This window comes from Nitratireductor lacus (genome assembly GCF_056431025.1).
The window spans coordinates 1-56,915 of the sequence record NZ_JBWKMB010000008.1 but is presented as its reverse complement, the minus strand read 5'-3'; the positions used below and the strand labels follow the sequence as shown (position 1 = coordinate 56,915).

The 56,915-nt window shown below is 61.4% G+C and carries 54 protein-coding genes (1 of these 54 running past the window's edge); 40 read left to right on the top strand and 14 right to left on the bottom strand.

Translation table 11 applies throughout. The features are described 5' to 3' along the window. From AC07E3_RS08500 to AC07E3_RS08480, 5 genes are all read left to right on the top strand, one after another. Positions 1-107 carry the 3' end of a YdcF family protein gene (locus AC07E3_RS08500; protein ID WP_459439990.1) on the top strand. It extends 703 nt beyond the left edge of the window, so only the last 107 of its 810 coding nucleotides appear in the window; its start codon lies beyond the left edge, outside the window; its stop codon occupies positions 105-107. Positions 108-699: 592 nt separating this feature from the next. Beyond that, on the top strand, positions 700-2,100 hold the full coding sequence (locus AC07E3_RS08495) for an L-serine ammonia-lyase (protein ID WP_478361175.1): 1,401 nt from the start codon (positions 700-702) through the stop codon (positions 2,098-2,100). Between the two features lie 72 nt (positions 2,101-2,172). Continuing rightward, positions 2,173-2,607: a DUF1489 family protein gene (locus AC07E3_RS08490; protein WP_336064921.1), complete on the top strand. Its 435-nt coding sequence runs from the start codon at positions 2,173-2,175 to the stop codon at positions 2,605-2,607. A gap of 66 nt (positions 2,608-2,673) precedes the next feature. Continuing rightward, entirely contained in the window at positions 2,674-3,411 is a 738-nt protein-coding gene (locus AC07E3_RS08485; protein ID WP_336064920.1) for a vWA domain-containing protein, read from the top strand. Continuing rightward, positions 3,408-4,103 (top strand): DnaJ domain-containing protein, encoded by a 696-nt coding sequence (locus tag AC07E3_RS08480; protein ID WP_478361173.1) that lies wholly within the window; start codon positions 3,408-3,410, stop codon positions 4,101-4,103. The genes AC07E3_RS08485 and AC07E3_RS08480 overlap by 4 nt, the downstream gene beginning before the upstream one ends. Positions 4,104-4,150: 47 nt before the next feature. On the opposite strand, the gene AC07E3_RS08475 is transcribed toward AC07E3_RS08480, so the two are convergent. After that, complete coding sequence (locus AC07E3_RS08475) at positions 4,151-5,413, bottom strand: serine hydrolase (protein ID WP_478361171.1); 1,263 nt, start codon at positions 5,411-5,413, stop codon at positions 4,151-4,153. A gap of 437 nt (positions 5,414-5,850) precedes the next feature. Between AC07E3_RS08475 and clpS the strand changes: the two genes are divergently transcribed. From clpS to AC07E3_RS08455, 4 genes are all read left to right on the top strand, one after another. Continuing rightward, positions 5,851-6,180 carry an ATP-dependent Clp protease adapter ClpS gene (gene clpS, locus AC07E3_RS08470; protein ID WP_336067519.1) on the top strand — a complete coding sequence of 110 codons (330 nt, stop codon included), beginning with the start codon at positions 5,851-5,853 and terminating at the stop codon, positions 6,178-6,180. Between the two features lie 8 nt (positions 6,181-6,188). Beyond that, complete coding sequence (clpA, locus tag AC07E3_RS08465; protein WP_478361169.1) at positions 6,189-8,648, top strand: ATP-dependent Clp protease ATP-binding subunit ClpA; 2,460 nt, start codon at positions 6,189-6,191, stop codon at positions 8,646-8,648. 110 nt (positions 8,649-8,758) lie between these two features. Further along, positions 8,759-9,508, top strand: coding sequence for an AzlC family ABC transporter permease (locus tag AC07E3_RS08460; RefSeq protein WP_336064913.1), 750 nt, complete (start codon positions 8,759-8,761; stop codon positions 9,506-9,508). Then, positions 9,505-9,855 (top strand): AzlD domain-containing protein, encoded by a 351-nt coding sequence (locus AC07E3_RS08455; protein WP_336064911.1) that lies wholly within the window; start codon positions 9,505-9,507, stop codon positions 9,853-9,855. The genes AC07E3_RS08460 and AC07E3_RS08455 overlap by 4 nt, the downstream gene beginning before the upstream one ends. A 1-nt stretch (position 9,856) precedes the next feature. Here the strand turns inward: AC07E3_RS08455 and AC07E3_RS08450 are convergent, their stop codons facing one another. Further along, a complete protein-coding gene (locus AC07E3_RS08450) occupies positions 9,857-10,282 on the bottom strand; it encodes an HIT family protein (RefSeq protein ID WP_336064909.1) in 426 nt (141 codons plus the stop codon). A gap of 108 nt (positions 10,283-10,390) precedes the next feature. Here AC07E3_RS08450 and AC07E3_RS08445 point away from each other — a divergent pair, with 108 nt between their 5' ends. After that, positions 10,391-10,720 (top strand): DMT family transporter, encoded by a 330-nt coding sequence (locus AC07E3_RS08445; RefSeq protein WP_065817504.1) that lies wholly within the window; start codon positions 10,391-10,393, stop codon positions 10,718-10,720. A gap of 6 nt (positions 10,721-10,726) precedes the next feature. Here the strand turns inward: AC07E3_RS08445 and AC07E3_RS08440 are convergent, their stop codons facing one another. From AC07E3_RS08440 to AC07E3_RS08430, 3 genes are all read right to left on the bottom strand, one after another. Then, the gene (locus AC07E3_RS08440) at positions 10,727-11,854 is read right to left on the bottom strand and encodes a GNAT family N-acetyltransferase (RefSeq protein ID WP_478361327.1); all 1,128 of its coding nucleotides are present in this window, start codon (positions 11,852-11,854) and stop codon (positions 10,727-10,729) included. A 131-nt stretch (positions 11,855-11,985) separates the two neighbouring features. Next, on the bottom strand, positions 11,986-12,696 hold the full coding sequence (locus tag AC07E3_RS08435) for a glycerophosphodiester phosphodiesterase (protein WP_478361167.1): 711 nt from the start codon (positions 12,694-12,696) through the stop codon (positions 11,986-11,988). Continuing rightward, the gene (locus AC07E3_RS08430; RefSeq protein WP_336064903.1) at positions 12,696-13,163 is read right to left on the bottom strand and encodes a RidA family protein; all 468 of its coding nucleotides are present in this window, start codon (positions 13,161-13,163) and stop codon (positions 12,696-12,698) included. Before AC07E3_RS08430 ends, AC07E3_RS08435 begins: the two co-directional genes overlap by 1 nt. Before the next feature lie 232 nt (positions 13,164-13,395). On the opposite strand from AC07E3_RS08430, the gene AC07E3_RS08425 reads away from it, so the two are divergent. The 16 genes from AC07E3_RS08425 (at position 13,396) to AC07E3_RS08350 (ending at position 29,788) form a co-directional block, all read left to right on the top strand. Then, a complete protein-coding gene (locus tag AC07E3_RS08425; protein ID WP_336064901.1) occupies positions 13,396-14,229 on the top strand; it encodes a cell envelope integrity EipB family protein in 834 nt (277 codons plus the stop codon). A gap of 162 nt (positions 14,230-14,391) precedes the next feature. Next, positions 14,392-15,186, top strand: coding sequence for a 30S ribosomal protein S2 (gene rpsB, locus AC07E3_RS08420; RefSeq protein ID WP_336064899.1), 795 nt, complete (start codon positions 14,392-14,394; stop codon positions 15,184-15,186). A gap of 103 nt (positions 15,187-15,289) precedes the next feature. Beyond that, the gene (tsf, locus tag AC07E3_RS08415) at positions 15,290-16,213 is read left to right on the top strand and encodes a translation elongation factor Ts (RefSeq protein ID WP_065817498.1); all 924 of its coding nucleotides are present in this window, start codon (positions 15,290-15,292) and stop codon (positions 16,211-16,213) included. A gap of 91 nt (positions 16,214-16,304) precedes the next feature. After that, positions 16,305-17,051, top strand: coding sequence for a UMP kinase (pyrH, locus tag AC07E3_RS08410; RefSeq protein WP_065817497.1), 747 nt, complete (start codon positions 16,305-16,307; stop codon positions 17,049-17,051). A 12-nt stretch (positions 17,052-17,063) separates the two neighbouring features. Continuing rightward, entirely contained in the window at positions 17,064-17,624 is a 561-nt protein-coding gene (gene frr, locus AC07E3_RS08405) for a ribosome recycling factor (protein WP_065817755.1), read from the top strand. Between the two features lie 170 nt (positions 17,625-17,794). Continuing rightward, entirely contained in the window at positions 17,795-18,484 is a 690-nt protein-coding gene (locus AC07E3_RS08400) for an isoprenyl transferase (RefSeq protein ID WP_418792882.1), read from the top strand. Continuing rightward, positions 18,481-19,338: a phosphatidate cytidylyltransferase gene (locus AC07E3_RS08395; RefSeq protein WP_065817496.1), complete on the top strand. Its 858-nt coding sequence runs from the start codon at positions 18,481-18,483 to the stop codon at positions 19,336-19,338. The genes AC07E3_RS08400 and AC07E3_RS08395 overlap by 4 nt, the downstream gene beginning before the upstream one ends. 194 nt (positions 19,339-19,532) lie before the next feature. Continuing rightward, a complete protein-coding gene (gene rseP, locus AC07E3_RS08390) occupies positions 19,533-20,672 on the top strand; it encodes an RIP metalloprotease RseP (protein WP_478361164.1) in 1,140 nt (379 codons plus the stop codon). 215 nt (positions 20,673-20,887) lie between these two features. After that, complete coding sequence (gene bamA / locus AC07E3_RS08385) at positions 20,888-23,251, top strand: outer membrane protein assembly factor BamA (RefSeq protein ID WP_478361162.1); 2,364 nt, start codon at positions 20,888-20,890, stop codon at positions 23,249-23,251. 65 nt (positions 23,252-23,316) lie between these two features. Further along, positions 23,317-24,378 carry a UDP-3-O-(3-hydroxymyristoyl)glucosamine N-acyltransferase gene (lpxD, locus tag AC07E3_RS08380; RefSeq protein ID WP_336064891.1) on the top strand — a complete coding sequence of 354 codons (1,062 nt, stop codon included), beginning with the start codon at positions 23,317-23,319 and terminating at the stop codon, positions 24,376-24,378. Then, positions 24,371-24,841, top strand: coding sequence for a 3-hydroxyacyl-ACP dehydratase FabZ (gene fabZ, locus AC07E3_RS08375; RefSeq protein ID WP_065817492.1), 471 nt, complete (start codon positions 24,371-24,373; stop codon positions 24,839-24,841). The genes lpxD and fabZ overlap by 8 nt, the downstream gene beginning before the upstream one ends. 10 nt (positions 24,842-24,851) lie before the next feature. After that, positions 24,852-25,682, top strand: coding sequence for an acyl-ACP--UDP-N-acetylglucosamine O-acyltransferase (lpxA, locus tag AC07E3_RS08370; RefSeq protein WP_478361160.1), 831 nt, complete (start codon positions 24,852-24,854; stop codon positions 25,680-25,682). Next, positions 25,666-26,565, top strand: coding sequence for an LpxI family protein (locus tag AC07E3_RS08365; protein WP_478361158.1), 900 nt, complete (start codon positions 25,666-25,668; stop codon positions 26,563-26,565). The genes lpxA and AC07E3_RS08365 overlap by 17 nt, the downstream gene beginning before the upstream one ends. Then, complete coding sequence (gene lpxB / locus AC07E3_RS08360; RefSeq protein WP_478361156.1) at positions 26,555-27,730, top strand: lipid-A-disaccharide synthase; 1,176 nt, start codon at positions 26,555-26,557, stop codon at positions 27,728-27,730. The genes AC07E3_RS08365 and lpxB overlap by 11 nt, the downstream gene beginning before the upstream one ends. Positions 27,731-27,959: 229 nt before the next feature. Next, positions 27,960-29,351: an MATE family efflux transporter gene (locus tag AC07E3_RS08355; RefSeq protein WP_478361154.1), complete on the top strand. Its 1,392-nt coding sequence runs from the start codon at positions 27,960-27,962 to the stop codon at positions 29,349-29,351. Then, entirely contained in the window at positions 29,348-29,788 is a 441-nt protein-coding gene (locus AC07E3_RS08350; RefSeq protein WP_478361152.1) for a glyoxalase superfamily protein, read from the top strand. The genes AC07E3_RS08355 and AC07E3_RS08350 overlap by 4 nt, the downstream gene beginning before the upstream one ends. Positions 29,789-29,839: 51 nt before the next feature. Here AC07E3_RS08350 and gltA read toward each other — a convergent pair whose 3' ends face one another. Continuing rightward, positions 29,840-31,135 (bottom strand): citrate synthase, encoded by a 1,296-nt coding sequence (gene gltA / locus AC07E3_RS08345; RefSeq protein WP_336064882.1) that lies wholly within the window; start codon positions 31,133-31,135, stop codon positions 29,840-29,842. 196 nt (positions 31,136-31,331) lie between these two features. Then, positions 31,332-32,753, bottom strand: a complete 1,422-nt coding sequence (gltX, locus tag AC07E3_RS08340; protein WP_478361150.1) for a glutamate--tRNA ligase — start codon at positions 32,751-32,753, stop codon at positions 31,332-31,334. Positions 32,754-32,881: 128 nt separating this feature from the next. On the opposite strand from gltX, the gene AC07E3_RS08335 reads away from it, so the two are divergent. Then, complete coding sequence (locus AC07E3_RS08335; RefSeq protein WP_336064879.1) at positions 32,882-35,317, top strand: ComEC/Rec2 family competence protein; 2,436 nt, start codon at positions 32,882-32,884, stop codon at positions 35,315-35,317. A 153-nt stretch (positions 35,318-35,470) separates the two neighbouring features. On the opposite strand, the gene AC07E3_RS08330 is transcribed toward AC07E3_RS08335, so the two are convergent. After that, positions 35,471-36,271, bottom strand: coding sequence for a DUF72 domain-containing protein (locus AC07E3_RS08330; protein WP_336064877.1), 801 nt, complete (start codon positions 36,269-36,271; stop codon positions 35,471-35,473). 4 nt (positions 36,272-36,275) lie between these two features. Further along, positions 36,276-39,200: an excinuclease ABC subunit UvrA gene (gene uvrA / locus AC07E3_RS08325; RefSeq protein ID WP_478361148.1), complete on the bottom strand. Its 2,925-nt coding sequence runs from the start codon at positions 39,198-39,200 to the stop codon at positions 36,276-36,278. Positions 39,201-39,231: 31 nt separating this feature from the next. On the opposite strand from uvrA, the gene AC07E3_RS08320 reads away from it, so the two are divergent. From AC07E3_RS08320 to AC07E3_RS08310, 3 genes are all read left to right on the top strand, one after another. Further along, positions 39,232-39,573, top strand: coding sequence for a hypothetical protein (locus tag AC07E3_RS08320; protein ID WP_336064873.1), 342 nt, complete (start codon positions 39,232-39,234; stop codon positions 39,571-39,573). Positions 39,574-40,198: 625 nt separating this feature from the next. Next, positions 40,199-40,693 (top strand): single-stranded DNA-binding protein, encoded by a 495-nt coding sequence (locus tag AC07E3_RS08315; protein ID WP_336064871.1) that lies wholly within the window; start codon positions 40,199-40,201, stop codon positions 40,691-40,693. Positions 40,694-40,821: 128 nt separating this feature from the next. Next, positions 40,822-41,145, top strand: coding sequence for a hypothetical protein (locus AC07E3_RS08310; protein ID WP_478361146.1), 324 nt, complete (start codon positions 40,822-40,824; stop codon positions 41,143-41,145). 59 nt (positions 41,146-41,204) lie between these two features. Here the strand turns inward: AC07E3_RS08310 and AC07E3_RS08305 are convergent, their stop codons facing one another. From AC07E3_RS08305 to AC07E3_RS08285, 5 genes are read right to left on the bottom strand one after another with little or no spacing between them, the layout of a single operon-like run. Then, positions 41,205-42,464 carry a molybdopterin molybdotransferase MoeA gene (locus AC07E3_RS08305; RefSeq protein ID WP_336064867.1) on the bottom strand — a complete coding sequence of 420 codons (1,260 nt, stop codon included), beginning with the start codon at positions 42,462-42,464 and terminating at the stop codon, positions 41,205-41,207. Further along, positions 42,461-42,961, bottom strand: coding sequence for a cyclic pyranopterin monophosphate synthase MoaC (moaC, locus tag AC07E3_RS08300; protein WP_478361144.1), 501 nt, complete (start codon positions 42,959-42,961; stop codon positions 42,461-42,463). Before moaC ends, AC07E3_RS08305 begins: the two co-directional genes overlap by 4 nt. Before the next feature lie 3 nt (positions 42,962-42,964). Beyond that, the gene (gene trpC, locus AC07E3_RS08295) at positions 42,965-43,780 is read right to left on the bottom strand and encodes an indole-3-glycerol phosphate synthase TrpC (RefSeq protein ID WP_478361142.1); all 816 of its coding nucleotides are present in this window, start codon (positions 43,778-43,780) and stop codon (positions 42,965-42,967) included. Beyond that, entirely contained in the window at positions 43,770-44,801 is a 1,032-nt protein-coding gene (gene trpD, locus AC07E3_RS08290; RefSeq protein WP_478361140.1) for an anthranilate phosphoribosyltransferase, read from the bottom strand. The genes trpC and trpD overlap by 11 nt, the downstream gene beginning before the upstream one ends. A gap of 8 nt (positions 44,802-44,809) precedes the next feature. Further along, positions 44,810-46,696, bottom strand: a complete 1,887-nt coding sequence (locus AC07E3_RS08285; RefSeq protein ID WP_478361138.1) for a SurA N-terminal domain-containing protein — start codon at positions 46,694-46,696, stop codon at positions 44,810-44,812. 173 nt (positions 46,697-46,869) lie between these two features. Between AC07E3_RS08285 and tpiA the strand changes: the two genes are divergently transcribed. The 10 genes from tpiA to AC07E3_RS08235 all read left to right on the top strand — a co-directional run. Further along, positions 46,870-47,616: a triose-phosphate isomerase gene (gene tpiA, locus AC07E3_RS08280; RefSeq protein ID WP_478361136.1), complete on the top strand. Its 747-nt coding sequence runs from the start codon at positions 46,870-46,872 to the stop codon at positions 47,614-47,616. 257 nt (positions 47,617-47,873) lie between these two features. Then, positions 47,874-48,260, top strand: a complete 387-nt coding sequence (gene secG / locus AC07E3_RS08275) for a preprotein translocase subunit SecG (protein WP_065817475.1) — start codon at positions 47,874-47,876, stop codon at positions 48,258-48,260. 146 nt (positions 48,261-48,406) lie between these two features. After that, positions 48,407-50,035 (top strand): CTP synthase, encoded by a 1,629-nt coding sequence (locus tag AC07E3_RS08270; protein WP_322339139.1) that lies wholly within the window; start codon positions 48,407-48,409, stop codon positions 50,033-50,035. Positions 50,036-50,122: 87 nt separating this feature from the next. Further along, complete coding sequence (locus AC07E3_RS08265) at positions 50,123-51,028, top strand: VOC family protein (RefSeq protein ID WP_478361133.1); 906 nt, start codon at positions 50,123-50,125, stop codon at positions 51,026-51,028. Beyond that, a complete protein-coding gene (gene kdsA / locus AC07E3_RS08260) occupies positions 51,025-51,855 on the top strand; it encodes a 3-deoxy-8-phosphooctulonate synthase (protein ID WP_478361131.1) in 831 nt (276 codons plus the stop codon). The genes AC07E3_RS08265 and kdsA overlap by 4 nt, the downstream gene beginning before the upstream one ends. Positions 51,856-51,993: 138 nt before the next feature. Further along, a complete protein-coding gene (eno, locus tag AC07E3_RS08255; protein WP_336064851.1) occupies positions 51,994-53,268 on the top strand; it encodes a phosphopyruvate hydratase in 1,275 nt (424 codons plus the stop codon). A 77-nt stretch (positions 53,269-53,345) separates the two neighbouring features. Then, positions 53,346-53,666 carry an FtsB family cell division protein gene (locus AC07E3_RS08250; protein WP_478361128.1) on the top strand — a complete coding sequence of 107 codons (321 nt, stop codon included), beginning with the start codon at positions 53,346-53,348 and terminating at the stop codon, positions 53,664-53,666. A 210-nt stretch (positions 53,667-53,876) separates the two neighbouring features. Further along, the gene (pdhA, locus tag AC07E3_RS08245; RefSeq protein WP_065817470.1) at positions 53,877-54,938 is read left to right on the top strand and encodes a pyruvate dehydrogenase (acetyl-transferring) E1 component subunit alpha; all 1,062 of its coding nucleotides are present in this window, start codon (positions 53,877-53,879) and stop codon (positions 54,936-54,938) included. A gap of 13 nt (positions 54,939-54,951) precedes the next feature. Then, complete coding sequence (locus AC07E3_RS08240) at positions 54,952-56,349, top strand: pyruvate dehydrogenase complex E1 component subunit beta (protein WP_478361126.1); 1,398 nt, start codon at positions 54,952-54,954, stop codon at positions 56,347-56,349. Between the two features lie 13 nt (positions 56,350-56,362). Further along, positions 56,363-56,915 (top strand): biotin/lipoyl-containing protein (locus AC07E3_RS08235; protein ID WP_478361124.1); only part of this gene is annotated, 553 nt, incomplete at its 3' end.

Here is a 56,915-nt window from a genome sequence, read left to right as displayed (position 1 = left end):
TGCGCAATGTCACGGTCGGGATACGCGAGTGGATCGGCCTCGCCGCCTATCGCATCGCGGGCAGGACAGACGCGTTTTTGCCCGCTCCGGAGGCATCCTTGGACTGAGTCGTGGTGGCTTTTTCGGGGTATGATGGTGCAATGCAGCAAAATTGTCCGTATTTCGCCACATCTCTTGAAAATTCCTTTACGCCTGCAAGTGATTGATTGCGCTATGAAAGCCCGGTTTTCTAAGGCTTTTTAACTGTTTCGCAGCCGTCATTTTGCCGTTTTTGGACTTGCGGAAGCCTGCGCGGAGGAGTATCTCCCGCCGTCACGGATCGGCGATCGGGATCATCCCGTTCGGAGATCGGATAACAAAACGGGATATGCATGGACGATAGCGTTGAGAGATCCTGCTGGGGCGTGACCGCCAAAGCAGTGATCGGGCTTGCGGGAATAATCTTTCTGGCATGGCTCTTGATTGGCGCCGAAACGGCAGCGGTCGTGGCAACGGCAGGCTGAACCACCAGCAAAACCGCACAGCACCGGTTCTCAAAAGTCAGAGGGCGCAGCGCAACCGCTGCGCCCTTTGCTTGTTCGGGGAAATCGCCTACATCTTCGCATGTCGCGGTCACGCCAGAGCATGCCGCGCCGCAACCCGCTAATGGCCGCAGACCACTGGAAACTTTCTTGTGGTTACATTCTGGAGCCTTCGCCCATGTTCCTTTCCGTTTTCGACCTGTTCAAGATCGGTATCGGACCGTCCAGCTCGCACACGATGGGGCCGATGACGGCGGCGGAGCGTTTCCTGGCTGAGATCGCGGGCGATGACTGGCCGCGCCCGGCGGGAAGCGTCGTGCACCGGCTCTCGGTGAGCCTGCATGGTTCTCTCGCCTTTACCGGTGTCGGGCACGGCACGGACCGGGCGGTCATACTCGGGCTTGCAGGCTACAATCCGCTGACCGTTGATCCCGACCGGATGGACGGGCAGCTCGCCACCATCGCCGCCGACAAGATGGTGCGGCCGGCAGGGCATCCGCCTTACCATTTCGACCCGGAAACCGATCTTGTGCTGGACAAAAAGCAGGCTCTGCCGGGGCATGCCAATGGCATGGCATTCAACGCCCATGATGTGGACGACAGGCTCCTCCTTCGGCGGATCTATTACTCCATCGGCGGCGGTTTCGTGGTTTCCGAGGAAGAGCTTCAGACACTCAAGAGCGAATCCGCAAAGCCCGCTAAGGACGATGTACCGTTTCCCTTCGCCAGCGCCCGCGAAATGCTCGCCATGGCGGCTGAGGGCGGGCTCTCCATTGCCGAGATGAAACGGGCGAACGACGAAAAGCACATGACGCGGGCCGAACTCGATGCCGGGCTGGACCGCATCTGGCAGGCGATGGACGCGTGTATCGAACGCGGCCTCTCGCAGGATGGTGTCATGCCGGGCGGCCTCAATGTGCGTCGTCGCGCACGTCATCTGCACGAAAAGCTGGACGAGGACTGGCGGCAGAACCGTCCCAACCCATTGGCTGCAAACGACTGGCTTTCCGTTTTTGCGATGGCCGTGAACGAGGAAAACGCCAGCGGCGGACGTGTGGTGACCGCACCGACCAATGGCGCGGCAGGTGTGGTGCCGGCCGTCATGCGCTACTGGCAGAAGTTCCACGTGGATGCGGACACCAACGGCATCCGCGATTTCCTGCTGACGGCGGCGGCCATTGGCGGCATCGTCAAGCACAACGCCTCCATCTCCGGGGCGGAGGTGGGCTGTCAGGGAGAGGTCGGGTCGGCCTCTGCCATGGCAGCCGCAGGCCTCGCCGCGGTTCTGGGCGGCACGCCGGAGCAGGTCGAAAACGCCGCCGAGATCGCGCTTGAACATCACCTGGGCATGACGTGCGACCCGGTTGCCGGGCTGGTGCAGGTTCCCTGTATCGAACGCAACGCGCTGGGCTCTGTCAAAGCCGTCACCGCGGCTTCACTGGCCGTCAAGGGCGACGGCAAGCATTTCGTCTCTCTGGACGCTGCGGTGGAGACCATGCGGCAGACCGGAATGGACATGAACGAACGCTACAAGGAGACAAGCCTTGGCGGCCTCGCGGTCAATGTCGTCGAGTGCTGAGCGCGTTCAGACACTGTGGAGAGCGCACGGGCCGCGCTTGACCTTCACTGCCCGCCACCCGACATTCAGGACATGGCACTGAATCTCATAAAATTGTGCGTCGGCTGTGAAAGCGTCGAGCAACTGGAGGACTGGATCGCGCTGCGCGTTCGCGAAAAAAGGGCGCGTGGCGAGCCGGCTGAACACTTCCACACGACCCGCATGGTGCCCAAGCGCGTCGAAGAACTGACGGAAGGTGGCTCCCTCTACTGGGTGATCAAGGGATCGATTCAATGCCGGCAACGGCTTGTCGACATACGCCCGTTTCGTGATGCGGAGGGGGTGTCCCGTTGCCATCTCGTTCTGGAGCCCAGACTGGTGCGTACGCAGTTTCAGCCACGACGGGCTTTTCAGGGATGGCGCTATCTGGATGCGAAGGACGCACCGGGCGATATCGGCAGTGCGGGAGACGATGCCGCGATGCCTCAGGAACTGCGCCGCGAGCTCTCTGAACTCGGCTTGCTGTAACGACCGTTCTGGCGCAGGCTTGTCGTCAGCCTTGCAACCGATCGGAACACGCCCATCTTTCTCACTATGAGCGACAAGAAAACGCCTGCACCACACCGCGCCAAAGCCGATCTCGCCGGGCCCAAGTCCACTTCGGGCGCGATCGACGCTTTCGTTCGGCATGCCCGTGCCGTTGCGCCGGTACACGGAACGGGCACAGGCCGCCTGATTCTGGCGCTCGACGCGACGATGAGCCGTCAGCCCACATGGGATCTCGCCTGCAAGCTTCAGGCGGAAATGTTCGACGCAGTCGGCAAGGCCGGTTCACTCAATGTCCAACTCGTCTATTTCCGCGGTTTTGGGGAAAGCCGCGCCTCGCGTTTCGTGCGCGATACTGATGCGTTGAAAACGCTGATGACGAAGATCGACTGTCGCGGCGGCCATACGCAGATCGGCAAGGTGCTTGCACATGCGCTGAAGGAAACGGCGCGCGAAAAGATCAACGCGCTTGTCTATATCGGCGATGCCATGGAGGAGAGCGTGGACGATCTTTCCGACAGGGCCGGGCAGCTTGGCCTGAGCGGCGTTCCGGTCTTCGTCTTTCAGGAGGGGCACGATCCCGTCGCAGAGCGTGCCTTCCGCGAAATCGCCCGACTGTCGAAGGGGGCGTGGTTTCGGTTCGATTCACGTTCGGCCGCGGAACTCGGCAGGCTCCTGTCCGCTGTCGCCGTCTACGCGACGGGCGGGCTGAAGGCACTCAGCGATCGCAACCGGCCGGAGGATCGCAGGATGCTGGAGCATCTGCGTGGCGGAAAAGACCGATGACCTTTCCCTTCTTTCTCTTTGGGCTTCTGCTGCTTCTGGTTCTCGGCGGCCTTGCATTCGTCAATGCGAGCCCGAAGCGGGTGGCCGACACACTGCGAATAGCCGGCCCCGCAGTGCTGGCGCTCGTCGGTGTGGTGATGCTCTTTGCCGGCAGGGCGGGAATCGGCGGGATGCTGATTTCAGCGGCCGCCGCCTGGTTCGGTTCGGCGCGGCTGAAGATGGCGCGGAACAAAACGCCCGGCCAGCGCTCAACCGTACGCTCCGCTGCCATCGAGATGGAACTCGATCACGATAGCGGGAAACTGTCCGGTGTGGTCCTTGCTGGCCGACACGAAGGACGCAGTCTCGCAGACATGACGCAGGAAGAGCTGCTTTCGCTCTACGCCGAACTCGAGCGCGACGAAGAGAGCCTAAGGCTTCTGGAAACCTATCTTGACAGCGAATTCCCCACCTGGCGCGACAGCACGCAGTCGGATGGCGACCGGGGGGAGGGAGTTGCGCCGGGCACGGGCCCCATGACCGAGGAGGAGGCCTATGAGGTCCTTGGTCTTGAACGAGGTGCGACCGTTGCGCAGATCAGAGAGGCTCACCGCCGCCTGATGCAGCGCCTGCATCCCGACATGGGAGGAACCTCGTCTCTTGCCGCCCGTATCAACGAGGCGCGCGATGTTCTGCTGTCCACTCATCACTGAATTTCCGCTACGCGCGACGCTATCCTGACTCATCTTCAACTCCGGTCTTACTGCTGCACGGCGTAGCAGGAGATGCTTTTCTTCTTGAGCGACGCACAGGCACCCCAGGCGTCGGACTTGCTGTCGAACCCGACGAAACGCGCGCGGTGATAGGTGATGCCGCCCTTTTCGAATGTCTCGGTGATCGGCACAGCCCGTGCGAGGACCTGGCCGGCCTTCTTCTCGGTTTCGGCGAGGAACATGAGAGCTTCATCCTCACTCGGCATAGACGCGACCTGGATCACCCAGCCGCCCGGGGAGGCTGCCCCCTGCGGCTCTGGCGCGGTGGAAGCCGTGGGCATCGGGTCGACCGCCGCAACCGTCGCACGCGGGCGCGGCACGGCAGTGTTCATGGCGGCGGCCTTGACCGGCGCCTCCGGCGCGTATGCCGTCAGCGTCTCAGCTTCCGGGCGCTCGGTTGGCAAAGGTACCTGCTTGCCGGGAATCATGGCGGCAAGCGCGGTACGTGCACCACCGGGCGCCTTGGCAATCAGCATGCGGTCGCGTCCGGTGGAGCCCTCATTCAGGTAGCGCTTGATCAGATCGGCCATATGCGCGTCGCGGCTGCGCGATGTGCGGCCACCCAGAACAACGGCGACGATGCTGCGGCCATTTGCCTGTACGGAGCTGGCAAGGTTGAAACCGGAAGCGCGTGTATAACCGGTCTTGATGCCGTCAACCCCGTTGACGCGCCCGAGAAGTCGATTGTGGTTGCCGTAGCGGCGCTTCTTGTAGGTGAAGGAGGTGGTCTGAAAGTAGCTGTAATACTGCGGATAGTGCTCGCGCAGGGCGATGCTGAGCTTGGCCATGTCGCGCGCGGTTGTCTTCTGCTGGCTGTTGGGAAGGCCATGCGCGTTCTTGAACGTGGTTCGGGACATGCCGAGTTGGCGTGCTTTAGCCGTCATCATGGATGCGAACTTGGCTTCCGAACCGCCGAGAAACTCGGCAACGGCGGTTGCCGCGTCGTTTGCGGAGCGGGTTACCAGTGCCCGGACCGCCTGATCGACAGTCAGGCTGTCGCCGGGGCGCAGCGCGATGTTCGTCGGGGGCTCGGCCGCCGCATTGCGTGACACGGGGATGCGCGTATCCTTGGAGATGCGCCCGCTCGCAAGCGCCTCGAAGATCAGATAGGCCGTCATCATCTTGGTGAGCGAGGCGGGATAGCGCGGCGCGTCGGCATTCGATTCGTAAAGCACCTTGCCGGTCTTTGCGTCCATGACAATGCCAGCATATTTGGCGTTTGCGGAAGCCTGCTCCGCAGCGCCCAGCATGACGATACCTGAAACGAAAAGTGCCGTGAGAATCCTGCCTGAGAGCCGCACAAGATTCGCTCTACCCAACAACGCCTGACGCACGATTACACCCATTTGCATCTGGTTTCAGGCCGCGAGGCATCCCCACTCGCTGGCCCATTTCCCATCACCCTATCGGCGCCGGCGTTACCAATCCGTTTATGGTGAGCCATTCGTTGACGGAATTTCTTAACATTGACTCGAAATCGAACGATCTTTCCGGTCAAAGGGTGGCAGAGATGGATCAACTGTCATGATGGCGTAGTTTTGAACGCAAAAGGCTTTCAGCCGTATTGTCAGGAACGGATAAGGGCTTAAAATTGTCAGAAGGGTACCTACATGTCCCACGTAAGGGCTCGGCACAGGGAATGGAATTTTTGAATATCGGTGAAGCCATGCAGCACGACGCCTGGCGAATGCAGGATGGCGAAGATGATGGTGACAGTTCCGACCGCGGGACTGCGGTTATTACGCGCACGAAAACCAAGACGAAGAAGCCGAGCCTCTATCGTGTGTTGTTGCTGAATGACGATTACACGCCCATGGAGTTCGTCATTCACGTGCTTGAGCGCTTCTTCAGGAAGGACCGCGAGGCCGCGACCAGAATTATGCTGCACGTACACAATCACGGTGTGGGTGAATGTGGCGTGTTCACGTTCGAAGTGGCTGAGACCAAGGTAACGCAGGTGATGGATTTCTCCCGACAGCACCAGCATCCACTTCAATGCGTGATGGAAAAGAAATGAGGTACTGAATGCCGGCTTTTTCCCAAGGCTTGGAGCGGGCACTGCATCAGGCGCTCACATTTGCCAATGAGCGCCACCATGAATATGCGACGCTCGAGCACCTGCTTCTGGCGCTGATCGACGATTCGGACGCTGCAGCCGTTATGCGGGCCTGCAATGTCGATCTCGATGCGCTCAAGGATACGGTGGTCAAATATATCGACGGCGAACTCGATAACCTCGTCACGGGCTATGACGAGGATTCCAAGCCGACCGCAGGCTTCCAGCGTGTCATCCAGCGCGCTGTCATCCATGTACAGTCGTCCGGGCGCGAAGAAGTGTCCGGGGCGAACGTGCTCGTGGCTATTTTCGCCGAACGCGAAAGCCATGCGGCCTATTTTCTGCAGGAACAGCAGATGACCCGCTATGACGCGGTCAACTATATCAGTCATGGTATCGCCAAGCGGCCCGGTGGGTCGGAGGCAAGAACGCCCCGCGGTGCGGAAGATGACGAATCCGGCGCGCCGGGGACGGATTCCGAGGAGAGTGGCAAGAAGAAGCAGGCTCAGGATGCGCTCACCGCCTATTGCGTCAATCTCAATGAGAAGGCGCGGGCAGGACGCATTGATCCCCTGATCGGGCGCGCGCCTGAAATCAACCGCACGATCCAGGTCCTGTGCCGCCGCTCCAAGAACAACCCGCTTTACGTGGGCGATCCCGGCGTCGGCAAGACGGCGATTGCCGAGGGGCTCGCCAAGCGCATCGTCGAGGGCGATGTGCCGGATGTTCTGGCGGACGCGACGATTTTCGCCCTCGATATGGGCACGCTTCTGGCCGGGACACGCTATCGTGGCGATTTCGAGGAACGTCTGAAGCAGGTCGTGAAGGAACTGGAAGATTATCCCGGCGCGGTTCTCTTTATCGACGAAATTCACACGGTCATCGGCGCAGGCGCAACGTCCGGCGGTGCAATGGACGCGTCCAATCTCCTGAAGCCTGCCTTATCGTCCGGATCGATCCGCTGCATCGGCTCCACCACCTACAAGGAATTCCGACAGTTTTTCGAAAAAGACCGTGCGCTGGTGCGCCGCTTCCAGAAGATCGACGTCAGCGAGCCGACGGTTGAGGACGCCATCGAAATCATGAAGGGGCTAAAACCCTATTTCGAGGACTTCCATAAGGTCCGCTATACAAATGAAGCCGTGAAGGCGGCGGTGGAACTTTCGGCGCGCTATATCAACGACCGCAAGCTGCCCGACAAGGCAATCGACGTGCTGGACGAAACCGGCGCCTCGCAAAAACTGCTGCCGGAATCGAAACGACGCAAGACGATCAACGTCAAGGAGATCGAGGCGACGATTGCCACCATGGCCCGCATCCCGCCGAAAACAGTTTCGGCCGATGATGAGAAGGTTCTGGCGACGCTTGAGGACGAGCTAAAGCGTGTCGTTTACGGGCAGGATGCAGCCATCACGGCGCTCTCGTCGGCGATCAAGCTGGCGCGTGCCGGCCTGCGGGAGCCTGAGAAGCCGATTGGCTCCTATCTGTTCTCGGGCCCCACGGGTGTTGGCAAGACCGAGGTCGCCAAACAGCTTGCGGCATCGCTTGGTGTGGAGCTCCTGCGCTTCGACATGTCGGAATACATGGAGCGCCATACGGTCTCGCGGCTGATCGGCGCTCCGCCCGGTTATGTCGGCTTCGACCAGGGTGGCCTGCTGACCGACGGTGTCGACCAGCATCCGCATTGCGTGCTGCTTCTCGACGAAATCGAGAAGGCGCATCCGGATCTGTTCAACATCCTGTTGCAGGTGATGGATCACGGCAAGCTCACGGACCACAACGGCAAGAGCATCGATTTCCGCAATGTGATCCTCATCATGACGACCAATGCGGGTGCGTCCGATATGGCCAAGCCAGCCATCGGTTTCGGATCGTCGAAGCGTGAAGGTGACGATATGGAGGCGATCAACCGCCTCTTTACGCCGGAATTCCGCAACCGCCTGGACGCCGTTATTCCGTTTGGCGCTCTGCCGGTTCCGGTCATTCATCAGGTCGTGCAGAAGTTTGTCATGCAGCTCGAGGCACAGCTTGCCGAGCGCCGCGTCACCTTCGATCTCTCGGAGGATGCCGTCGCCTGGCTGGCCGACAAGGGATATGACGAACGAATGGGCGCGCGTCCTCTTGGACGTGTCATTCAGGAGCATATCAAGAAGCCACTCGCAGACGAGGTACTGTTCGGCCGGCTCAAGAAGGGCGGCACGGTCCGCGTAACCGTCGAAAAGGACGATACGGGCGAGAGCCGCCTGAAGCTTGATGCCGTGCCCGACGATGCGCCGATCAGGCCGCGCGACGAGGTTCCGGCCAGGAAGAAGGCGAAACCGGCCGCCAGGAAAACGCGCAAGCCCAAATCGGCTGCCAAGCCCAAGGCGCAAAAGCCCAAGGAGCCGCCCAAGCGCAGCCTTGTGCCGCAATTGCCGCGCAAGAGCTGATAGCCGGGAACGATTTTCGAGTGGACTAATTTCGAAGGCGTGGGTGTCCCAAGCACCCACGCCTTCGTCGTATCGCCCACCGGGCTGGGCTGTGCTAGGTCGTTGGAGCGATGAGTGAGAATGCGACAGCCGAATCGAGCAGCGAAGAAAGCCACTTTGCCTGGTATCTGCGGGGCGTGCGGCGCTGCTTCTCGATACCGGGCCTGGTGCTGGTAAGCGCGTTTATCGGGTTTGCAGGCCTTGCGCGAGAGGCCGGGCTTACGCTTCCCCAGACCGTTTTCATGACGGGCGTTGTCTGGGCCCTGCCTGCACAGGTCGTGCTGGTTGGCGCGGTCCTGGCGGGCAACAGTCTGATTGCCGCGGCCTTCGCTGTCGCCCTTTCATCAGTTCGTCTGGCGCCAATGGTTGTTGCCTTGACGCCGGAAATGCGTACGCCCGGAACCCGCAAATGGGTTCTCTACGTCCTTTCCCACTTTGTCGCGATCACCTCCTGGGTGCTTGCCATGGAAAGTTTCAGGCATGTACCGCGCCATCTGCGGACGGCGTACTACACCGGTATCGGGTCCACGCTCGTTCTGGTGAATATGGGCGTGGTAGCAACCGTCTTCCTGTTGGCTGAAAGCCTGCCGGTACAGGTGACGGCAGCGCTGTTCTTCCTGACGCCGATCTATTTTCTGACCTCGCTTTGGGGTTCGGCACGCGAACGGGCAGGGCATGTGGCAATGATCCTGGGGCTGGCGAGCGGGCCGGTGTTCCATATTGTCCTGCCGGGCTTCGACCTGCTCGCCGCCGGCGGCGTGGCGGGGGGCGCCGCCTATATCTGGCATCGCATGCGCGTGAAGCGGGAGGTGGTCGGGTGAGTTTCGACGCGTTTGACGCCTGGTGGTGGCCCTATCTGTTCATCCTGCTTGCCGGCTGGCTGGCGACGGATTCGTGGCGCTATCTCGGCGTCTATCTTGGTGGCAAGATGTCTGAGGAGTCAGACATTCTGGTCTTTGTGCGCTGTGTTGCGACGGCGCTTGTGGCTGCCGTCATTGCCAATCTCATCGTTTTCCCCAGCGGCGCGCTTGCCGATTCCCCTCTTCTCCTGAGGGTGGGTGCGGCGATTGCAGGGTTCGCCGCCTATCTTCTTGCCCGCAAACAGATTCTCGCCGGAATCGTCGTTGCCGAAACCGTTCTTTTGACCGGGTTGTACGTGATCGGTTGATCTAAAGCTGGGATCGGATTTTTTCAGCCTGTTCGGCAAGCACAGCCTGATCCGCCATCTCGCCGGTATGGGGGCGCAGTGCAACGCCTTCAAAACGCGGGATGATGTGGACATGCAGATGAAACACGACCTGACCACCGGCCAGTTCATTGAACTGCTGGATGGTGACGCCATCTGCATCGAAGGCTGTTTTTGCGGCGCGGGCGAGCTTCTGGACCGTGCGCATCACCGCCGCAAGGCTGTCTGCGTCGACATCGAGAATGTTGCGTGAGGGCTTCTTCGGTATCACGAGACAGTGGCCATCGCCGCGCGGCATGATGTCCATCAGCGCAAGGGTCTCGTCATCCTCATAGAGCTTGTGAGAGGGCAGTTCGCCGCGCAGGATTTTTGCGAAAACGTTGTCGTTGTCATAGGCGGCACTGGTCATTGGAACCTCTTGTCTCAGGCAATTGCCGCCGCATTTTTCTGCGCTAATGTCCGGGCCGTCAACTCCCGGCGTCGAGCGATTCGTCGCGTTATCCAGAAGGTTCAGACCGTGACCTATCTTTATTTGATCGTTGCCATTCTGTTCGAGGTGGTGGCGACGACGGCACTCAAGCAGACCGAGGGGTTCACGCGCCTCATGCCGTCGCTGGTCACGCTTATCGGCTATGCAGTTGCCTTCTTTTTCCTTTCGCTGACGCTGCGCACCATGTCGGTCGGCATCGTCTACGCGCTTTGGTCGGGTGCCGGCATCGTGTTCATCACCGCCATCGGCTGGCTCTGGTTTCAGCAGGCGCTCGACGCTCCGGCGCTTCTCGGGGTGGGGCTCATCATCGCCGGTGTTCTGGTGATCAATCTCTTTTCGAAATCAGTCATGCACTGAAACCCGTCAGCCTTTGCGGAACGGTGTATGGGCCTCCAGCATGCGGCTGATTTCCGCCACGTCGCGGCGTTCCATTTCCAGATATTGCGCCACCGCACGCCGCAGGCCGGGGTGGGGAATGTAATGGGCTGAGCGGGTGGTAACGGGCTCATAGCCGCGAGCGAGCTTGTGTTCGCCCTGCGCGCCGGCCTCCACGCGCGTCAGTCCGCGCGCAATGGCAAACTCGATTGCCTGATGGTAGCAGACCTCGAAATGCAGGAAGGGGTGATGTTCGACGCAGCCCCAGTTTCGGCCGAACAACGTGTCTGAGCCAATGAAATTGATCGCACCGGCAATGTAGCGGCCATTCCTGCGGGCCATGACGAGCAGGATGTCGTCGGCCATCCGCTCGCCAATCAGGGAGAAGAACCGGCGGTTGAGATAGGGCCGTCCCCATTTGCGGCTGCCGGTGTCGGCGTAGAAACTGAAGAAGTCGTCCCAGACGGATTCTGTCAGGTCCGGTCCCGTCAGCCAGTCGATTTCGATACCGTTTTCGAGCGCGGTACGACGCTCCTTCTTCAGCGCCTTGCGCTTGCGTGAAGCGAGCGTGGCAAGAAAGTCGTCGTAGCGGCCATAGTCACGATTGAAAAAATGAAACTGCTGGTCGGTGCGCATCAGAAACCCCGCGCGGTTCAGCGCGGCGATGTCGTCGTCTGTCGCGAAGGTGACATGCGCCGAGGAAACGCCCAGCCGGTCCGTCAGGGTCTTGATTCCTTCCGCCAGCGCCTCGCGCACGGCGCCGGAAGACGCTCCCTCGCGCACAAGAAGGCGCGGACCGCTCGCCGGTGTGAAGGGTATCGACACCTGCAGTTTTGGGTAATAGCGCCCGCCGGCACGCTCGAAGGCATCCGCCCAGCCATGATCGAAGACATATTCGCCCTGGCTGTGAGATTTGAGATAGCACGGCACCGCTCCCAGAAGCGCGCCATCTGCCGCGCGTAGAAAAAGATGCTGTCCAAGCCACCCGCTTTCGCGCACCGCGCATCCACTGTCTGCCAGGCTCGAAAGAAACGCGTATGAAACGAATGGGTTGTAGGGTGACCCCGTCCCGCCCCGATGCGCCCCGGAAAGAGCGGCCCAGTCAGCCTCTGGCATATCGGCGAGTGACGGCGAGACCGTCAGCGTCACGTCGCCCGACATTGGCGTGTTCCTTTCTGTTCCGGTCATAGAGCATAACTAAGCGTCCGCCGGGTGCCGCTTCAAGAGGTTGCGAACGCTTGGCGCAATCAGGGTGTGAAACCTTCGAACGTCATCTGGTCGGCATAAGCGAAGGTGCGCTTGACGGCCTCGCGGTCCCGCACCGTCCATGTGATGACAGGCATGGAGAGGCGTTCGCGCACGAATGCGACAAACGGGTTCGGCAGCTCTTTTACCGCGTAGGAGACGAAAGAGATGTCATGCGCCAGCATGGAAAAATGCGCTTCCATGGCCTCGGGCGAGGTGCCTTCGGCCGTCAGGCCGCACGGTAGTCCGGGTGCCCGTCGGGCAAACTGGCGCACCAGCCGATGCTCGAACGACATGAGTGCCACGGGCCCCGAATACCCCTCAAGCGTCTCAGCAACACGGGCAACGAGCGCGTCGTCATGGCCCTCGGAGCCCTTGAGCTCAATCACCAGCGGCACGCGACCGGCCACCAGGTCCAGCATTTCACGAAGGGTCGGCACATGGGCGGCGGTATCGCCGACCTTCAGCGCGCTCATTTCCGCCGCCGTCTTTCCGGCAATCGTCCCGTCCTGACCCGTCAGACGGCGCAGTGCATGATCGTGAAAGACCATGGGCACCCCGTCGGATGACAGATGCACATCGCATTCGATGGAATAGCCGGCATCGGCCGCTGCCTCGAAAGCCGGGAGCGTGTTCTCCCAGCGCGTATTGTTCATGTCATGAAGACCGCGATGCGCGATGGGCCGTGCCGTCAGCCAGTCGAGATCGGGCATTACTCGGCAACCTCGATGATGGCATCGATCTCGACGGGTGCGTTCATCGGCAGCGATGCCATGCCGACGGCTGCGCGTGCATGACGTCCGCGATCTCCAAGCGCCGCCACGAGGAAATCCGAAGCGCCGTTGGCGACCAGGTGCTGGTCGGTGAAGTCCGGGGTCGAGGCGACATAGACGGAGATGCGCACCACGCGCTTGATCCGCTCCAGATCGCCGAGGGCGGCACGCGCCTGTGCCAGCACATTGACCGTGCACCATTTGGCCGCGAGCTTGCCGGCTTCGGTTCCCAGTTCACGCCCCAGAAGGCCCATGGCCATCAGCTTGCCGTCCTTGATGGGGAGCTGTCCTGAGGTCATCAGCAGCGGGCCGGTCTGGACATAAGGCACATAGTTTGCAACCGGCGCTGCCGCTTCGGGCAGTTCGACACCCAGTTCCAGCAGTCTTTTCTCGATTTTACGTGCCATCTTGCTCTCCCGGCATTTCAAAGGATTCTTGACGCGGCAACTCCGCCGCGTAGGCGAAACTAAACGTCAGTTGCAACACTTTCGCAATCGAATCTGCGCTCAAGGGGGAATGTGCCGCAGCGGCAGAGGTTGCATATTTGCCTCGCTTCCGCCACGACTCTCGTTCAAACGGGAACCATCCAGACGGTCACGACACGCTGCGACCGTAAAAGCCGAATTCCGGAGGTCGTTCATGCGCTCATCGCGCCTATTTGCCTTGGCCCTGTTCTTCGTTCCGGTTGCCGGGCCGGGCGTTGCCCTGGCCGCACCAAAACTGCTGCCGCATCGGGCCGTTTACGACCTCTCTCTGGAACAGGCGAGCGACCGTTCCGGCATCAACGGCATTACCGGGCGCATGGTCTACGAGTTCGCCGGATCCTCATGTGAGGGCTACACGACCACCTTCCGCTTCGTCATGCGGCTTGAAACGGACGAGGCATCGCGGCTTTCCGATCAGCAGACATCCACCTATGAGGACGGCAACGGAAAGGTCTTCCAGTTCGTCAACAAGATGTATCTCGACAACGCGCTCGACCGGGAAGTGAAGGGTGTGGCCCGCCTCGGCGACGGCGAAACACTTGTGGAACTTTCCAAACCCGAACGTCGCAGCGAGACGCTTGAGAAGACGCAGTTCCCGGTTCAGCACATGAAAGAGGTGCTGGCAAAGGCCGAATCCGGCGGCGGGTTTTACCAGACCACGCTTTATGACAGCTCCGAGGATGCTGACCGCGTGATGATCACCTCTGTGACGATCGGCAGACCGAAACCGATGGGAGAGGGCGAAGCGGAACGTTCGGCCGCCGCGCCGCTCGGGACCCAGTCTTACTGGCCGGTGAGCATTGCCTATTTCGATCCGACACAGGAGCGCGGCGAGGCTTTGCCGGATTACGAGATCAGCTTCCTGTTGCACGAAAGCGGGGTCACGCGCAGCCTCGACATGAATTATGGCGAGTTCTCGATTCGCGGCCAGCTTGTCGATCTGACCATGTTCGATGAGACAAAAGAGGGGCGCGATTGCGCCGATTAGGCCCATTCGCCGGCCAAACGCTTGCAATCTGCGCCATAAGCTTCTATATGCGCGCGCATTCCACACACGGATCTTGGTTCCGGTCGGGAGACATCCGGCCAGCGCCTCCGGTGGCGGTTTCCGCCTGACGGTCCGTGGAGGTTCAACCGGAAAGGATAACGAATGGCACTGCCCGATATCAGCATGCGCCAGCTTCTGGAAGCTGGTGTTCACTTTGGTCACCAGACCCACCGCTGGAACCCGAAGATGTCCAATTACATCTTTGGCGCCCGCAACAATGTTCACATCATCGACTTGAGCCAGACCGTGCCGCTGCTGCACCAGGCGCTGAAGGCCGTCTCCGACACCGTCGCCAAGGGCGGCCGCATCCTGTTCGTCGGCACCAAGCGCCAGGCGTCCGAGATCGTTGCTGATTCTGCCAGGCGCTCGGCACAGTATTATGTGAATGCGCGCTGGCTCGGCGGCATGCTGACCAACTGGAAGACGATCTCCAACTCGATCCAGCGTCTGCGCAAGCTCGACGAACTGCTCGCTTCCGATGCTCAGGGCTTCACCAAGAAAGAGCGCCTGAACCTTGAGCGCGAACGCGAGAAGCTCGACCGTGCCCTCGGTGGCATCCGCGACATGGGCTCCACGCCGGACCTGATGTTCGTGATCGACACCAACAAGGAAGCGATTGCCGTCCAGGAGGCCAAGCGCCTCGGCATTCCGGTTGTCGCCATTGTCGATTCGAACTGCGATCCGGACGTTGTCGACTACCCGATCCCGGGCAACGACGATGCCGCACGTGCGCTCGCTCTTTATTGCGACCTGGTTGCCAAGGCGGCAATCGACGGCATTGAGCGCCAGCAGGGTGCACTCGGCCTCGATATCGGCGAAGCAGTCGAGGCACCGGCAGAACCGGCTCTCGACGATGAAGCCGCAGCGCCGGCAGCGGAAGAAAACAAGGACGCCTGATAAGCGCCGTTCCGAAAATGCGGGGCTCGAGCCCCGCGGCGGCCGCGCGGCACACAGGAAGCTACGCGGCCGTTTTTGTTAGAAGATTGATGAAGAGGCGACGATGAGCATTACAGCAGCAATGGTCAAGGAACTGCGCGAGAAGAGCGGCGCAGGCATGATGGACTGCAAGACGGCCCTGACCGAGAACAATGGCGACATGGAAGCAGCCATGGACTGGCTGCGCAAGAAGGGCATCGCCAAGGCCGACAAGAAGGCCGGCCGCACGGCTGCCGAAGGCCTGATCGGTGTTGCATCCGACGCAAACAGCGCCGTTGTCGTCGAGGTCAATTCCGAGACCGACTTCGTTGCCCGCAATGACGCCTTTCAGGCACTGGTCAGCAACATTGCGGCCGTTGCGCTCGGCACCGACGGTTCCATCGACGCTGTCGCGTCCGCGACCTATCCCGCGACCGGCAAATCCGTTGCCGACACGGTGAAAGACGCCATCGGCACGATCGGTGAAAACATGACGCTGCGCCGCTCGGCGAAGCTTTCCGTGGAGAACGGTGCGGTCGCAAGCTACGTCCACAACGCCGTGACCGACGGTCTTGGCAAGCTTGGCGTCCTGGTGGCGATCGAGACGACCGGCAATGCCGACGCTGCCCGCGCCTTTGGCCGTCAGGTCGCCATGCATGTCGCCGCGACCAACCCGCTGGCTCTGACCGAGGCTGATGTCGACCCGGCAGCGGTTGCCCGTGAGAAGGACATTTTCTCCGACCAGGCCCGCCAGTCGGGCAAGCCGGAAAACATCATCGAGAAGATGGTCGAAGGCCGTCTGCGCAAATTCTTCGAGGAGGTTGTCCTCCTGAAGCAGGCTTTCGTGATGAACCCGGACCTGACGGTCGAGAAGGCGCTGGCCGAAGCCGAGAAGGAAATCGGCGCTCCGGCAAAGATCGTCGGCTTTGTCCGTTTCGCACTCGGCGAGGGTGTCGAGCGCGAAGAGACCGACTTCGCGGCTGAAGTGGCTGCTGCCGCAAAGTCGTAAGACGGGCGAATAACTGTTTGAAGACAAAGGGCGCCGCGTGACAACGCGGCGCCCTTCGTGTAACGCAGGGTCAAATTTGGAGACTTTAAAGATGACCGAGAAACGCTATCGGCGCGTTGTCCTGAAGGCATCCGGCGAAGCCCTTATGGGCGAGCAGGGGTTCGGCATCGATGTTTCGGTCGTCGACCGCATCGCCCGCGACATTCTGGAAGCGCGCAGGATTGGCGTCGAGGTCGGCGTGGTTATCGGCGGCGGCAATATTTTCCGCGGCGTTGCCGTGGCCTCCAAGGGCGGCGACCGGGTGACCGGGGACCACATGGGCATGCTTGCAACCGTCATCAACTCACTGGCGCTGCGCACCTCGCTGGTGAAGATGGGGGTTGATGCGGTGGTGATGTCGGCCATCGCCATGCCGGAGCTTTGCGAAAGCTTTTCCCAGCGCCAGGCTACGAGCTATATGAATGCCGGCAAGGTGGTGATTTTCGCTGGCGGCACCGGCAATCCGTTCTTCACCACGGATTCGGCGGCGGCACTAAGGGCTGCCGAGATCGGCGCCGATGCGCTTTTCAAGGGAACGCAGGTCGACGGCGTCTATTCCGCCGATCCGCGCAAGGATCCGGATGCGACGCGCTACGAGCGCCTGAGCCACGCGCAGGTGATCCGCGATGGGCTGGCCATCATGGATACTGCCGCGATTGCTCTTGCGCGTGAGAACCACATTCCGATAATCGTTTTCTCGATTCACGAAGAGGGCGGATTTAACGCCATCTTGAAAGGCGGCGGGCATTGCACCATCGTGTCCGATGACGCCGAACCAGAACAGCGTGCCGGTGCGTAAGGAGATTTAATGATGGCCGACGGCGTTGATTTCAAAGACCTCAAGCGGCGTATGGACGGGGCGACGAGCGCTTTCCAGCATGATCTTGCTTCGCTGAGAACGGGCCGTGCTTCGGCCAACCTTCTGGATCCGGTTCAGGTGGAAGCCTATGGCGCGGCAATGCCGATCAACCAGGTGGCGACGGTTTCCGTGCCGGAGCCGCGCATGATCTCCGTTGCGGTCTGGGACCAGAGCATGGTCAACGCAGTGGACAAGGCGATCCGCGAATCGAATCTCGGTTTCAATCCGATCGTCGATGGCTCGACCCTGCGTATTCCCTTGCCGGAGCTCAATGAGGAGCGGCGCAAGGAACTGGTGAAGATCGCGCATCAGTATGCCGAGAATGCCAAGGTTGCAGCGCGCCATGTGCGTCGCGACGGCATGGAACACCTCAAAAAGGCCGAAAAGGATGGCGACATAAGCCAGGACGAACTGCACACGCAGTCCGACCAGGTTCAGAAGATGACGGATGAGACGATTTCGGCCATCGACAAGCTTCTGGTCGCCAAGGAAGCCGAAATCATGCAGGTCTAGATCGTCGTGCGTCCATCCGGACGAACAAAGGACGATCTAAACCATTGATGGAGCATCGGAATAGTCCGAAAGCCGGATTCCACTTTAAGGTCCGATGCTCCAGCCACCGGGGCGATGCTCAAGAGGTGAGGGGAGACTGCCAGTTGAAGCCGGCGCATGTAGCCATCATCATGGACGGAAACGGTCGCTGGGCCGAAGCGCGGGGTCTGCCGCGCCGGGCCGGGCACCGTGCCGGCGTGGAGGCGCTGCGCAATGCCGTGCGTTCGGCTGGCGAACTGGGCATCAACTGGCTCACCGTCTACGCCTTTTCGTCTGAAAACTGGTCGCGGCCGCGATCCGAGGTCAACGACCTCATGGGGCTTTTGCGGCTTTTCATTCGGCGCGACCTGGCCGAACTGCATCAGAATGGCGTTCGCGTCCGCATCATCGGCGACCGCGAAAACCTGGAAAACGACATCAGGTCGCTGTTGCTCGAGGCCGAGAACCTGACGGCGGAAAACACCAGCATGAACCTGGTGATCGCCTTCAACTACGGGGCGCGCGACGAGATATTGAGGGCGGCGAAGGCTCTGATGCACGACGTGCAGTCCGGTAGAATCGGAGCCGACGCCGTCGATCTCGATTCGTTCGGCGGGTACCTCGACACAGCCGGCATTCCCGATCCCGATCTGATCATCCGCACGAGCGGCGAGCAGCGCCTGTCGAATTTCCTGCTTTGGCAGGCGGCTTATGCCGAATTTGTTTTTCTGCCGTGCCACTGGCCGGATTTCGGCCGCGCCGATCTGGAAACAGCCATCGCCACCTTCAATGCCCGCGAGCGCCGCTTCGGCGGCGTCGGAGCGCGCGAAGCCGTCCTATGAGCGGGCGTGGGGAGGAGGGGGCGCCGGCGCCCCGCCCAAAGCGCAGCAATCTGCAATTGCGGATCATCTCGGCGATTGTTCTGGGTTTCGCCGTTCTCTTGATCACCTATCTTGGCGGGTTGCCTTTTCGTTTGATGTCTGCGGCCATGGCCGGCGCGATTTTTTATGAATGGTGCGCCATGCGCCCCGGTCCCGGCGTGCATACGGCTATTGCCGGTGCGCTCCTGGCCGGGGTCATGCTTGTGATGATTCTCGGCCAGCCCGCGACGATCCTGTTTCTTGTCCTTGCTGCCGCACTTCTCGTGCTTGCCCTGCATGGCTGGATGTCGGGTTCCGGGCTGGGAACGGCTGCAGGTCTCGCCTATGCGGCCGCCCCCGCGCTGGCGCTCGTGCATTTGCGCGCCGATGACCAGTCGGGACTGTTTGCGATCCTGTTTCTGTTCGCTGTCGTGTGGACCACCGATGTCATGGCCTACTTCACCGGACGCACTCTCGGCGGAGCGAAACTCGCGCCTTCCATTTCCCCCGGAAAGACGTGGAGCGGCGCTGTCGGCGGCACGGTGTTTGCCGTTCTAGCCGGTGCAGCCTTTGCGTTTCATGAGAGTGCGGTCCACGGCGTGTTGCTGATTGCCCTGATCGCGCTCGTGCTCGCCGTGATTTCTCAGATCGGCGATCTTTTCGAATCGGCCCTGAAGCGGCGCAGCGGGGTGAAGGATTCCAGCAATCTCATCCCCGGTCATGGCGGCGTTATGGATCGCGTGGACGGGCTGATGGCGGCTGCACTCGCCCTCTATCTGCTGGCTGCTCTTTTCGGCGGGGCGGAATCTCCGGCTCACGCCCTTTTCAACTTTTGAGGAAACCGTAACCATTTGCCTTGGATCGGCCGCGATGGCATGGAGTGTGGAGAAGTCGGGATTCGGGAGGCTCCTCTGCGGCGCGCGACCGTGTTAACCGGCAACTTATTGGAACAATGCAGCGGACCTTCTGAAAGTCGTAAGGATCTTCCAGATTGAAGCGCTGAAGCACACCGTGATCGAATGAGAAAGACGTGATCGATTTTCTTGCCTCCATCTTCAGCACGAACGGCCTGCTGGTCGGGACGATCATCCCGTTCCTGTTCGTTCTGACCGTGGTCGTCTTCGTTCATGAAATGGGACACTATCTCGTCGGTCGTTGGTGCGGCATTGGCGTGAAGGCGTTTTCGATCGGTTTCGGGCCAGAGCTTTTCGGTTTCAACGACCGGCACGGTACGCGCTGGAAACTGTCGGCCATACCGCTTGGCGGATATGTGAAGTTCACCGGCGACATGTCGGTCACCAGCACGCCCGACCCCGAATCAACCGGGCATTTGTCGCCGGAAGAGCTGCGGGTCGCCTTCCACACCCAGCCGGTCTGGAAGCGCGCGGCGACGGTGTTTGCCGGTCCGTTCTTCAATTTTCTTCTGACCATTGCCGTGTTCGCGGTCATGTTTGCTGGCTTCGGTCGGTATGTCATGGAGCCGATGGTCGCTGAAGTGCGACCGGATACGCCTGCGGCCATCGCCGGATTTCAGCCCGGCGACCGGTTTGTCTCCGTCGATGGCACCCAGGTGCGCACCTTCGGCGATGTCCAGCGTATCGTTTCAGGGCGCGCAGGCGATGAATTGGCCTTCATTGTTCGCCGGGGCGAAGAGGAAGTGGTCCTGAAAGCCACGCCTGAGCTTCTCGAACAGAAGGATGCCCTGGGCAACACAGTGCGGATTGGCGTGATCGGTGTCGTCAACGATCAGGAGATGGGCCAGCCCCGCCTGATCGAGTTCGGTCCCATCGAGGCGCTCGGTGAAGCGGTGCGTGAAACCGGCTATGTGATCTACCGCACCGGCCAGTTTCTCAAGCGCTTCGTGGCCGGCCGGGAAGACCGCTGCCAGCTTGGCGGCCCGGTCAAGATCGCAGACATGGCCGGAAAGGCCGCGCAACTCGGGTTCGAATGGCTGGTGCAACTTGTTGCATTATTGTCAGTCGGGATAGGCGTTCTTAATCTTTTGCCCATTCCCCCCCTTGATGGCGGGCATCTGGTGTTCTACGCCATAGAAGCTGTGATGCGCCGTCCCGTGTCCGAGAGGGTCATGGACGCGGTTTACCGTGTTGGTCTGTTCGCCGTTCTCGCATTCATGGGGTTTGTTTTTTGGAACGACCTGTTTGGGTGCTAGGGAGGCTCGGGAAGGCAAAATGTGTAAAAATTGAGACGATATTTACCATGGCTTCGATTTTGGCGTGACGCGAATGCCACTAAGCGGTGGTTCGTAAACGCAAATTAACCAGAAGGCTTGCGTGTAGGGAAAATCTGGCTATTAGGTTAGCTGCTTTGCAAGATTGTTCCTATTTCTCGCTGCGGGGACAAAGAGAATAGAGGTTTTCAGGCCCAATGAAGGCATCTTCGAGCTTTAAGAACGCCGTTTCGGCAGTGGCCCTTTCGGCGGGGTTGGCGATGACGGGGACAATCGCCGTCGAGCTTGCCACGATAGAGGCGGCCGAGGCCGCTACGGTCAGCCGTATCGAGGTGCGTGGAAACCGCCGCGTCGACGCGGAAACCATTCGCAATTATATCAGCATCCGCCCGGGACGTTCGTTTTCGCAGGACGATGTGAATGATGCCGTCAAACGCCTGTTTGCCACCGGCCTTTTCGCTGATGTTTCGATCAGCCAGTCGGGCGGGGCGCTGATCGTCACGGTCGACGAGTACTCGATCGTCAACCAGGTGATTTTCCAGGGCAACAAGAAGATCAAGGACGCCAACCTGGCGCGCGCCGTCCAGCTGCAGCCACGCAAGTCCTTCTCCAATCAGGCGCTTCAGGCTGACGAGGAGACCATTCGTGAAGCCTATCGGCGCATCGGCCGCGATGACGCGACCGTCAGCAGCCGCACGCAGGAACTCGAGGATGGCCGCGTCAACGTCATCTTCGAGGTACAGGAAGGCGGACGTACGAAGATTGCCGCGATCAATTTCGTCGGTAACAACGCATTCCGTGATGGTCGTCTGAAGGATGTGATTTCGACGAAACAGTCGAATTTCCTTTCCTTCCTGCTGCGCAACGACATCTATGACGACAACCGTCTGCGCGCGGACGAAGAGACCCTGCGTCGCTTCTACTACAATCGTGGCTATGCCGATTTCCGCGTCATTTCAGCGACGGCCGATCTCGACGAAACCGAGAACGCCTACACACTCACCTTCACGGTGGAAGAGGGCGAGCGCTATCGCTTTGGCAATATCGGCATCGAGAGCACGATTTCCGGCATCGATCCGGAGACCCTGCGCTCGCAGGTCGAAACCCGTCAGGGCAGCGTCTACAGCGCGAAGAATGTTGAAGATTCCATCATCGCCCTGACCGAGCACGTCGCCGGCATGGGCTATGCCTTCGCGCAGGTCACGCCGCGCGGCAACCGCAATTTCGAAACCCGCGAGATCGATGTCGTCTATTCGATCGATGAGGGACCGCGCGCCTATATCCAGCGCATCGAAATCCGCGGCAACCAGCGCACCCGCGACTATGTGATCCGCCGCGAATTCGACCTGAGCGAAGGCGATGCCTTCAACCAGGTTCTGGTGCAGCGTGCCAAGCGTCGCCTTGAAGCGCTCAACTTCTTCCAGACGGTCAACATCTCGACCGTGCCGGGATCGCAGCCCGATCAGGTTGTCCTGGTGGTTGATGTGGTCGAGAAGTCGACGGGTGAATTCTCCATCGGCGCCGGTTATTCGACCAGCGGCGGTGTCGACAGCAGCGGTGGCTTCTCCGTGGAAGGCTCCGTCACGGAGCGCAACTTCCTTGGTCGCGGTCAGTATGTCCGCGTTGCTGCCGGCGGCGGCAAGAACTCGCGCGATTACTCGTTCTCGTTCACCGAGCCATACTTCCTCGGTCGCCGCATCTCGGCAGGTTTCGACGTCTATCGCCGCACCCGCAAGTTCGACGACAAGTATGAGCGCGACACGACGGGTGCGACGGTCCGCTTCGGTCTTCCGATCACCGAGGCGCTGTCCACACAGCTCGCCTACAACCTCTCCCAGGAGGAATATACGGGCATCGGCGTTTGCGTAGACCCGACCTCCGCCACGTGTAACCTCGCTCCGGCGCTCGTCGAAGCGATCGGTCAGGAGAAGTGGATCAAGTCGTCGGTCAGCGGTTCGCTGATCTACAACACGATCGACGACATGAAGAACCCGCATTCGGGTCTTTATGCGAACCTGACGCTCGAGGTTGCCGGTCTCGGTGGCGATGCCAAGTTCGTCAAGGCCACCGCGCGCAGCACCTATTACCACACGCTGTCGGAAGAGCTTGATCTGGTCGGCCTGTTCACGGTCGGCGCCGGTCACATTCAGGCGCTTGATGGCGATCTTCGCGTGTTCGATCATTTCTCGAGCAGCGACCGCATCATTCGCGGCTTTGACTACAACGGCATTGGCCCCTATCAGAAGTCTTCCGGTTCGGGCATCGATCACATCGGCGGCAAGACCTATTTCAACGCTTCCGCCGAAGCCCAGTTCCCGTTCCCGATCCTGCCCGAGAGCTTCGGCCTTCGCGGCGCGGTCTTCGCCGATGCCGCCACGCTCTACGGCAGCGATGTTGCCGGCGCGATCGGAACCGATCTGCAGTGGCGCGCCTCCGTGGGCGCCGGTCTGATCTGGGCGTCGCCCTTCGGTCCGCTGCGTGTTGACTATGCCTACCCCGTCCTGAAGGAAGAGTCGGACGACGTGGAGCATTTCAACTTCGGTATTTCGACACGCTTCTAGCCGTTGCGTGTTGCTGGAGCAGTTCCGTTTAGCCCGGGCCCTGTGGGCCCGGGCGAAAGGTTTCCATGAAGGACCCTGATTTTTTTCCTCCCGCACGCCGCATCACGGCAGGCGAGGTTGCCTCGCTGACGGGAGCCGAGCTTGTTCGCCCCGAGCTTGCAGAGGTCGTGATCGAGGGCGTTGCCGCCGCGTCCGAGGGCGGGGCCGGCATGCTCGTTTTTATCGAGGGCAAACGCAACGCCGAGCTCGTGCGAAACACGACAGCCGCCGCTGTCCTGTGCAAGCGCGAGGCGGCAGGCCATTGCCCCGATACTGTTGCGGTTCTGATCGCCGACAAACCGCAGGTCGCATTCGCCGAGATCACACGGCTTCTCTTTCCTCAGGCCATGAGCCCCGGATCAATGACCGGCGAGACCGGCATATCCGCACGGGCGAGCGTGGCGGCCGATGCGGTTCTCGAGGATGGTGTGATTGTGGAGCCCGGCGCCGTCATCGGCGCGGGCGTCATGATCGGACGCGGCACGACCATAGCGCCCAACGCCGTGATCGGTGCATTCACCCGGATTGGCCGGGACAGCTATGTCGGCCCCGGGGCCTCGGTCCAGTGCGCCATGATCGGCGATCGCGTCATCCTCCATGCCGGTGTGCGGATCGGCCAGGACGGTTTCGGCTATCTGCCGGGCGCAAGGGGACTGGAAAAACTGCCGCAGATCGGCCGGGTCGTCATTCAGGACGATGTCGAGATCGGCGCCAACACCACCGTTGATCGTGGCGCACTCGTGGATACGGTCATCGGGCAGGGCACGAAGATCGATAACCTCGTCCAGGTGGCGCACAATGTCCGCATCGGCCGTAGCTGCGTCATTGCCGGCAATTGCGGCCTTTCGGGCTCTGTGACGCTGGGTGATTTCGTCATGCTGGGCGGCCGCGTCGGTATAGCCGACCACATCAATATCGGCACCGGTGCGCAGCTTGCCGCGTCGAGCGGCGTCATGAACGACGTGCCGGCCGGCGAGCGCTGGGCCGGTTCCCCCGCCCAGCCGATACGCGAGGCGTTTCGCGAGCTGGCTGCCTTGCGGGGGCTGGTAGACGGGAAGAGAAAGAGAATGAGGGACGGGGATGAGTGACACCGCTTCGACCACGCTTGAAAGCCTGGACATCATGGATCTGATGCGGCTGCTTCCGCATCGTTACCCGTTTCTTCTGGTCGACAGGATTGTCGAGATCGACGGTGACCGTTCGGCCATCGGCATCAAGAATGTCACGATGAACGAACCTCATTTCACGGGGCATTTTCCGGCGCAGCCGGTCATGCCGGGGGTTCTGATCGTCGAGGCAATGGCGCAGACCGCCGGTGCGATCTGCATCAACAATGCCGGCGACGAAACCCCTTCGCTCGTTTATTTCATGACCATCGACAATGCCAAGTTCCGCAAGCCCGTCGTGCCCGGCGACCGTCTCGAGATCCACGTGACGAAGGTCAAGCAGCGCGGCAGCATCTGGAAGTTCGATTGCGTCGCAAAGGTGGACGAGGCCAAGGTTGCCGAGGCGGTCATCTCGGCGATGATGTCCGTTGAGCAGGCGAGCTGACGGGAATTTTATGGCGCGCGAAACTGTCATTCACCCTTCGGCTGTTATCGAGCCCGGTGCTGAACTGGGCGAAGGGGTTCGCATCGGCCCGTTTTGCCATGTGTCTTCGGGCGCCAGGCTTCATGACGACGTGGAACTGATCGGCCATGTGACGATCATGGGCGACACGACTCTGGGCGAGGCCTGCCAGGTCTACCCGCAGGCCGTTCTCGGCGCTCCGCCGCAGAACTTCAGGCACAAGGGTGGCAGGAGCACGCTCGATGTCGGCGCCAATTGCGTGATACGCGAGGGCGTGACCTTTCACGCTGGAACGGACACAAGCCGCGGCAGGACGACGGTTGGCTCACACGGCCTTTTCATGGCCTATTCGCATGTCGCGCATGACAGTGATGTCGGCAACCACGTGACCATGGCCAACTATGCCGGTCTCGGCGGGCATGCAGAGATCGGCGATCATGTGATCATTTCGGGCTATGCCGCGGTTCATCAGTTCGTACGCATTGGCCATCACGCTTTTCTGGGCGGATTTGCCGCTGTGGTGGGCGATGTCATCCCCTATGGCATGGCGGTCGGGGACCGGGCGCGCCTGCGTGGCCTCAACCTTGTCGGTCTCAAACGCTCGGGCATGCCGCGCGAGGACATTGCGGCCCTGCGCAGGGCCTACAGGATGCTCTTTGCGGAAGGGGCATCGCTGGAAGAAAACGCCGTCGCTGTCCGGAACGCTTATCCCTCTTCGGAGCTGATCGGCGACATTGTTGCCTTCGTTTCCGGCAGGGACAAGCGCCATTTCACACTCCCGGCGCGTGGCAAAGGCGCGTCCGAGGATGATGACACAGCCTGAAAACCACCCGGTTCTGCCGCGCGATGCCCGTGTTGCGGTCGTCGCCGGCAGCGGAGCCCTGCCGCGGGATGTGGTGCGCACGCTCGTCAAGGGCGGGCACAGGCCGCTCGTCGTTGCCATTGAAGGCGAGGCGGACTGGTTGGATGGCGAGAATGTTGCCGAGTTCGATCTATGGCCGGCGCCGGCCGAGCGTCTGGGACTGTTCCTGCCCAGGCTCAAGCGCGCGGGCGTGACCCATCTCGTGCTTGCCGGGGGCGTAAGCCGCCGACCGCCGATCCTGAAGGTCAGGCTTGGATGGGACGTGTTTCGCGCTCTTCCCAAACTCCTGGCAGCCTATGCAAAGGGCGACGATGGTCTCCTGCGCGCGGTCATTGCGCATATCGAATCCAAAGGCATTCGCGTTCTGGGCGCGCACGAGATTGCACCGGAGCTTCTCGCGCCCGAAGGGGTCATGACCCGCAGCGGGCCAAAGGCCTCCGACAGGAAAAACCTGGCCGCCGCCTACGAGGCAGCCCGCATGATCGGTGCGCTCGACATCGGTCAGGCCGCCATCGCCGTGGGCGGCCGTGCCGTGGCGCTGGAAGGCATTGAGGGAACCGCAGGGCTGCTTGAGCGGATGCGCTGCATGCGCAACCATGGGCGCCTTGCGGGAAAGGCGGGCGGCGCACTGGTGAAGTGCGTCAAGCCGGATCAGGAGAAACGCGCCGACATGCCGACCATAGGCCCCGATACGATACGGGCGGCACATGCCGCCGGGCTCGCCGGCGTCGGCGTCGAGGCCGGGCGTTCGCTGATCCTGGACTATGCGACCACGATCGGGCTGGCAGACGAGCACGGCCTGTTCGTGATCGGGCTCGATCCGGAGGCGCACGATGAGCGTTGAGCGCCGCCCTTTGAAGATTGCCATCGTTGCCGGCGAGGAATCCGGGGATCTTCTGGGTGCAGACCTCATAGAGGCGCTGCGTCGGGAAAGCGGGTCGGACGTCGAGCTTCTGGGTGTTGGCGGGCGAGGGCTCATCGCGCAGGGGCTGGAGTCGATCTTTGATGCCGAAGAGATTGCCCTGATGGGGGTGAGCGCCATTGTGCGCGATCTGCCTCGACTGATACGCCGCATCGGCCAGACGGCAAAAGCCGTTGCAGATGCAGGGCCCGACTGCCTGATCACCATCGACAGTCCGGAGTTTAGCCTCCGCGTCGCAAAGAAGGTGCGCGCGCTCGCGCCTTCCATCCCGATCATCCATTATGTCTGCCCGAGCGTTTGGGCATGGCGGCCGGGAAGGGCGCCCGCCATGCGCCCGCATGTCGACGAGGTGCTTTGTCTTCTGCCGTTCGAACCCGCCGAACTGGAACGGCTCGGCGGCTCAGCCGGCACCTTTGTCGGCCATCGTCTGGCAAGCGACCCGAACATCCTGGCAGCGGCGCAGGCGCATCTGTCTGGGGCGGCCAAAGCGCCTGACGAACAGCGGTCGCTGCTTCTCCTGCCCGGATCGCGCCGTGGCGAGGTCTCGCGTCTTCTCCAGCCTTTTGGGGAAACCGTGCGCCACCTTCATGAGGCCGGTCACGATTTCCGTGTGCTGATGCCCACCGTTCCGCACGTCTCATCCATGATCGAGGCTGCGGTGAAGGACTGGCCCAAAAAGCCCGAAATCATCCTCGATCAGAAACGCAAATGGCAGGCGTTTGACGAGGCCGATGCAGCACTGGCATGCTCCGGAACCGTCTCGCTGGAGCTGGCCCTGGCCCGTGTGCCGACCATTCTTTGCTACAAGACGGATTTCGTGGCGCGTGCGCTCATTCCACTGATCACCGTGTGGTCGGCGGCCCTGCCAAACCTGATTGCCGGCTGGCCGGTCGTGCCTGAGCATTTCAATCAATATGTCCGGCCGTCCTATCTGGCCCGCCAGATCACGACATTGTGGGACGACAAGCCGGGTCGGGCCGCGCAGATGGCTGGCTTCCAGGAGATCGCCGACGCACTGGCCACCGCACGACCGTCCGGTGAGATCGCTGCGCAGGTGGTTCTCCGGCATGTTTCAGGCGCCGCCTGAGATTTTGCAGGCTTTTCCGGCAACAGGCTCGCAAAGCACGCAGATCATTGACGTCGAGGCGGCTTCCGGCTAGAGAGCGGATCGGCTGCAGACGCCTGCCGTCCGCTGACATCATGTCACGGTGAAGTTCTGCCTCAGACCTTTTCGATCCTCCTCCACGCATGTCGCGCGGATGGCAATGCGGACCCCGTCCTTTTCAGCGCGGCTCTTGCGACAGGAGAACGGGGATTTGTCTGAAAAACCCATCAACGCATTCACCGAAGGTCCTCTCGGACCCATCTATGCGCGTACCGCGCTTCCGATCATCTTCGTGATGGGCATGAACGGACTGCTTGCTGTCTGCGACGCGCTCTTCCTCGGGCATTTCGTCGGACCGGATGCGCTGGCCGCCGTCACGCTCATGTTTCCGCTTTATATGCTCGTCGTCGCACTGGCGACGCTTGTTTCGAGCGGCATGTCGAGCCTTCTGGCCCGTCGTCTTGGCGCGGCCGAAACACAGGCGGCAGGCAGAGTGTTCGCCGGCGCGCACGGGCTCGCGCTCTTTGTCAGCCTTCTTCTGATGCTGCTTTTCCTTCCGTTCGGACCGGCGATCTCCGTGCTTATTGCCGGCGGCTCGCCGGAACTGGCGGAGATGGGGCTGGTTTATCTGCGGATCACGGTCTTCTTTTCACCCCTACTGTTCCTGCTTTCCGTCAACTCAGACGCATTGCGCAATGAGGGGCGCGTCAACCTGATGGCCGCGATGAGCCTGCTCGTCTCAATCGCCAATATCGGCTTCAACTACATGCTGATCGCCGGTTTAGGCATGGGGGTTGCTGGTTCTGCTTATGGAACCGCACTCGCGCAGGCGCTCGCATTCGCCGGAATTCTTGCCTTTCGTCTGCGGGGCCGGACGCAACTGCCTCTTTCCGTGCTTGTGCGCCACGGGCTGCATGGAGGCTGGGCAAGCATCCTGGCACTCGGCGCGCCGCAGAGCCTGAATTTTATCGGCCTCGCGCTGGGGTCGGCAACAATCCTTACAGCACTTCAGTGGGTGGGGGCGCCGGGCTATGGGACCACCGTTTCGGCATACGGGATCATAACGAGGGTCATGACCTTCGCTTTCCTGCCGCTTCTTGGATTGAGCCATGCCATGCAGACGATCACGGGCAACAATTTCGGCGCGGACAGGCTGTTGCGGGTGAACAGGAGCCTGCAATTCGCTGTTGTTGTCGCCTTCGTCTACTGCCTTGCGCTTCAGGTTCTGATGGCCTGTTTCGCCTCTGCGATCGGGCAAGCCTTCGTCGGGGATCGAGCGGTCGTGGCCGAAGTGGCGCGCATCCTTCCCGTGATGACAGGCCTGTTCTTCGCCACTGGTCCGCTGATGATGATCGCGATGCATTTTCAGGCGATCGGTGATGCGGGCCGGGCGGCGGTGCTCGGTCTTTCGAAGCCATATCTCTTTGCGATCCCGCTCACCTTCGCGCTCGCCGCAATTTTCGGCGAGGCCGGTATCTGGGTTGCCGGGCCGTCTGCCGAAGCGATGCTTTTCGTCCTCACCGTCATCGTGCTTTACCGCACGGCTCGGGGAAACAGGCTGGGATGGGGGCTTTTCCCGGCGGTGAGGGGAGAGCAGGCATGAATCCCGGACTGCCGACCATGGCGGAGGCAAAGGCGCTCGCAAAGCGCCTGCGTCAGCATCTGAAGGATCGCGGCCGCACCGTAACGCATGCGCAGGCGCTCGAAACCATCGCGCACCAGCATGGATATCGTGACTGGAACACGCTTTGCGCGGCAATCGGGCAGAATGGGCCTGATGCATGGACTCCCGGGCAGCGCGTGCAGGGGACCTATCTCTCGCGGCCGTTTGAGGGAACCCTGATCGCTTCGCAAAGGCTGCGCCCCGGCTGGTTTCGCGTCGTGATCGACCTGGACGAACCCGTGGACGTCGTCACGTTCGACAGCTTCTCCAACCACCGCAAACGCATTCGCGGAACTGTCGGTCCGGACGGGCATTCCCGCGAGCGGACATCCAACGGGCTGCCGCATCTCACGCTGGAAGCCAGAGCCGCTCCATAAAGAAAAAGCCCCGCCGAAAAACGGCGGGGCTTCGTCGCATCCTATAAGGAATCAGCGCTTGGCGATCGGCACGTAGTCGCGCTGCGTAGCGCCCGTATAGAGCTGGCGCGGGCGGCCGATCTTCTGCTTCGGATCCTCGATCATCTCTTTCCACTGGGCGATCCAGCCAACGGTGCGCGCGAGCGCGAAGAGCACCGTGAACATGGTGGTGGGGAAGCCCAGCGCCTTCAGCGTGATGCCGGAATAGAAGTCAATGTTCGGGTAGAGCTTCTTTTCGATGAAATACTCATCCGTCAGCGCAATGCGCTCCAGCTCCATGGCAATGTCGAGCTGCGGGTCGTCCTTGATGCCCAGTTCGCTTAACACCTCGTGGCAGGTCTTCTGCATGATCTTCGCGCGCGGATCGTAATTCTTGTAGACCCGGTGGCCGAAGCCCATAAGGCGGAACGGATCGTTCTTGTCCTTGGCGCGGTCGATGAATTCGGGAATGCGGTCGACGGAACCGATCTCGTCCAGCATGTTGAGCGCAGCCTCGTTGGCGCCGCCATGGGCCGGGCCCCAGAGACAGGCGATGCCGGCTGCGATGCAGGCGAACGGATTGGCACCGGAAGAACCGGCCAGACGCACCGTCGAGGTGGAGGCGTTCTGCTCATGATCGGCGTGCAGGATGAAGATGCGCTCCATTGCGCGCGCCAGAACCGGGTTCACCTTGTACTCCTCGCACGGCACGGCAAAGCACATGTGCAGGAAGTTGGCGGCATAGCCGAGCTCGTTCTTGGGATAAACGAACGGCTGACCCACGTGATATTTGTAGGCCATGGCGGCGATGGTCGGCATCTTGGCGATCATGCGCAGGCTCGCCACCATGCGCTGATGCGGGTCGGAAATGTCGGTCGAGTCGTGGTAGAAGGCCGACATCGCACCGACCACGCCGCACATGACGGCCATCGGATGCGCATCGCGGCGGAAACCGGTGAAGAAGCGGTTCATCTGCTCATGCACCATGGTGTGGTGCGTCACGCGATAGTCGAAATCCTCTTTCTGCGCCTTGGTCGGCAGTTCGCCGTAGAGCAGCAGGTAGCAGGTCTCAAGGAAGTCGCCATGTTCGGCAAGCTGTTCGATCGGATAGCCGCGGTGCAGCAGAATTCCCTCGTCGCCGTCGATATAGGTGATCTTCGATTCGCAGCTTGCGGTCGAGGTAAAGCCCGGATCGTAGGTGAACATGCCGGTGTCTTTGTAGAGCGAGGCGATGTTGACGACATCCGGGCCCACGCTGCCCTTCAAAATCTCGAATTCGTGCCCTTCTTCCTGGCCGCCAATTTCCAGCTTCGCAGTTGGTTTGGTCATCGCAATCACCTCTCACTTCAAGGAACTTGGCGCCAGAAAACTGTCGCCCAAATAAAAATGGCCGGCGGTCGAGCGCGCGAAATAGCTAACGCATTTCCCCCGTGGTGCCAAGCGCGTGCAGCATCTGAATATTGCAGTGCAGCACGCTCTCGGTGATCGAACCCGCTCCGCCAGCCAGGTCCTTTGCGGGACGAAGCTAGGCAGCCTGATCGCGGATGCGCGCCAAACTCTCCTCTCGCCCAAGAACGGAGAGAACATCGAAGATGCCTGGCGATGTGGTGCGCCCGACGAGCGCTGCCCGCAAGGGTTGGGCAACTTTGCCAAGCTTGCGTTCGGTCTGTTCCGCAAAGACGCGGACAGCAGCTTCGATGTTCGCAAGGGTCCAATCGCCGACATTTTGCAATACGGGAAGAATTTCCGCAAGCAGCTGGCGTGCATTCTCGTCAAGCAGCTGTGCAGCATTCTCGTCGATCGACAGTGGTCGCTCTGCGAAAAGAAAGCCCGCACTATCAACGAGTTCCACGAGAGTCTTGGCGCGCTCTTTCAAGCCGGGAAGGGCCTGCAAAAGCTGGTTTTTCCGCGTCTCGTCGAGTGCGTCGAGAAGCGCTCTCCCACCGTCGAGATATGGCAATGTGCCGACCAGCACGTCGAGCAGCTTCGCATCGTCCATCTGCCGCATATGCACGCCGTTCAGCGCTTCCAGCTTCTGGAAATCGAAACGCGCGGCGCCCTTGTTCACGTCAACGATGTCGAACCAGCGAATCATGTCCTCGTCGGACATGATCTCGTCATCTCCGTGGCTCCAGCCGAGCCGTGCCAGATAGTTGCGCAGGGCGGAGGGTAGATATCCCATCTCCCGATAGGCCTCGACGCCGAGCGCGCCGTGGCGCTTGGAGAGCTTGGCGCCGTCTGGCCCATGAATAAGCGGGATATGGGCCATCACCGGCACCTCCCAGCCCATGGCCCTGTAGATCACCGTCTGGCGCGCGGCATTGGTCAGGTGATCGTCGCCGCGGATGATGTGCGTGACGCCCATGTCGTGATCGTCGACCACGACGGCATGCATGTAGGTCGGCGAACCGTCGGAGCGAAGGATGATGAAATCGTCGAGATCCTTGTTGGGAAATCGCACCGTGCCCTGTACCTGGTCCTCGACCACGGTTTCGCCGTCCCGGGGCGTCTTGATGCGGATCACGGGCTTGACGCCCTCGGGAGCCTCTGAAGGATCACGGTCGCGCCAGGTGCCGTCATAGCGGGGCGGGCGGCCCTCGGCGCGCGCCTTCTCGCGCATCGCCTCAAGCTCTTCCTGGGAGCTGTAGCAGTAATAGGCCTCGCCCTTGGCGACCAGTTCCTCGGCGACCGCGCGATGCCGGTCCGCCCGCTCGAACTGCGAGACCGGTTCTCCGTCGCAGTTGAGCCCCAGCCAGGCAAGCCCGTCCAGAATGGCCGCCGTGGCCTCATCGGTCGAGCGCTGCCGGTCCGTGTCTTCGATGCGCAGCAGCATTTTTCCACCGGTGTGGCGCGCATAGAGCCAGTTGAAAAGGGCCGTGCGCGCACCGCCGATATGAAGAAATCCGGTGGGTGAGGGTGCAAAGCGCGTGACGACGGGTGTGGTCATGAATCTATCCCGGGAATTGGCGCGGTCTCACGATCCGCTGGGGTGTGTGATACCGCAGGTGGCCTTCGGTTGGCTGTCATGTAGCATAGAACGGTCCGGGCGCAAGCATTGCACGGGAGGCCAGGCCGATGGGGGGCAAACTGGCGATTGCGGAGAGCGACGAGCGGGCGCAGTTCGCCGTCGGCACGCAGACGCCGGAAGCTGAAGACGCAACGCAGGACATTGTGGTGTCGCCGGCGCGCCGTGCGCATGCGCCGGTCGCAGCGCGAATCCATGGCCTCGTCGCCCCGCTCGGCAAGCGTCTGAATGCAGATATGCGTGCCGCGCTTTCGCGGGAAGCGGCAAGAGGCACTTTGTTCCTTTGGCTTCCTGTCCTGCTGGGCAGTGGCGCGCTCGCTTATTTCGCCTTGCCGGTCGAGCCTCCGGCCTATGCCGTTGTCTGCGGTCTGCTCGCGCTTGCCCTTGTGGCATTCCTGGCCGCGGGAAAGCCGCTCCTGCGTGGTGCCTTTCTTGCAGCCCTCATCGTTCTGCTGGGGCTCGCCTGCGCCAAAGTGGAGAGCTGGCGGGCCGGTACGCCCATGCTCGGCGCCGACGTGACCACCCGGCTCACCGCCCGCGTCATCAGCATTGAGCATCGTGCGAATGGGCGTTTCCGCCTGACAGTGGATGTGGTGTCCACCAGACGCCCGCAGTTGCGTTATGCACCGGCGCGGGCGCGCCTGTCGGCGCGCTCCATCCCGGCCGGGCTGAGACCGGGTGACGGGATCGGGGGCCTCGTGCGCCTGATGACACCCTCAGGGCCGGTGCGGCCACACGCTTATGATTTTTCTTTCGAGAGCTATTTTGACGGGCTCGGGGCCGTGGGCTTTTTCATGCGCGATCCCGAACCTGTGGAGATCGAGCCGTTGCCCGGCGCGCGGCAGTGGGTGCAGCGGATCTCGTCCACGCTGCAGGGACTGCGGGAAGGCCTGGCCGCGCGGCTGCGCGAGCGGGTGGGCGGGGCCGAAGGCGAGGTTGCAGCGGCGTTGATCACGGGCATGAGAGGCGGCATTCCCGAAGCATACAATGAAGACCTGCGCCGCGCCGGGCTTGCGCATGTCCTTGCCATTTCGGGTCTGCACATGGCGCTTGCAGCTTTCACGATCATCGGAACCGCAAGGCTGGGCTTTGCCCTGTTCCCGGGTTTTTCTTCTCGCCATCCCGTGCGCAAATACGCTGCCGCAGCGGCGCTGCTTGTCTGTTTCTTCTATCTGCTCGTTTCCGGCAGCGGTGTGGCGGCGCAGCGCAGCTTTCTGATGCTCGCGGTCATGCTGCTGGCGCTGCTGTTCGATCGTGCTGCCCTGACCATGCGCAATCTGGCGGTTGCGGCACTGGCAGTGATCATCACGACGCCGCATGAGGTTGTCGGCCCGGGTTTCCAGATGTCTTTCTCGGCAACGGCCGCACTGATCGCAGGGTATGCGGCCTGGAACGCGCACCGCGAGAAGCGGCTCGCCCGAAAGCCATATGTCGAGCGGAGAGGCGCTTCGAAGCTCATCCATCTCGTTCTCCTGTCCATTGGCGGAATTGCGCTCACATCCCTGATCGCCGGCACCGCAACAACGCTCTATGGCGTCTGGCATTTTCAGCGGGCCTCGCCGCTGGCTCTCGGCGCCAATCTGGCGGCGATGCCTGTCGTTTCCCTGGTGGTGATGCCCTCCGCCGTCGCCGCAATTGCAACGATGCCGCTCAATCTCGATGGATGGCCGCTGGCCGTGATGGGATGGGGCATTTCCACGGTCATGAGCATAGCGCGATGGTTCTCGGAGCGAACCCCCATCGATGCGACCGGGGCGATACCGCTTGGCGCCACACTGAGCCTGACAGCGGCACTCGTCGTTCTCACCATGACCACAACGAGGCTGAGGATTGCCGCATTGCCGTTCCTGGCGATGGGATTTTTTCTCATAGCGACACGCAGTCTGCCTGACGTCCTTATCTCCGAGGACGCACGCCTCGTGGCGGTACGCACGCAGGATGGCGCGCTCGCTGTCAATCGAAAACGTCCCAATGCCTTTTCGCTGGAAAACTGGCTGCGCGCAGAAGGCACTGAAACTGTGCGAAAACCGGACGGGTTGAGCGGCGCGAGCACTGCCGAACTCATTGCCCGGGCGTCAGCGCATCATTTCCTGTGCAACGACGCCATCTGCGTCCTGCGCCACGAAAGCGGAGCGATTATCGGCCATGTGACCAAGGGGGATGTGCCCATGTCGAGACGGTCTCTTCGTGAACTGTGTGGGGCCGTCGATCTTGTCGTCATCAATGATGCGCGCATCGATCGGCCCTGCGGGGTCGATGGCACACACACAGTCACGGCGCGCGACCTGGCCCGTCGTGGCAGTGCCGAGATACGCATTGAACGAAAGGGGTCTGACGCGCTTCTGTTCAACATCGCTTATGCGATCAGCGAGCCCCATCGGCCATGGCATGAGCAACGCCAGTTTTCACGCGCCGCCCGCGGGCTGGGACCATACAAAGGTAGGCGAAACGCTGCCAAAGAAGCGAACAAAAATCAGCAAAATTAGAGCTTTAAAGCGAACACCAAAGGCAGCTCATAAAATCACGCAGGCATGAGCTAGAGCATCGGACCGAAAAGTGGAATCCGGTTTTCGGGCTATTCCGATGCTCCATCAATAGTCTAGATCGTCCTTTGTGCGTCCGGATGGACGCACGGCGATCTAGCCCGCGCGCTCCATGAAAGCCCTGGCGGCATGCGGCGCGCGAATCTTTCCTTCATGGATGAAATAGACGAACACGTCGCGCGCCTTGGTCTCCGGCGTGAAGGTCGGGTCCATAAGGGGCAGGTCGTCCGGCTGTCCGCCCTCGGCCCAGAGCCTCGCGCGCTTTGCCCATCCATCGAGTTCGTTGGGAGGATATGCGGTCGGAATATCGTCCTCGCCGCGCTGCAGGCGGGCATAGACGAAATCGCCGGTCACGTCGGCGATTTCCGGATAGGTGTTGTGATGCGCATAGCAGATCGCCGCGCCGTATTTGCGCACAAGCCGGGGAAACTCCGGCGTACAGAAGGTCTCGTTGCGCACCTCCAGAACATGCCGGAGAGGCACACCGTCGCGCTCGTGCGGCAGCAGTTTCAGAAAACCCTCGAAATCCTCCGGATCGAACTTTTTCGTCGGTGCGAACTGCCAGACCAGCGGGCCCAGCTTCTCGCCGATCTCGGAAATGCCAGAACCAAGAAATTTTTCAAGAGATTCAGATGCTTCTGAGAGAACCTTGCGATTCGTCACAAAGCGGTTTCCCTTGAGCGAAAAGACAAACCCATCCGGCGCCTCACTTGCCCATTTGGCATAGGTGGCCGGTTTCTGGCTGCCGTAATAGGTGCCGTTCACCTCGATTGTCGGCACCTGCCGGGAGGCATATTCGAGCTGTCGCTTCTTCGGCAGGTCGTCGGGATAGAACGTGCCTTCCCATGGCTGAAACGTCCAGCCGCCCATGCCGGCGCGAATGGTGCCTGTGGTCATCAGTTTACTCCGCTGCCTGTGCCTTGCCGGCGGGCCGGCGTTCGAGAAGTTCTTTCAGGAATTTGCCGGTATAGCTGCGCGGCTCGGCCATCACGTCGTCGATGGAGCCCGAGGCGACGAGTTCGCCGCCGCCATCGCCGCCTTCGGGACCAAGATCGAGGATCCAGTCGGCGGTCTTGATGACTTCGAGATTGTGCTCGATCACCACGACCGTGTTGCCCTGGTCGACCAGTTCATGCAGCACTTCGAGCAGCTTTGCCACATCGTGGAAATGCAGGCCCGTGGTCGGCTCGTCCAGAATGTAGAGCGTGCGGCCCGTGGCCCGTTTCGACAGTTCCTTGGCAAGCTTGATGCGCTGCGCCTCGCCGCCTGAAAGTGTGGTGGCCTGCTGGCCGATATGGATATAGCCAAGACCGACGCGGGCGAGCGTGACCAGCTTGTCGCGCACGGCCGGCACGGCAGCGAAAAATTCCACGCCTTCATCCACCGTCATTTCCAGCACATCGGCAATCGACTTGCCCTTGAAGGTGACTTCGAGCGTCTCGCGGTTGTAGCGCTTGCCATGGCAGACATCGCAGGTGACGTAGACATCCGGCAAAAAATGCATCTCGATCTTGATGACGCCGTCGCCCTGGCAGGCCTCGCAGCGCCCGCCCTTGACGTTGAACGAGAAGCGCCCGGGCTGGTAGCCGCGCGCCTTGGCTTCCGGCAGGCCGGCAAACCAGTCGCGGATCGGCGTGAACGCGCCGGTATAGGTGGCCGGGTTGGACCGGGGCGTGCGCCCGATCGGCGACTGGTCGATGTCGATCACCTTGTCGAGATGTTCGAGCCCTTCGATCCTGTCATGCTCGGCGGGCTGTTCGCGCGAGCCCATGATACGGCGTGAGGCGGACTTGAACAGCGTCTCGATCAGAAGCGTGGATTTGCCGCCACCGGAAACGCCGGTGACGCAGGAAAACGTGCCGAGCGGCACTTCCGCCGTCACATCCTTCAAATTGTTTCCGCGCGCGCCCACGACGCGGATGCGGCGCTTCTTCGGGATTTCGCGGCGCTGCTCGGGCATCTTGATCCCCATCGCACCGGTTAGATATTTGCCGGTGATGGAGGCCGGACTGGCCATGATGTCGCGCGGCGTGCCTTCAGCGATGATCTGCCCGCCGTGGACGCCAGCGGCAGGGCCGATGTCGACCACATGGTCGGCCGTCAGAATGGCGTCCTCGTCATGCTCGACCACGATCACCGTATTGCCGAGATCGCGCAGATGTCTGAGTGTTGCGAGAAGCCGGTCATTGTCGCGCTGATGCAGGCCGATGGACGGCTCGTCGAGCACATAAAGAACGCCGGTCAAGCCCGAACCGATCTGTGAGGCAAGCCGGATGCGCTGGCTTTCGCCGCCCGACAGCGTGCCCGAATTGCGCGAAAGCGTCAGATAGTCGAGGCCCACATCGTTGAGAAAGCGCAGTCGCTCGCGGATCTCCTTCAGGATGCGGACCGCGATCTCATTCTGTTTGTCATTGAGATTCTCAGGCAGATCCTCGAACCATGCACCCGCCTTGCGGATCGACATTTCGGTGACCTGACCGATATGCAGGCCGTCGATCTTCACCGCCAGCGCCTCGGGCTTCAGGCGGTGTCCACCGCACGCCGGGCAGGGGTGGGCCGACATGTAGCGCTCGATTTCCTCGCGCATCCAGGCCGATTCGGTCTCCTTCCAGCGGCGCTGGAGATTGACCACGACACCTTCGAAGGGCTTTGTGGTTCGGTAGCTGCGCAGGCCGTCATCATAGTCGAAGACGATCTTCTTCTCGCCCGTACCGTTCAGGATCGCGTCCTGCCCGTCTGCCGGCAGGTCGCGCCAGCGGTCGCCCACCTTGAAGCCGTATTCGCGGCCCAGCGCCTCCAGCGTCTGCAGATAATAGGGCGAGGTCGATTTAGCCCAGGGTGCAATCGCTCCTTCGCGCAGGATCGCATTGTCGTCCGGCACCACCAGATTCGGATCGATGGCGCGCTGGCTGCCGAGCCCGTCGCAGGTGGGGCATGCGCCCGCCGGATTGTTGAACGAAAACAGACGCGGCTCGATCTCCGGGATCGTGAAACCTGACACGGGACAGGCAAACTTTTCCGAAAAAACAATGCGCTCATGCGTCTCGTTCTTCGATTTGTTGGCCCCGCCACCCTTTGCGGTCGCCTCGTCGGACAACGGCCTGTCGGCAAATTCGGCAATCGCCAGCCCGTCGGCGAGTTTTAGACAGGTTTCGAGCGAATCCGCCAGACGGGTCGCCAGATCGTCGCGCACCACGACGCGGTCCACCACCACGTCGATGTCGTGCTTGTATTTCTTGTCGAGTGCCGGCACCTCGGCGATCTCATAGAACGTGCCGTCCACCTTGACGCGCTGAAAGCCCTTCTTCTGGAGTTCGGCCATCTCCTTGCGGTATTCGCCCTTGCGCCCGCGCACGATGGGTGCGAGCACATAGAGCCGAGTGCCTTCCTCCAGCGCCATCACCCGGTCGACCATCTGGCTCACCGTCTGGCTCTCGATGGGCAGGCCCGTGGCTGGCGAATAGGGCACGCCCACGCGTGCGAAAAGCAGGCGCATATAGTCGTAGATTTCCGTCACCGTGCCGACGGTTGAGCGGGGGTTCTTCGACGTTGTTTTCTGCTCGATGGAAATGGCCGGCGAAAGCCCGTCGATCTGGTCGACATCCGGCTTCTGCATCATTTCCAGGAACTGGCGCGCATAGGCCGAAAGGCTCTCCACATAGCGCCGCTGTCCCTCGGCATAGATCGTGTCGAAGGCGAGCGACGACTTGCCGGAACCCGACAGGCCGGTCATGACGATCAGCTTCTCGCGCGGCAGGTCGAGATCGACATTCTTGAGGTTGTGCTCGCGCGCACCGCGAATGGTAATGGACTTGTGTTCTGGCATGCCCCGTCGCTGCCTGTCTTGAGAAACCGGATTGGCCGGCAGCATGCCGGTCCGTGCATCATGTAGGAAGCGGCACGCAAATGTCGACCGCAGCGCCACGGAAGACGCCAGCCGATATCGCTTCGCCGCAGATACGCCAGTGCCGCTCAACGAGCGGAAGGGCGCATGTCCTTCCTTTAACACGCTTGCCCGGCTGATGGGCAAGCAAAAAGAACAAAGGCCGAACGTTCTCCTGACAATTCTGGCAGGAGCGTGTCTGGCAGGAGCGTGCGGATCGTTACAGACGATCACATTTGCCGGCATGGCGGGGCATTCGCTTGACCGGCGAAACCCGAAGGCGCAGTATGCCCCGGTCAGCGCTCGCGGCTTTTGAGCGCTCGCAAGAGGCGCCGGTGGGCGCATCGGCTGCGCACCGCCGCTAGAGCACGCTGACGCCGAGCAAATGTCCGAAACGCGAAGAAGGAGGAAGGCATGAATCCACCTGACCGATCCACCGGGCTTCGCCTTGATCGCGAAGCCACAGCTGGCTGATCGGTCCGCTACGCATTCGGCGCATGGCGCGACGCATGTGTTTCGGTTCCGGTCCATGGCGCGTGACGTTTCTGAAGAACGCATTCGCCGGCAGGCATGACAACGCTGGCGGCTGGCTGCCCCCCGAAAATCAGAACGACTTGAAGACAGGGTTGGTGAAACCGCCCTGCCTGACGACACCGGTAAACCATTCCCGGTATGGAGGGTCAGAAGACCCGAAGCCCCGCGCGACCAGAAGGCGGCGGGGCTTTTCCTTGCATCTGCCGGCCCGAAGCGTCGTTCGGGGCGGCCGCAGAGGGCGTCCCGGAGGGCGCTCTTGAAGGCATTGACAGATGTCCGCCGAATGTGAACATAATAAGAACAAATGAGCTGTGGACGACAGCGGAGCGGGCAAAGGCGAAGAGCGCGCGGCAGCTTCGCTTGCGATATGGTGCGCGACAGATTTCGGACAAGCGTGGAGAAGCGTTATGGCGGGCAGCGTCAACAAGGTCATTCTGGTGGGAAATCTGGGCGCCGACCCGGAAATTCGGCGGCTCAATTCCGGCGATCCGGTGGTCAACATGCGGATTGCCACATCGGAAACATGGCGCGATCGCCAGTCGGGCGAGCGACGTGAGCGCACCGAATGGCATAATGTGGTGATTTTCAACGACAATCTCGCCAAGGTTGCCGAGCAGTATCTGAAGAAGGGCGCCAAGGTCTATATCGAGGGCCAGCTCCAGACGCGCAAATGGACAGACCAGAACGGTCAGGAGCGTTACACGACCGAGATCGTGCTGCAGAAGTTCCGTGGCGAACTTCAGATGCTCGACACGCGCGGGCAGGGTGGCGACAGTCAGGTCGGCTATGGTGGTGGCGGCGGCAATCGGAGCTCCGACTTCGGCCAGTCCGGTCCTGCTGACAGCGGTGGCGGCGGCGGAGGCGGCTATTCGCAGAACCTCGACGACGAAATCCCGTTCTGATCGGGAACAGGGTCTTGTTGAAACCCGGCAGTGCCGCCCCGATCCATGGACGTAACCATGGTATCCGGATATGGCGCGCCGGGTTTTTCGCATTTTCAATCGTTTTTGCGGCGTTCACACCGGCTGCGATGGCCGGTGAAGCGAACGTCGTCGACGTGAAAATCCACGCCGAAACCGGTGGCACCTACCGCTTCGACGTCACCGTGGAACATGCAGATGAAGGGTGGGAGCACTACGCGGATCAATGGGACGTGGTCGACGATGCCGGCAATGTCCTCGGGTCACGCAAACTCCTGCACCCGCATGTGAGCGAACAGCCATTTGCCCGCAGCCTGTCCGGCGTGTCGCTGCCTGACGGGCTCACCCATGTCACCATCCGCGCACACGATTCCGTTCATGGATTTGGCGGAAGAGAGGTCACACTGCCCATTCCCGGGCGCGGCGACGGGTAAGGTCCTCGGTCCCGATTTTTCCTACCCTGCAGCGCCGCTCTCCGGCGGATACCTGGAGGCTATGCCAGCATCAGAACGCGGCAGCGCGAACCTGGCTCGGCAGCCGGCGCGCCCGGTTCGCGCACGATAAGCGCATTGGCCGCGGCCAGGGTGGTCAGCATGGAGGAATCCTGCAGCGAAAAGGGCGTTGCGATCAGCCCTTCCGGGCCGGAAGCGACCGAAGCGCGGATATAGTCGCGGCGATCGTCATTCTCGCGCAGGGCACTTGCCAGAACCGCTGCGCGCAGATCCGGCGTATGGCTGCGCTGGCCAAGGCGGGCGACAAGCGGGCGCAGGAAAAGATGGGCGCAGACAAGGCTTGAGACCGGATTGCCGGGAAGGCCAAGCACCCGCATGGTTCCGGGGGCATCGGACCGGAAAGTGGGATCCTGTTTTCGGCTGTTCCGATCTTCCAGCCGGCCAAACATGAGCGGTTTGCCCGGGCGCATGGCGATCTTCCAGAAGTCGAGCGACATGCCGGCGTCGAGCAGGGCCTGCCGCACCAGATCGCGCGCTCCCACGGATGCGCCGCCAAGGGTTACAAGCACATGCGCACCCGCCGCGGCGGCCCTTTGCACTGCGGCGGTGATCGTGGCGCTGTCGTCGCCGACAATGCCCAGATCGAGGATCCGGGCCCCTTCGCTTTTGGCAAGAGCCCCAATGGCGAACCCGTTGGAAGCCACGATCTGATCGGGGCCGCAGGTTTCGCCGGGCCGCACCAGCTCATCGCCCGTGGCGATGATGGCAACCAGCGGGCGCTCGGTCACCGAAAGCATCGCGTGGCCGGCGGCGGCAGCAAGACCGACACCGGCCGGCCCGAGCCGGCGCCCCTGTTCGAGAACGACATCGCCTTCGACAAAATCGAGCCCGGCCCTGCGGATGTGGCGCCCGCTGGCCACCGTGCTCGTTGCTTCGATGCTGCCATCGTCGAGAAGGTCGGCGTTTTCCTGGATGAGGATCGTATCGGCGCCTTCCGGCACCGGCGCTCCGGTGAAGATGCGAACGGCTTCGCCGGCGCCGACCGCGCCATGAAACCGATTGCCGGCGGCCGATTCCCCGATCACGCGCAACCGCACCGCACGCGGAGTTTCGACATCCGCAGCCCGCACGGCGTAGCCATCCATGGCCGACGCGTCGAAAGGCGGTTGTGTGCGCATCGCCGAAAGCGGGGCGGCCAGAACACGCCCGTCTGCCTCTTCGATCGGCACCATTTCACCGGGCAGGGCTTTCACGCCGTCGAGAATACGCTCCAGCGCCTCGTCCACCGGCAGAAGCGTCATGCCGAAGGCTCCGGTGCGCGCCAGTCGCCGGATTTGCCTCCGGTCTTTTCGAGAAGGCGAACGTCTCTGATGATCATTCCCTTATCCAGCGCCTTGGCCATGTCGTAGATGGTCAGGCAGGTGATGGAGACGGCCGTCAGCGCTTCCATTTCAACCCCCGTCTGGCCGGTCACCCGCACACGGGCACGCACTCTCAGGCCGGGCAGCGCGTTATCCGGCTCAATTTCCACCACCACTTTGGAAAGCGCCAGCGGATGGCATAGCGGAATGAGGTCAGATGTTTTCTTGGCGCCCATGATACCGGCTATGCGCGCGGTGGCGAGCACATCGCCTTTTTTGGCATTGCCCGAAAGGATGGCTTCCAGCGTTTGCGCCTGCATGACGACAGCGCCTTCGGCGACGGCCTCCCTGCGGCTTTCCTGCTTGCCGCTCACATCCACCATATGCGCTTCTCCGGAAGCGCCGATATGCGTCAGCTTTCCGGTTTCATCGCTCATCGCTCAGCCTGCCGGATGTGCCGTGTCGAGCCCCAGCAGGGCACGGGTTGCGCCGGCGACATCCTCCTGCCGCATCAGGCTTTCGCCGACCAGAAAGGTGTTCATGCCGGCACGCGCCAGGCGACGGCAATCTTCATTGGTGAAGATGCCGCTCTCGCCAACCACCAGCCGGCTTTCAGGCACGCGCGGAGCCAGCCGTTCGCTGGTTTCAAGGCTTGTTGCAAAGGTACGCAGATTGCGATTGTTGATACCGATGAGGCGTGACGAAAGCTCGAGAGAGCGCTCCAGCTCACGCTCGTCGTGGACCTCGATCAGGCAGTCCATGCCGAGTTCGAGGGCGGTATCTTCAAGAGCCCGGGCTTCATCGTCCGAAACGCTGGCCATGATGATCAGGATGGCGTCCGCCCCCCAGCTGCGCGCTTCGTAAACCTGGTAGGGTTCGAACAGGAAATCCTTGCGCAGCGCGGGCAACGCACATGCGGAGCGGGCAGCTTCGAGAAACGCAGGCGCACCCTGAAAGGAAGGTCCGTCGGTCAACACGGAAAGGCACGCAGCACCGCCTTCTTCATAGGCCGCGGCCAGCCGGGGAGGGTCGAAATCTGCCCGAATGAGCCCGCGCGACGGGCTCGCCTTCTTTATTTCGGCAATCAGTCCAAAGCGGCCGGCCGCCTGTTTCTGAAGAAGTGCATCGGCGAAGCCGCGCGGTGCCTCGACATCGCGTGTTCTGGCGACAAGATCGGGCAGAGGCGTGGTGGTCTTGGCCGCGGCGATTTCCTCGCGTTTATAGGCTTCGATCCTGCGCAGAATATCAGTCGTCACCGGTTGTGGCTCCCCTGTTCGAAACCTCGATCAGCTGATTCAGGGTGGCCAGCGCATGCCCGTGGTCAAGCGATTCAGCGGCCAGCTTCATGCCATCCTTCAGGGTTTTTACGCGCCCTGCGACAACCAGCGCCGCACCCGAGTTCAACAGGCAGATGTCGCGGTAGGCGTTTTTCTCGCCTTCCAGCACCGCTTTCAGCGCCCTGGCATTGTACGCCGCTTCGCCGCCTTTCAGATCCGCCATCGTGACCCGCTTCAGGCCGACATCCTCGGGCGTGATCTCAAAATGGCGGATTTCACCGTCCTCGAGCGCCGCAACCTGCGTCGTTCCGGCGGTCGTCATCTCATCCAGTCCTGCGCCGTGAACGACCCAGGCGGACTCTGTGCCCAACTGTTTGAGCACGTCGGCGATTGGCGCCACCCATTCCGGTGCGAACACGCCCACAAGCTGGCGGCGGACACCCGCCGGATTGGAAAGCGGCCCGAGAAGATTGAAGATCGTGCGGGTCCCGAGCTCAACGCGTGACGGCCCGACGTGACGCATGGCAGAGTGATGGGCGGGCGCAAACATGAAACCCAGCCCCGCTTCGTTGATGCAATCGGCGATCTCCTGCGGGGTCAGCTCGATATTGATGCCAAGGGCAGCCAGTGTGTCAGCCGCACCGGACCGCGAAGAGAGCGCCCTGTTGCCGTGCTTGGCGACGGGCACGCCGGCACCCGCAACGATGAAGGCCGAGCAGGTCGAAACATTGTAAGAGCCGGAGGCATCGCCGCCGGTGCCGACGATGTCCACCGCGTCATCGGGAGCAGAGACCGGCAGCATCTTGTCGCGCATCGTGGCAACCGCGCCGGAAATCTCTTCCACGGTCTCGCCGCGCACGCGCAGAGCCATGAGAAAACCGCCGATCTGGCTTGGCGTCGCATCGCCCGACATCATGATGTCGAAAGCCTGCCTTGCCTCGTCAAAGCTCAGTGAGGCGCCGGAAGCGACCTTGGCGATGTAGGTTTTGAATCCGTTCATCTGCCGCCTCAGAAGCTCAGGGCTTCCTGCATGGCCGCCCGGTTCACCGTAACCGGATATTTGCCCTGCAGGCGCGTAACCATCTGGTCGAGCAGGTCATCGGCAAGTGCTGAACGCATCGTGGCGCGCTGATTGTCGGGAATGCTCTCCGCCGTCGCACTGGCCGGCTCGAATACTTCCGTGACCCTGAACAGGAACTGGCCGTCGCCAGCCGGATTCGCAAAAACGCCGGTTCCGTTGCGCGGAACGGAGAACACCGCCGCAACACCCGCCTGGCCGAGATCGGCGTCGTTGGCATTGCGCTTGAGGCCGCGCTTGACCTGCTTCTCCTGGCCGATTTCGGTCGCGATTTCGTCCAGCGACGCACCTTCCTGAAGACGCTTGGCGAATGCAGAGGCACGCTCGGCCAGCAGGCGGTCCGTTTCCGCCTTCAGCCAGTCCTGTGTGACCTGATCGCGAACTTCATCCAGCGTACGGTCGCGCTCGGGCGTGATGCCCTCGACCTCATAAAACACAAAACCGTTGCCGCCCATGGAGAGCGGCGCATTTTCAATGCCGGTTTCGCTTTCGAAAACCTCGCGCAGAAGCTCGGCCGAAACGGGCAGGTCGCCCACAATGGTTCCATCAGGGCGGCGCGCACTTGCGTCGATGGCCTCGATGGTCCGCATGGAAAGCTTCAGTCTTTCTGCAGCTTCGGCCATGGAAGCGCCGCCTGCGCGGGCGTCTTCATAGGAATCATGAACATCAAGCAGAACGCGCGCTGCCTCTTCGAGCGCCAGGTCCTGGCGAATCTCGCTCTCGACTTCGCTTAGTGGCTGTACCACCTCGGGCTGGATGTCCGAGACATAGATGATGACGGGTCCAAAAGCCCCGTCGATCACATCGCTGAACTGGTTCGCCTCGAGCGAGAATGCCGCATCGGCGACAGCATCGTCTGCAACGTCACCGCGGGAGAGCGTACCAAGGGCGATGTCCGCGCTGCTTTTGCCGGCAGCCGTTGCCACATCTGCAAAATTCTTGCCGTCCAGCAGGTCCTTGAGCGCGGCTTCAGCCGCAGCACGGTCCGAAAACACGATCTGGTCAATCGTGCGCTTCTCCGGTGTCGTGTAGCGATCGCGCAGATCCTCATAGGCTTTCTGCACCTGCACATCGGAAATGCCTTCCGGGTCCGCGATATCGGAGGGTTCAAGCTTCACATAGCTGAACTTGCGGTATTCGGGGGCGGCATAGGCGTCCTTGCGCTCATCGAACCAAGCCTGCAGAGTGGCATCGTCCGGCTGGGCGACTGGTTCGACAAGAGCCCGGGGCACGGCGAGATACTCGACGGTGCGGTCTTCGCCACGATAGAGCGCGAGATTCTTGAACAGCTCATCCGGGACGCTCATGCCGTCTGTCGCGGCTTCGACAATCTGCTGGCGAATGGCCACCTGCTCACGGTTCTTCAGATAGTCCTCGGGACGCATGCCGATCTGGCGCAGCACGAAATCGAACTGCTGGCGGTCGAAACGGCCATCGGGCCCGCGGAATGCCGGGTCGTCCGCAGTCAGCTGGGCGAGCTTGTCACCCGAGAGGCCAAGGCCAAGCCGGCGGGCCTCTTCGTCCAGCAAGGCGCCGGCGGCAAGCTGCTGCAGCACCTGATCGTCCAGACCGAAGGCGACAGCCTGCTCGCGCGTGACGCGGGTTCCAAGCTGTTGTGAAAGAGCGTTGATCTGCCGGTCATAGGCAAGCCGGAAATCCAGCATGGAGACCGAGGAGCTGCCGGCAGACAGAACGTTGCGGGACTGGTCATTCAGAACCTGGCCGGAAATACCCCAGACAGCAAAGCTCACGACAAGTAGGCCCAGGAGCAGCTTGGCGATCCAGGTGGAGGCGGCGTTTCTCAGACTGTCGAGCATGGCTTTTCCGAAGTTCCTTGGTGTATTCGGGGCAGTGTTCCCCACGAAGCGCAATAGCGTCCCAGACGCCAAGTGTCGATAGCGGAGTGGGAATTGCCATCCCAATTGCTTTTGCATCAGCCCGCGTTTTTGCTAGGGAGGCTGCCGAGTTTGGTTTTGTTGAGGACACCGCCATGACGCCCGGAATTCGCCCCCTGATCGCAGGCAACTGGAAAATGAACGGTATGAGCGCCGATATCGGCGAGTTGAAGGCGATAGGCGAGGGATCGTTCAATGGCGCCGAAGCCCTTCTATGCGTGCCGGCAACGCTGATGATGCTGGCGCGGGATGCGCTGGGCGGAAGGGTTCATCTTGGCGGACAGGATTGCCACACGGCAGCATCCGGTGCCCATACGGGCGATGTTTCGGCCGAAATGCTGGCGGATGCCGGCGCGACCCATGTTCTGGTCGGCCATTCGGAACGCCGTACCGATCACGGCGAGACCGACGCCCTCGTGTCCGACAAGGCGGAAGCTGCCTGGCGTGCCGGACTGACGGCGGTGATCTGTATCGGCGAGACAAAGGCGCAGCGCGAAGCGGGCGAAACGCTTTCGGTTCTCTCACGGCAAATTCTCGGGTCCGTTCCCAAAGGCGCACAGGCGAAAAACACGGTGGTTGCGTACGAACCGGTCTGGGCCATCGGGACCGGCTTGACGCCAACGGTTGAGGACGTTGCCGAAGCGCACAGGCACATTCGTGGCGAACTGGAAAAGCTTTTGGGAGAAGAGGCCGGGACGATGCGGCTTCTTTATGGAGGGTCGGTCAAACCGGGCAACGCGACGGAACTGCTTTCGGTCGAGCACGTGGATGGCGCGCTCGTCGGCGGGGCGAGCCTGAAGGCGGTGGATTTTCTGGCGATTGCGGCTGCCTGTCCGGTCTGAGACAGAGAAAACGCTTGCGTTACAGCAGCAAGCGCCTATGTGAGGATGGGTTTGACGGGAATTCGGGAATTCCGGCTGGTTTGACCGAAAACCGTCACAAACTCTCCAAAACGGATGCGTATGGCTCCGTTTTCTGGAAAAATTTTACAGGCGCCAGGACGCGGATTTCCAGCGGTCTTGGAAAATCGGCAAAAGCCGTGTAATGAGCCGCGTCCGCATTGAGGCGGATGCTTCGAGCCGGAGAGCCGGAAGGAAACATGCAGACCGTTATCATCGTCATTCATCTGATCGTCGTGGTCGCGCTGGTTGGCGTCGTCCTCATGCAACGCTCCGAGGGTGGCGGGCTTGGCATCGGCGGCGGTTCCGGTTTCATGTCCGCGCGCGGTGCAGCCAATGCCCTGACGCGCACGACGGCCATTCTGGCGGCGGCGTTCTTTGCGACATCGCTGGCCCTGTCGCTGATCGCCCGTTACGGCGCGAGCCCGACGGACATTCTGGACCGTATCCCTGCCGGAAGCGAGCAGACGGAAGGTTCGGGTGGCGTTCTCGACCAGCTTGGCGGTGCGGGCGCCTCCGCTCCCACCGAGGAGCCTGCGGCTCCGGCTGACGCCAATCCTGAAGATCAGGTTCCCACGGGGCAGTAAGCTCCGTGCCGCGAGGTTGACCGGTCGCCTGAGCTGCGGCCGGCTTTGCCAATCGCAAAACTTATTCACCGCGGGGCGCAAAAAGATTTGCGTCTCGTTATTTTTTGCTGGCGGAATCGCCTGTGTCCGGTTAAGCGATGAGTCCCATGGCGCGATATGTTTTCATAACCGGCGGCGTGGTCTCCTCCCTCGGAAAAGGCATTGCAGCAGCGGCCCTTGGCGCGCTGTTACAGGCCCGTGGGTACCGCGTTCGCATCCGTAAACTCGATCCCTACCTGAATGTTGATCCGGGCACGATGTCGCCCTATCAGCATGGTGAGGTTTTCGTCACCGATGACGGTGCCGAGACCGACCTGGACCTTGGCCATTATGAGCGCTTCACGGGGCGCTCGGCCAACAAGCAGGACAACATCACCACAGGCCGGATCTACCAGAACATTCTGGAAAAAGAGCGTCGTGGCGACTATCTGGGCGCCACGGTGCAGGTGATCCCGCACGTTACCGACGAGATCAAGCAGTTCGTCCTCGAAGGCAATGACGATTACGATTTCGTTCTGTGCGAAATCGGCGGAACCGTCGGCGACATCGAGGCGATGCCCTTCCTCGAAGCGATTCGCCAACTCGGCAACGAACTGCCGCGCGGCAACGCCGTCTATGTGCATCTGACACTGATGCCGTGGATTCCGGCGGCGGGCGAACTCAAGACGAAGCCGACGCAGCATTCCGTGAAGGAATTGCGTTCCATCGGCATTGCCCCTGACATCCTTCTGGTGCGCGCGGACCGGGAAATCCCCGCGGAAGAACGGCGCAAACTGTCGCTCTTCTGCAATGTGCGCGAATCGGCCGTCATTCAGGCGCTCGATGTGGCGCATATCTACGACGTGCCGATGGCCTACCACGAGGAAGGTCTCGATTCGGAAGTGCTTTCGGCTTTCGGCATCGATCCGGCGCCCAAGCCCCGTATGGAGCGTTGGGAAGAAGTCGCAGACCGCATCCACAATCCCGAAGGTCAGGTCACGATTGCCGTTGTCGGCAAATACACCGGTCTGAAGGACGCCTATAAGTCGCTGATTGAAGCACTCTCGCATGGCGGCATGGCAAACCGGGTGCGCGTGAAGCTCGAATGGATCGAGGCGGAAATCTTCGAGAAGGAAGACCCGGCTCCGTGGCTTGAGAAAGTGCATGGCATCCTGGTGCCGGGCGGCTTCGGAGAGCGCGGCGCGGAAGGCAAGATTCTCGCCGCCAAGTTCGCACGCGAGCGCAAGGTGCCGTATTTCGGCATCTGCTTCGGCATGCAGATGGCCTGTATCGAGGCGGCCCGGTCTCTGGCCGGGATCGAAAAGGCTTCCTCCACGGAGTTCGGCCCGACCAGCGAACCGGTCGTCGGCCTGATGACCGAGTGGCTCAAGGGCAATATGCTGGAGAAGCGCACGGCCTCCGGCGACCTCGGCGGCACGATGCGTCTCGGCGCATACGAATCGAAGCTTGTCGAAGGCTCCAAGATTGCGGGGATCTATGGCTCCGAGGAGATTTCCGAGCGTCACCGCCATCGCTATGAAGTGAACATCGGCTATCGTCAGAAGCTCGAAGAGTGCGGACTGGTCTTCGCCGGTCTTTCACCCGACGGCGTTCTGCCGGAGACGGTCGAATATCCCGATCATCCCTGGTTCATCGGCGTGCAGTATCACCCCGAGCTGAAGAGCCGGCCCTTCGAGCCGCATCCGCTCTTTGCTTCCTTCATCGAAGCAGCTGTGGAGCAGTCGCGTCTCGTTTGATAATCTCGCCCCGCTGCCGCAGCGGGGTGATCTTTCTTCACCGGTGGAGCACTTGCAAAGCGCCGGGGCTTAGGGCACATGCGGTGCATGGTTTCTGAAGACGACGTGCATCCTCCACGCAAGCTCGACCATTGTGTTTTGCCAACCGCCGATCTGGCGGTTGCGCGCGGGCGTCTGGAAGCGCTCGGCTTCACCGTGGCAGCGGATGCCGCTCACCCGTTCGGAACCGGGAACTGCTGCGTTTTCTTCGCAGACGGGTCTTATCTCGAACCGTTGAGCCGGGTGGCCCCGCAGGCTGCGCTTGAGGCGGAAGCTGCAGGCAATGTTTTCGTGCAGCGTGACGGCGTGTTTCGCGAAAAATTCGGTGATGAAGGATTTTCGGCGGTGGTTCTTGGAACCGGCGACGCTGATGAGGATCACAAGCGCTTTGTCGATTCTGGCATATCGGCCGGCGATCCGCTTTCATTTTCGCGTCCGTTTCGCGATATCAACGGGCACGAAGCGATCGCTTCGTTTCGCCTTGCCTTCGCCGTACCGGAAAGCGCAAACGGCTATTTCTTCTTCACCTGCCAGCGCGTGAACTTACCGGCTGCAGGTCGCGGTGCACTGGAAAAGCATGCAAACGGCGTGACAGGAACGGCGCGGATCGTCATGCTCGCCGCCGCCCCGGCTGACTATGCAGGGTTTCTCGACGCGTTCTCCGGTGAAAGGCACCGGATACCGGCGACAGAGGAAATCCTTCTGAAGCTTGCCAATGCCGAGCTGACGGTGATTACGCCGGATATTTACAAAACCAGATACGGCCTAGACCGGGTGCCGGCGTCCGGCCGGTTCGATCTGGCTGCAATCGTTTTCCAATGCCTGGATCTGGCCGGGCTGCGCGACCATTTGAAGGTGCGACAGGTTCTGTTTGCCGAACATGACGGTGCGGTCATCGTTCCGCCGGCGGCAGGGCAGGGTGCCGTGTTTGTCTTTGAGGAGTTCACCCAATGAAACCCAATCCGCGTGTGACTGTCGGCAAGGTCGTTTTCGGCAACGACGCGCCGCTGGCGCTGATCGCCGGGCCCTGTCAGATGGAAACGCGTGAGCACGCTTTCGATATGGCAGGTGCGCTCAAGGAAATCACGGATGAGCTTGGAATCGGCCTCGTCTATAAGAGCAGCTTCGACAAGGCCAACCGCACATCACTCTCTGGGAAGCGCGGGGCGGGGCTGGATGCGGCCATGCCGATCTTCGCCGACATTCGCAAGGAGTTCGATCTCCCGGTGATTACGGACGTTCACACCGAGGAACAGTGCCGGATCGTGGCCGACGTGGTCGATGTGCTCCAGATCCCGGCATTTCTGTGCCGCCAGACCGATCTCCTGATCGCTGCAGCAAAGACCGGCAAGGTGGTGAATGTGAAGAAGGGGCAGTTTCTTGCGCCCTGGGACATGGAAAACGTGATCGCCAAGGTGACGGAATCGGGCAATCCCAATGTGATGGCGACCGAGCGCGGAACCTCGTTTGGCTACAACACGCTTGTCTCGGACATGCGCGGACTGCCGCAGATGGCGGCGATGGGCGCACCGGTCATCTTCGATGCAACCCACTCCGTCGCCCAGCCGGGCGGCCGTGGCGGCTCATCCGGCGGGCAGCGCGAATTCGTTGAAACGCTGGCGCGTGCTGCAGTCGCGGTGGGCGTGGCCGGCGTCTTCATGGAAACACATCAGGATCCCGACAATGCACCCTCTGATGGTCCGAACATGGTGCCGCTCCACGAGATGAAGGGGCTTCTTGAGCGTCTCATGGCGTTCGACCGGATCGCAAAGGCTGCCTGAACCTCAGGCGCGACATTGAGTTTTCACGTGTCTGCGCTAAGAAAAGCGCGGACATTTCCTCTTGGGTTTTCACTACCGGGGTTTTTACTCCCCTGGGGGGCTTACCCAAGATCAACCTCCAGATCAGAGAGAGCTAAAATGACTGCCATTCTCGACATTGTCGGACGCGAAATACTGGACAGCCGGGGCAACCCCACCGTCGAGGTCGATGTGGTTCTGGAAGACGGCTCGATGGGGCGTGCCGCAGTGCCTTCGGGCGCATCGACCGGTGCTCATGAGGCCGTTGAACTGCGCGATGGCGGCAAGCGCTATCTCGGAAAGGGTGTCGAGCAGGCAGTCGATGCCATCAATGGCGAAATCTTCGAGACCCTGAGCGGGCTAGAAGCTGAAAATCAGATGCAGATCGACCAGGCGATGATCGATCTCGACGGCACGCCGAACAAGAGCCGTCTTGGCGCAAATGCGATCCTCGGTGTTTCGCTGGCGGTGGCAAAGGCTGCGGCCGAAGCCACCAATCTCCCGCTCTACCGCTATGTGGGCGGGGCCTCTGCGCATGTTCTGCCGGTTCCGATGATGAACATCGTCAATGGCGGCGCCCATGCCGACAACCCGATCGATTTCCAGGAATTCATGGTGATGCCCATCGGCGCATCCTCGATCCGCGAGGCCGTGCGCTGGGGGTCGGAAATCTTCCACACACTGAAAGCAGGGCTGAAGGATGCCGGCCACAACACCAATGTGGGCGATGAGGGTGGCTTTGCGCCGAACCTGAAAAGCGCCGAAGACGCACTGGATTTCGTTCTCGCCTCCATCGAGAAGGCCGGCTACAAGCCGGGCGAGGACGTGGGCATCGCACTCGACTGCGCCGCGACCGAGTTCTTCAAGGAAGGCAAATACGTCTACGAAGGTGAAGGCCAGACGCGTGACGGCAAGGCGCAGGCCGAGTATCTTGCAAAGCTCGTCGGCAACTATCCGATCATCTCCATCGAAGACGGCATGTCGGAAGACGATTTCGAGGGCTGGAAGATCCTCACCGACCTGGTGGGCAACAAGGCGCAGCTCGTGGGTGACGATCTGTTCGTGACCAATTCGGCGCGCCTGCGCGACGGCATCAAGATGGGCATCGGCAATTCGATCCTCGTCAAGGTCAATCAGATCGGCACGCTGACGGAAACGCTCGACGCGGTGGAGACGGCGCACAAGGCCGGCTACACGGCGGTGATGTCGCACCGCTCCGGCGAGACCGAGGATTCGACCATTTCGGATCTGGCCGTTGCCACCAATTGCGGGCAGATCAAGACCGGCTCGCTGGCACGTTCGGACCGGACGGCGAAGTACAACCAGCTTATCCGCATCGAGGAAGAGCTCGGTCCGCAGGCGCGCTACGCCGGGAAATCAATCCTGCGCGGATAAAGTTCTCAGGTGACCGTAGGGAAATAACGGTCCTTTAAGCAACATATGGTCACATGCGGGAGAAGGGTTTTTTCCGCATGTGGACACGTCATCACAAACGCCGCAACACTGGCCGCCTGATCGTTCCAACGATCACGGGGCTGTTTCTCGCCTATTTCGGCTTTCATGCCTACAATGGCGAGTATGGCATCTACTCCAAATACAGGCTCGAGACGCGTATCGCGGAAGCTCAGGCGCGGCTTGACGCCCTTGTTGTCAAACGCAAGGAGCTGGAGCATCGTGTTGCTCTGGTGAATGATGGCAGTCTTGAGAAGGACATGCTCGACGAGCAGGCGCGCCGCGCGCTGAATCTGGCTCGGGAAAATGAGGTGATTATCCTCATTGGCGCCGATCAGTAAATTAACTGAATTTCACTTAATCAACAATAAGGTGTGAAAATCCAATCATTTAGCTGCATGGCAGCTATGCGGATTTTGAATGGCCGAATTGTGTTCCACGTGCTAGCTTCATCTACCATAAGCGGGAGATGACGGGAGGCTCATGGCGCAATTTCTGCCTGGCTCCACCGTTGCACAAATTCCCCGGAATGTCAGCTAGGGAGTAAAGGCATGGCGCGAGCCGCAAGCAAGACAAGTGCCGCAAGGTCACGCTCGACCAAAAAAGGGGCGGCAGGGGCTGCCGTTCAGGCACCCAAACCCCCAAAGCCAGAAGATTTCGACAAGGAGCAGGAGCTTCACGCCTATCGTGAAATGCTTCTGATCCGTCGCTTCGAGGAAAAGGCCGGCCAGCTTTATGGCATGGGCCTGATCGGCGGCTTCTGTCATCTCTATATCGGTCAGGAGGCTGTCGTCGTCGGCATGCAGATGAGCATGAAGGACGGCGACCAGGTGATCACCGGTTATCGCGATCATGGTCACATGCTCGCAACCGGCATGGAAGCGCGCGGCGTGATGGCCGAGCTTACGGGGCGCCGTAACGGCTACTCCAAGGGCAAGGGCGGCTCCATGCACATGTTCTCCAAGGAGAAGAAGTTTTATGGCGGTCACGGCATTGTCGGTGCGCAGGTGCCGCTCGGCACGGGCCTTGCCTTTGCCAACCGCTATCGCGGCGACGACAGCGTTTCGATCACCTATTTCGGCGATGGCGCGGCCAATCAGGGCCAGGTCTATGAAAGCTTCAACATGGCCTCGCTGTGGAAGCTTCCGGTGGTCTACATCATCGAGAACAACCGCTACGCCATGGGCACTGCGGTGGCGCGCTCCTCGGCGGAAACCGATTTCTCCCATCGCGGTCTTTCCTTCAAGATCCCGGGCATTCAGGTGGATGGCATGGATGTGCGCGCGGTGAAGGCTGCCGGCGATCTGGCCGTGGACTGGTGCCGTTCGGGCAAGGGGCCGATCATCCTCGAGATGCAGACCTACCGCTATCGCGGCCATTCCATGTCCGATCCGGCAAAATACCGCTCCAAGGATGAAGTGCAGAAAATGCGCTCCGAACATGATCCCATCGAGCAGGTGAAGCAGCGTCTCGTGGCCAAGAAATGGGCAGACGAGGACGCGCTTAAGGCAATCGACAAGGAGGTGCGCGACATCGTCGGCGATTCGGCCGAATTCGCGCAGACGGATCCGGAACCGGATGTGTCTGAACTTTACACCGACATTCTGCTTTGAGGGGAGGGCCGACATGCCAACCGAAATTCTCATGCCCGCGCTCTCGCCGACCATGGAAGAGGGCAATCTTTCCAAATGGATCAAGAAGGAAGGCGATGCCGTCGCGCCCGGTGACGTGATCGCCGAGATCGAAACCGACAAGGCGACCATGGAAGTGGAAGCCGTGGACGAAGGCACGCTCGGAAAAATCCTGATCTCCGAAGGCACCGAAGGCGTGAAGGTGAATACGCCGATCGCCGTGCTGCTGGCAGATGGCGAGAGCGACGCCGATCTCGACAAGGCTGCCTCGAAGCCGGCTACCGAACAGAACAAGTCCGCCGATGACAGCGCCGCGAAGGCCGAGCCGGAAGAAAAGTCTGCCGGAACGGTGCCGGCGGCGCCCGAGGTGAAAGTTGCGGCGGATCCGGACATTCCGGAAGGCACGGAGATGGTTTCGACCACCGTGCGCGAGGCGCTGCGCGATGCCATGGCCGAGGAAATGCGCCGCGATGGCGACGTCTTCGTCATGGGTGAAGAGGTGGCCGAATATCAGGGCGCCTACAAGGTGACGCAGGGGCTGCTTCAGGAGTTCGGCGACAAGCGCGTGGTCGACACGCCGATCACCGAGCACGGCTTTGCCGGCGTTGGCGTCGGTGCGGCCTTTGCCGGGCTGAAGCCGGTGGTTGAGTTCATGACGTTTAACTTCGCCATGCAGGCGATCGATCAGATCGTCAATTCGGCAGCCAAGACGCTCTATATGGCCGGCGGCCAGATGGGCGCGCCCATCGTGTTTCGCGGACCGAACGGGGCGGCGGCCCGCGTGGCGGCACAGCACTCGCAGTGCTACGCGGCCTGGTACGGTCATATTCCCGGCCTGAAAGTGGTGATGCCTTATACGGCAGCCGACGCGAAGGGGCTTTTGAAAGCCGCGATCCGCGATCCGAACCCGGTGATCTTCCTCGAAAACGAAATCCTCTACGGCCAGAGCTTTGACGTTCCGAAGATGGATGATTTCGTGCTGCCGATCGGCAAGGCGCGCATCCACAAGGAAGGCAGGGACGCGACCATCGTTTCCTTCGGCATCGGCATGACCTATGCGGTCAAGGCGGCGGAAGAGCTGGCGGGCGAGGGCATCGACGTGGAGGTCATCGACCTGCGCACGATCCGCCCGATGGATCTCGATACGGTGATCGCTTCGGTGAAGAAGACCAACCGTCTGGTGACAGTGGAGGAAGGGTTCCCGCAGTCTTCGGTCGGCGCGCATATCGCCAGCCAGGTGATGCAGCGGGCCTTCGACTATCTCGACGCGCCGGTGATCACGGTCGCGGGCAAGGATGTGCCGATGCCCTATGCGGCCAACCTGGAAAAGCTGGCGCTGCCAAACGTGGCCGAAGTGGTCGAGGCGGTGAAAGCCGTTTCCTATCGCAGCTAAGGGGGAGGATACCATGCCGATCAAAGTCACCATGCCTGCCCTTTCGCCGACGATGGAGGAAGGCAATCTCGCCAAATGGATGGTCAAGGAAGGGGATAGCGTCGCGCCCGGCGATGTGATCGCCGAGATCGAGACCGACAAGGCGACCATGGAAGTGGAAGCCGTGGATGAGGGTACCGTCGCCAAGATCGTCGTGCCGGAAGGCACCGAAGGCGTGAAGGTCAACGCGCTCATTGCGGTTCTGGCCGAAGAAGGCGAGGATGCGGGCGAAGCGGCGAAAGCTGCCGAGGGCGGTTCCGACTCCAAGCCTGAACCCAAGGTGGAATCCAAGGCGGAAAAGCCTGCAAAGGAAGAAGCTCCCGCGGCCAAATCCGAGGCAAAGCCGGCTGAAGCGAAAGCAGCACCGTCCGCTGATGGCGAGCGTGTATTCGCCTCTCCGCTCGCCCGCCGTCTGGCGAAGGAAGCCGGTCTCGACCTGTCCGCCATCGCCGGTTCTGGCCCGAAGGGCCGGATCGTCAAGGCCGATGTGGAAGCCGCCGGCAAGGATGGCGGTGCGAAGGCAGCCG

Bases quoted from the DNA above. Each gene is read 5' to 3' on its own strand.
- AC07E3_RS08495 (WP_478361175.1), top strand. From the start codon at position 700: ATGTTCCTTTCCGTTTTCGACCTGTTCAAGATCGGTATCGGACCGTCC.
- AC07E3_RS08490 (WP_336064921.1), top strand. From the start codon at position 2,173: ATGGCACTGAATCTCATAAAATTGTGCGTCGGCTGTGAAAGCGTCGAG.
- AC07E3_RS08485 (WP_336064920.1), top strand. From the start codon at position 2,674: ATGAGCGACAAGAAAACGCCTGCACCACACCGCGCCAAAGCCGATCTC.
- AC07E3_RS08480 (WP_478361173.1), top strand. From the start codon at position 3,408: ATGACCTTTCCCTTCTTTCTCTTTGGGCTTCTGCTGCTTCTGGTTCTC.
- AC07E3_RS08475 (WP_478361171.1), bottom strand. From the start codon at position 5,413: ATGCTGGGCGCTGCGGAGCAGGCTTCCGCAAACGCCAAATATGCTGGC.
- clpS (WP_336067519.1), top strand. From the start codon at position 5,851: ATGCAGGATGGCGAAGATGATGGTGACAGTTCCGACCGCGGGACTGCG.
- clpA (WP_478361169.1), top strand. From the start codon at position 6,189: ATGCCGGCTTTTTCCCAAGGCTTGGAGCGGGCACTGCATCAGGCGCTC.
- AC07E3_RS08460 (WP_336064913.1), top strand. From the start codon at position 8,759: ATGAGTGAGAATGCGACAGCCGAATCGAGCAGCGAAGAAAGCCACTTT.
- AC07E3_RS08450 (WP_336064909.1), bottom strand. From the start codon at position 10,282: ATGACCAGTGCCGCCTATGACAACGACAACGTTTTCGCAAAAATCCTG.
- AC07E3_RS08440 (WP_478361327.1), bottom strand. From the start codon at position 11,854: ATGCCAGAGGCTGACTGGGCCGCTCTTTCCGGGGCGCATCGGGGCGGG.
- AC07E3_RS08435 (WP_478361167.1), bottom strand. From the start codon at position 12,696: ATGCCCGATCTCGACTGGCTGACGGCACGGCCCATCGCGCATCGCGGT.
- AC07E3_RS08430 (WP_336064903.1), bottom strand. From the start codon at position 13,163: ATGGCACGTAAAATCGAGAAAAGACTGCTGGAACTGGGTGTCGAACTG.
- AC07E3_RS08425 (WP_336064901.1), top strand. From the start codon at position 13,396: ATGCGCTCATCGCGCCTATTTGCCTTGGCCCTGTTCTTCGTTCCGGTT.
- rpsB (WP_336064899.1), top strand. From the start codon at position 14,392: ATGGCACTGCCCGATATCAGCATGCGCCAGCTTCTGGAAGCTGGTGTT.
- tsf (WP_065817498.1), top strand. From the start codon at position 15,290: ATGAGCATTACAGCAGCAATGGTCAAGGAACTGCGCGAGAAGAGCGGC.
- pyrH (WP_065817497.1), top strand. From the start codon at position 16,305: ATGACCGAGAAACGCTATCGGCGCGTTGTCCTGAAGGCATCCGGCGAA.
- frr (WP_065817755.1), top strand. From the start codon at position 17,064: ATGGCCGACGGCGTTGATTTCAAAGACCTCAAGCGGCGTATGGACGGG.
- AC07E3_RS08400 (WP_418792882.1), top strand. From the start codon at position 17,795: ATGGACGGAAACGGTCGCTGGGCCGAAGCGCGGGGTCTGCCGCGCCGG.
- AC07E3_RS08395 (WP_065817496.1), top strand. From the start codon at position 18,481: ATGAGCGGGCGTGGGGAGGAGGGGGCGCCGGCGCCCCGCCCAAAGCGC.
- bamA (WP_478361162.1), top strand. From the start codon at position 20,888: ATGAAGGCATCTTCGAGCTTTAAGAACGCCGTTTCGGCAGTGGCCCTT.
- lpxD (WP_336064891.1), top strand. From the start codon at position 23,317: ATGAAGGACCCTGATTTTTTTCCTCCCGCACGCCGCATCACGGCAGGC.
- fabZ (WP_065817492.1), top strand. From the start codon at position 24,371: ATGAGTGACACCGCTTCGACCACGCTTGAAAGCCTGGACATCATGGAT.
- lpxA (WP_478361160.1), top strand. From the start codon at position 24,852: ATGGCGCGCGAAACTGTCATTCACCCTTCGGCTGTTATCGAGCCCGGT.
- AC07E3_RS08365 (WP_478361158.1), top strand. From the start codon at position 25,666: ATGATGACACAGCCTGAAAACCACCCGGTTCTGCCGCGCGATGCCCGT.
- lpxB (WP_478361156.1), top strand. From the start codon at position 26,555: ATGAGCGTTGAGCGCCGCCCTTTGAAGATTGCCATCGTTGCCGGCGAG.
- AC07E3_RS08350 (WP_478361152.1), top strand. From the start codon at position 29,348: ATGAATCCCGGACTGCCGACCATGGCGGAGGCAAAGGCGCTCGCAAAG.
- gltA (WP_336064882.1), bottom strand. From the start codon at position 31,135: ATGACCAAACCAACTGCGAAGCTGGAAATTGGCGGCCAGGAAGAAGGG.
- gltX (WP_478361150.1), bottom strand. From the start codon at position 32,753: ATGACCACACCCGTCGTCACGCGCTTTGCACCCTCACCCACCGGATTT.
- AC07E3_RS08335 (WP_336064879.1), top strand. From the start codon at position 32,882: ATGGGGGGCAAACTGGCGATTGCGGAGAGCGACGAGCGGGCGCAGTTC.
- AC07E3_RS08330 (WP_336064877.1), bottom strand. From the start codon at position 36,271: ATGACCACAGGCACCATTCGCGCCGGCATGGGCGGCTGGACGTTTCAG.
- uvrA (WP_478361148.1), bottom strand. From the start codon at position 39,200: ATGCCAGAACACAAGTCCATTACCATTCGCGGTGCGCGCGAGCACAAC.
- AC07E3_RS08315 (WP_336064871.1), top strand. From the start codon at position 40,199: ATGGCGGGCAGCGTCAACAAGGTCATTCTGGTGGGAAATCTGGGCGCC.
- AC07E3_RS08310 (WP_478361146.1), top strand. From the start codon at position 40,822: ATGGCCGGTGAAGCGAACGTCGTCGACGTGAAAATCCACGCCGAAACC.
- AC07E3_RS08305 (WP_336064867.1), bottom strand. From the start codon at position 42,464: ATGACGCTTCTGCCGGTGGACGAGGCGCTGGAGCGTATTCTCGACGGC.
- moaC (WP_478361144.1), bottom strand. From the start codon at position 42,961: ATGAGCGATGAAACCGGAAAGCTGACGCATATCGGCGCTTCCGGAGAA.
- trpD (WP_478361140.1), bottom strand. From the start codon at position 44,801: ATGAACGGATTCAAAACCTACATCGCCAAGGTCGCTTCCGGCGCCTCA.
- AC07E3_RS08285 (WP_478361138.1), bottom strand. From the start codon at position 46,696: ATGCTCGACAGTCTGAGAAACGCCGCCTCCACCTGGATCGCCAAGCTG.
- tpiA (WP_478361136.1), top strand. From the start codon at position 46,870: ATGACGCCCGGAATTCGCCCCCTGATCGCAGGCAACTGGAAAATGAAC.
- secG (WP_065817475.1), top strand. From the start codon at position 47,874: ATGCAGACCGTTATCATCGTCATTCATCTGATCGTCGTGGTCGCGCTG.
- AC07E3_RS08270 (WP_322339139.1), top strand. From the start codon at position 48,407: ATGGCGCGATATGTTTTCATAACCGGCGGCGTGGTCTCCTCCCTCGGA.
- AC07E3_RS08265 (WP_478361133.1), top strand. From the start codon at position 50,123: ATGGTTTCTGAAGACGACGTGCATCCTCCACGCAAGCTCGACCATTGT.
- kdsA (WP_478361131.1), top strand. From the start codon at position 51,025: ATGAAACCCAATCCGCGTGTGACTGTCGGCAAGGTCGTTTTCGGCAAC.
- eno (WP_336064851.1), top strand. From the start codon at position 51,994: ATGACTGCCATTCTCGACATTGTCGGACGCGAAATACTGGACAGCCGG.
- AC07E3_RS08250 (WP_478361128.1), top strand. From the start codon at position 53,346: ATGTGGACACGTCATCACAAACGCCGCAACACTGGCCGCCTGATCGTT.
- pdhA (WP_065817470.1), top strand. From the start codon at position 53,877: ATGGCGCGAGCCGCAAGCAAGACAAGTGCCGCAAGGTCACGCTCGACC.
- AC07E3_RS08240 (WP_478361126.1), top strand. From the start codon at position 54,952: ATGCCAACCGAAATTCTCATGCCCGCGCTCTCGCCGACCATGGAAGAG.